Below are 56,110 nucleotides of genomic sequence, written 5' to 3'. Positions count from 1 at the left end.
GATGACGGCCAACGACGAGGGCGGCACGACCTGCCACATCGACGTGCTGATCGACGAGCACGAGGAGCGGACCCGGGCCAGGGCACGGCTGTCCTGGGCGGGCACGAGGCTCGTCGGCATCGGCTTGGCGCGACTCGACCCCCGCGACGAGCCGGTGGCCAAGATCGGCGACGAGCTCGCCATCGCCCGCGCTCTGTCGGACCTGGCGAATCAGCTGTTCGCGTTGACGTCGACCGACATCGCGGCCAGCACCCACCAGCCGGTCACGGGCCTGCATCACTGACCTTTGGCCCTACAGCAACGAATCCGGAAAGCGTAGCAACGAATCATGAGACATCGCCCCGAGTTACCGGCCGCCTTCGAGGTGGAGGTCACGACGCACGGCCAGCTGCCCGGCGCCGACGACTACGCCCGGACCAAGATCGGCGAGCTCGGCCGGCTCACCCACGAGCCGGTGCTGCACGCTCACGTCAGGCTGAGCGAGCACGGCGACCCGGCGGTGGCGCGCCGGGTGGTCGCGCAGGCCAACCTCGACGTCGACGGCCGGCTGGTCCGCGCCCAGGTCGAAGGTGTCACGGCGCGGGAAGCCGTCGACCGCCTCGAGGCGCGGCTCCGCCATCGGCTGGAGCGCACCGCCGAGCACTGGGAATCCCGACGGGGCGCGACGCCCCGCGGCGGGCCGCACGAATGGCGGCACCAGTCCGAGCCCACCCACCGGCCGAACTACTTCCCCCGGCCCGAAAGCGAACGCCGGATCATGCGGCACAAGTCGTACAGCGTGCCCACCTGTACCGTCGACGAGGCCGCGTTCGAGATGGAACTGCTCGACTACGACTTCCACTTGTTCACCGAAAAGGGCACCGGGCAGGACAGCGTGCTCTATCGCGGCGGCCCCGCCGAATACCGCTTGGCGCAGGTCGATCCGCAGTCCGCCGACGACCTGGCACCGTTTCAGCTGCCGCTGACCGTCAGTCCCGCACCGGCGCCGCGGCTGACCGTCGAGCAGGCGATCGAACGGATCGGGCTCCTCGGCCTGCCGTTCCTGTTCTTCGTCGACACCGCACGAGGGCGCGGCTGCGTGCTGTACCACCGCTACGACGGCCATTACGGACTCATCACACCGGCGAACTGAGCGTGCGCCGAGAGCCGCCGATAGCCTGAAATTCCCGCATGCCGCGGCGGTCCCGGAAACCCCCCCTGTCCGGGACCGCCGCTCTCGACAGTCTCAACGGCCTTGCGGCTCCCGAATCCGGCTGCGAAAGCGACTCTCTCCCTGCAAGTTTAGGGTCCCTGCAAGTTTAGGGTCCCTGGAAGTTTGGGGTCCCTCGAAGTTTGGGGTCCCTGGGATGTTGGGCGCTGAGCTCTACGCGCCGCGGCGATCGGCTCTCTCGGCGGCGTAGCGCAGCACCGCGCCCACCCCGTCCACGGGGGCGATCAGGTGATCGGCCCGCACCACCGCGGCGCCCACCGCGATCGCGGCGAACGGCAACGCCTCGTCGGCCCGCGCCACCCGTTGCACCGGCTCGCCGAGTTCGGAGAGCGCGTCGGCATCGGGGGCGATCGTGGTCAGCGCCCGGGCGGTGACCACGGTGGCGTCGCCCAGGTCGCCGACGATCAGGGTTTCGACGTCGCCGTCGCGCAGCGCCGCGCACACGGCGGCCAGCCCTTCGGCCGCCAGCCCCGAGGCGCGCCCGATCTCGGCTTCGAAACGCTCGGCCATGGCGGCCATCTCGGCGCCGCGGCGCCGGGCGAACTCCGCGGCCGTCATCTCGCGGATCTCGTCCCCCCCGATAGCGCTCTTGCGGGTGCCCGCATGCAGCTGTGTCACCCGGTCGGCCACCCGCCCGGGTAACGCGGGGACCAGCCCGGCCAGCGACCGGGCGTCACCGCACAGGAACACCACCTCGGGGCTCGATTCGTCCATCAGCCGCGTCAGATGGTCGGCGACGGCCCGGCAGTTCATGCGCACGGCCTCCTCGGTCGTGTGCTGAAGGTCGCCGTAACCGTTCCAGCCGGCGGTGACCGGCTTGTGCACCGGGTAACCGACACCGTCGATGCTCTTGGAGCTGACCGCGCTGCCCTGATACAGGCTCACGTCCGCGCCGGCGTGGTCGACCGTGGCGAACACGTAGGTCGGGCGCCGCATTTCGAGGTCGATCAACGGCATGACGTAGGGGTAGTCCGACAGGCGCACCACCGTGGCCGGTGGTGGGGCGGCCAGTTGCTCGTTGACCAGCACCTGCTCGGCGGTCGCGATCACCGCGCGGCCGCGCCGCCCGACGGCAGGCCGGTGGTTCAGCACGGCGCCGTCGAGGATGCCGAGGAGCTCCGCTCCCGCACCCATGTCCTCGAGCCGGGCGCGGATGTCGCGCCACTGCGCCTCCTGCGCCTCGACGGCGTCCAGGGTGTTGTGGGAGTCGTCGAAATACAGCGACACGAAGGGGCCTTCGGCCTTCACCAGCCATTTGAGGCGTTCTGATCGCATCGCCTCACGCTAGGAACTCCGGGCGCCCGCGCACGAGGGTCGTTAGCCCCCAGCTTCGGGCCTAAGGTCACCGCGCCTGCCGGACGCGCCGCAGCGCGTCGAGCTCGCGGGTGATGCTCGGGCTGACGTGCACGGGATAGGCCCGGTCGCCGGCGTCCAGGCAGCGCAGCGCGGGCGGCAGCCGGTCGATCTGCCGGCGCGCCCGCTCACGCGACTCCACCAGGCCCGAATCGTGCCGCGGCAGGCGCCGGCCGCTCTTCATGACGGGCACCAGCAGCGGCTCGCCGGCGAAGTCCTCGCCGGGCCTGGCGATGGTGTCGCCGGCGAACGCGCCGTCCTCCATCCGCCGCAGCACCTGTTTGCGGCCCGGGTAGATCACCTTGCCGCTGGAGAGCTTGGTCCGCCCGGTGCCGTCGTACTCCACCAGTTTGTAAGCCATGTCGAGGGCGGGAGCATCCTGGGAGACAACGACTTTGGTCCCGACCGCGAACGCGTCGATCGGGGATCCGTCGGCCACGAGCGCGGCGATGCGGTACTCGTCGAGACCCGACGAGGCGAAGATCTCGATGTGGTTCAGTCCCGCGGCGTCGAGCTTCGCGCGGGCGGCCTTCGCCAGGGCGCCCAGGTCCCCGGAGTCGAGGCGGACCGCCGCCACGTCGACACCCGCGCCACGGCGGGCCAGCTCGATGACGCGATCGACACCGCGCAGCGTGTCCAAGGTGTCGACGAGCAACGTGGTGCCGGGGTAGATCCGGGCGAACGCGTCGAACGCGTCGAGTTCGCTGTCGAAAGCCTGCACGAAGCTGTGCGCCATCGTGCCGAACACCGGAATCCCGTACTCGCGGGCAGCGAGCAGGTTCGAGGTGCCCGCCAGGCCGGCGAGGTAGCCGGCCCGCGCGACTTTGAGCGCCGCGTCGGTGCCGTGTGCGCGCCGCGCCCCGAAGTCCACCACCGTGCGGCCGCGCGCCGCGTCGACCACGCGGGCGGCCTTGCTGGCCAGCACGCTCTGCAGGTGAATCTGGTTCACCACGAACGTCTCGGCGAGCTGGGCCTCCAGGATCGGCGCGATCACCTGCACGATCGGCTCGTGGGGAAAGACCACCGTGCCCTCCGGCACCGCCCACACGTCGCCGGTGAACCGCACGGTGGCGAGCGCCCGCAGGAACTCGTCGGTGAACAAGCCCAGTCCGCGCAGGTAGTCGATGTCGGCCCGGGTGAAGTGCAGCGTCTCCAAATGCTCGAGCACGTCGGCCAATCCGGCGGCCATGACGTAGGACCGGGTCTCGGGAAGCTTGCGGACGATGGTCTCGAACACCGCCGTCCCCGACATGCGCTGGGCCGCATAGGCCTGCGCCATCGTGACCTCGTAGAGGTCGGTGAACAGGGCCCCGGTGCTCATTGCTCGTAGAGCGCCGACAGCCGATCCGCGTACTTCTCGATCACGGCCTTGCGGCGCAGCTTCAGGCTCGGCGTCAGATCACCGGACTCGACCGAGAGCTCGCGGTCGGCGATGGCGAACTTCTTGATCTGCTCCCAACGGTTCAACTCCAGGTTGAGCGCGTCGATGTATCCCGCGATGAGCTCCCGCGTCCTCTCGTCGCGCGCGATCTCGGGAAAGGGCTTGTCCGCCATATTGTTCTTGGCGGCCCAGTCCGCGATCGCTTCACCGTCGAGGCTGACCAGCGCCACGCAGTACGGTTTGCCCTCCCCGTACACGAGCAGCTCGCTGACATACGGGCACATGCCCTTGAACTTCGCGTCGATCGCCGACGGCGCAACGTATTTGCCCTGCGAGGTCTTGAACATGTCCTTCTTGCGGTCGGTGATCCGCAGGAACCCGTCGGTGTCGATCTCCCCGACGTCACCGGTGTGGAACCAGCCGTCGGCGTCGAGCGCTTCGGCGGTGGCGTCCGGCAGGTCGTGGTAAGCGGTCATCAGACCCGGCCCCCTGAGCAGGATCTCGCCGTCGTCGGCGATCCTGACCTCGGTGGCCGGGAATGGCCAGCCGACCGTGCCGAACCGGTAGGCATCGGGACGGTTGATGAACGAGGCGGCCGCGGTCTCGGTCAGGCCGTAGCCCTCGAGGACGACGATGCCGACGGCGTCGAACCAGCGCGCGACGTCGCGGTCCAGGGCGGCGGCCGCCGAGACGAAGAACCGCAACCGGCCGCCGAAGCGCTGCCGGATCGTATTGAGTACCAGGCGGTCGGCGACCTTGTAGGCCAGCGAAGACGCCAGCGACGGTCTCCTGCCGGCCTGCCGGGCCTCGGAGACGCTCGAGCCGACCCGGATCGCCCAGTCGAACATCTTTTTCGTGAGCAGTCCCTGCTCGGCGACCATCCCCTCGACGCGGGCGTGGGCCTTTTCGAAGATGCGCGGCGCGGCACCCATGACGGTCGGCCGCAGGGCCGCGAGGTTGTCGACGATCCTGTCGACTCGGCCATCGATCGCCGTGGGGAAGCCGATCTGCAGTGGCAACGCCAGCATCACCTTGCCGAACGCGTGCGCCAGTGGCAGCCACAGGAAGTTCAGGTCGTCGGGCCCGAGGATGCCCAGCGCGTCGATGGCCGCGGCGGTATAGGTCCACGCCCCGTGGGTCAGCCGCACGCCTTTCGGCCGCCCGGTGGTGCCGGACGTGTAGATCAGGCTGGCGAGTTGGTCCGGACCGATGCCCGCGACCCGTTCGGCGACGGCGTCGGGCGCGTCGGCGAGCAATTGCTTACCCATCTGCTCCAATTCGGGCAGCCCGATCACCCAGTCGCCGTCGCCGTTGCCGTCGATGAGAACCACCTTGTTCACGTCGGGCAGTTCGGCGCGGCGCTCGAGCAGCTTGTCGAGCTGGGCCTGGTCCTCGGCGACGACGACGCGGCTCCCCGAATTGGCGACGATGTACGCGACATCGGCGGCGTTCGTCGTCGGATACACCGTGGTGGTCGCGGCGCCCGCGCACATCACGGCGAAATCGACGAGCACCCACTCGTAGCGCGTCGACGACGCGAGCGCCACCCGGTCCTCCGGCGCGATCCCCAGCGCGATCAGCCCACCGGCGATGTTGGTGACGCGTTCGCCGACCTGCTGCCACGTCACGCTGTCCCAGGCGTGGTCCTGCGGATACCGGAAGGCTTCCGCGTGCGGGGTGACGGCGACGCGGTCGAGGAACATCCGCGCCACCGAGGGCGCGCGATTGTCGAGCTTGGTGAAGTCCGGCCTCTCCAGTGAGGCAAGTGGTGTTTTCATGTCGCTAATCCATTGACGCCGTGCCGAATACCGCGGGGTGGGTTATCCGTAACCCGATCCTGCGGCGACCCGGGCCCCGCGGATAGAGACGAAAGTCACCCGATCTCTCGGCGGCACGAACCGCCGCGCACCCGCGGCGGCGCCGGCCCGGCAGGGTCTTTTGTCACCGCGCCTACCAGCCAATTGCCCCGGCGCCGGGTCCGCCGCTCGCGTAGCGTACTGCGCGTGACGAGGTACCCGAGTCGGTGAAATGACGCGCGGTGAGAGCCGATCACGGCCGGCGGTGGCCACCGAGCGGGCCGCCGCGAGCGCCGTGTGCGCCGAGGAGTTGGCCACGCTGGACGTCTTCGCCGACATTCCGGCGGCAGACCTCGCTGCGCTGGCCGCCGACCTGGTGCCGCTGCGCGCGGGCCCCGGCGAGGTCTTGATGCGGCAGGGCGAGCGGGCGACGTCTTTTGCGATCATCACCTCGGGCCGCGTCGCGATCAGCCACCTCGGCCCGCGAGGCCAGGTCGCCGAGACCGAGCTCGCTCCGGGAACGATCGTCGGCGAAATCGCCCTGCTGCGAAGCCAACCCAGAACGGCGACGGTGACGGCGCTGGACGATGTCTGCGGGTACACCGGCCACGACGGCGCCTTCGACCGCATGCTGGCCATGCCGGTCGTCGCCGAGCGGATGGTCCGCACCGCACGGCAGCGGCTGGCCGTCTACATCGCCCCGATTCCGGTGTCGACCAACGACGGTGCCGCGCTGCTGCTGCGTCCGGTCCTGCCCGGCGACGCCGAGCGGTTCAAGAGCGACGGGTCCTTCTCGCGGCAGACGCTCTACCGCCGCTACCAGGGTGGCGCTCCGACCGACGCCCGGCTGGCCTACCTGTTCGAGGTCGACTACGTCGACCATTTCGTCTGGGTCGTCACCGACAGCGCGCAGGGGCCGGCCATCGCCGACGCGCGCTTCATCCGCGACGCGGACGACCACGGCTCGGCGGAGGTCGCGCTCACCGTGGCCGATGCCTACCAGGGCCGCGGGATCGGGACGCTGCTGCTTGGCGCGCTGGCGCTCGCCGCGCGCATCGACGGTGTCGAGCGGTTTCACGCCCGCGTGTTGTCGGACAACCCGCCCGCCCGCGCGCTGGGCGACAAGGTGAACGCCCGCTGGCGGCACGAGGAACCCGGGGTGGTCACGACGACGGGGGAGATCCCCGCCGATGCCGACGTGCCCCTCGACCCCGAGATGTGTGGGCGGATCCGGCACGTGGCCCGTCAGGTGATCCACGCGGTCGACTGAGTGGCCAGGACTCCGACGCGCCGCCGTGCTGCGGGCATCGGGCGAGCCGGGCGTCGAATGACGTTGCGGGCAGGGAAAACCCGGGCCGTTACATGCCCATCGCCGCGCCGGGGTCCACCATGGAGGCCCGGAGGCCCTGCGTGTGCTTGCTACGGCAGGCTGACGCGCGCAGCGCGATTATCGTCGCGAGCACCTGGCGACCGATCGACTGCTGGTATTCGCGCAGGTACTGCGCACGGAGCGGGTCGTCCTCCGCCAAGTGGTGAGTGAGTTGATGTTGCGTATTCCAAACCGCGTTCTGCGCCGCCTCCCCGACGGCTATCTCGAATTCGCTGAGAGTTGTTTTCAGATTCGGCGAATTGATTCTCGGTGGAGCTGCCAAGAATCCCATCGGCTTGCCCCTTCCCTGCATCGAACAGGATATTCCCCTGAAGAGGTCAAGCACGCCACGTAAAATCTGTTGGGCGTTACCGCACTTGACTCTACCGGTGGATCAAATTATAAGCGTATCCCGTGTGAAACGCCCTACTCTCCGTGTATGAGTCTTGTTTGAGTCCGATTCGTCGCCATACCGCCGGTTCGGTTGATTGGGTCGACTTGGTCCAGAATGGTGCGTAACCCGCGATTGCCGAGGGCCGCTCCGGCGCGTCGCAAGGAAGCGCGGGCCCGCGACCACGGCCCGACGTAGGGCGATGACCACCGGTTGGCTCGGCCCATGCCGTGCGCAAGGGCCGAGCGAGGGCGATGGGCCCCTCGTCGAGGGTTGCGGGCCACAGGGCCCGCCTGCGCCGCCGCGCAGGTCGCACAGCGGCGGACGGCGCCGGAATCGAGCCGGTCGCCGCGCGCGGATGCTGTGAGCGCAACGAGATAATTGCGCAAAGTGAGCCGAGGGAAACTTTGACCATCGCCGGTCCCAGAATTGTGTCGGGGAGCCGCGAAAGCGCCAGCCCGGGACTTTGGCTTTTCGGGCCGCAGGGTTTCTTCTTGTCGTCTCGCAACGGGCTTTGTCGATTTCGTCGTGGACGGCGTTGGTTGGCGCCATTGACATCGCCGTCGGCGGACCGGTAGGCCCCGCGGGGCAAAGTGCCGAGGTAGGCGCGGGAAGGCCGGTGGCCGGGCGATGCGGACGGGCCACCGGCCCGGCGACGCGGAGACCGCTACGTGTTCATCGCCTCGCCGGCGCTGTGCACCACGCTGCGGAAGAACTCGATCCGCGCGGCGCCCAACTCTTCGGCCAGGTTCAGGGCGGCCTCGATCACGGTCTTGCGTCGCGACTGCTCGGGGAGCACCGGGCTGATCTGGTCGACGAACGTGCGGACCGCCTCGATCGCCTGCTTGCGGCTCGATTCGAGCGATTCGAGCACGTCGTCAGAAACCTCGGCCCAGCGGGGCGCGGATTTCTCCGGGGTCTGTGTCATGTCGAACTCCTCAATACCTCAACACTGGTGGCTGCCGGCGGCATTGCCGCAACCGACGTCGGATTTGCTGCCGACGGCTCCGACGGTACGGCTGCGGCGCCGCCTGCGCGAGTGACAAAAGTCATTCCTGCTCGTGAAAGCCAAGGACTTTCGCGGCCGCCGGCGGGACATAAGGCCCTAACCGGCCGTCGGCCCAGGTTGTTAGCTTTGCGGCCATGGTTCTATCCGGCGCCGTCGCACCGCTCACGCACACGGGCATGTACTTCGGGCGGTCGTTGCGTGACTTCTTCGGCCCGGGCTCCGACGAACTGCCGATCGCGCGCCCGACCCTGGCCCTGACCGCGCAGGCTTTGCGCGACGAGATCGTGCTGATGGGCCTGAGGGCCCGCCGCCCGGTCAGCACGCCGCGGGCTTTCGAGCGCATCACCGACGAGGTGGCGGCGGGGCTCGAGTTCTACGGCGCCAAGGGATGGTTGGAGAAGCCGAAGGGATTTTTCGCCAAACCGCCGCCGCTTCCCGACGTCACCGTGCGCAAGGTCAAGGACCGCAGGCGCTCCTTCTACCGCCTCTTCTTCGACAGCGGGTACGCCCCGCGTGCGGGCGAGCCGGGTGCGCAGCGCTGGTCCGGGTACACGGCGAACGGGCGCGAGTACGCGCTGCTGCTGCGTCACCGCGAACCGCGGCCCTGGCTGGTGTGTGTGCACGGCACCGAAATGGGCCGCGCGCCAATTGATCTCGCCCTGTTCCGATCGTGGAAGCTGCATGACGAGCTGGGTCTGAACGTCGTGATGCCCGTCCTGCCGATGCACGGTCCCCGGGCGCGCGGCCTGCCGAAGGGCGCGATCTTCCCGGGGGAGGACGTGCTCGACGACGTGCATGCGACGGCCCAGGCGGTGTGGGACATCCGGCGCTTGTTGTCCTGGATCCGGATGCAGGAGCCCGACTCGTTGATCGGGCTGAACAGCCTGTCGCTCGGCGGCTATATCGCGTCGCTGGTCGCCAGCCTCGAAAAGGGACTGACCTGCGCGATTCTCGGCGTCCCGGTGGCCAACCTGGTCGAGGTGCTGGGGCGCCACTCCGGCTTGAGCAAGGATGACCCGCGCTGCCACACCATGGAGATGGCCGCCCCGATCGGCCGGATGACCTCGCCCCTTTCGCTTACTCCGTTGGTGCCCAAGCCGGGCCGGTTCATCTACGCGGGAATCGCCGACCGGGTCGTGCATCCCCGCGAGCAGGTGGTGCGGCTGTGGGAACACTGGGGCAAGCCCGAAATAGTTTGGTATCCGGGCGGTCACACCGGATTCTTCCGGTCGCGTCCGGTGCAGCGCTTCGTCTGGGACGCGCTGCGTCAGTCCGGGCTGCTCGACGGTCCGTCGGCCCAGCGCCGACGCCCCGCCTGATCGCCGGGTCCGACGATGATGCCGCTGGACCCGCTGGCCGCGGCGATGATGACCGCCGAGGTGGTGTCCAACCCGATGCACGAAGGTGTCGTGCTGATCCTGGCGCCGCCGGCCGAAGCCGGACCGGGCTACGTCGACGGGCTCTATCGCGAGGCGCTCGCCGGCAACGGCTCGCTCGACCCGAGACTGCGCAGGTACCCACACCGCGGCGTGGACACCGGTGGGCTGTGGGTGTGGCGTGCCGACGATGCCGTTGACATCAGCCGGCACATGGTGCGCCGCACGGTTTCCGGCGGTCGCGACGAGTTATGGCGGCTGATCGGCGAACTGGACGGCGAGCGACTCGACCGGTCCGGACCGATGTGGATGTCGTATCTGATCGACGGCCTCCCCGGGGGCCGATTCGCTTTCTACATCAAGGTGCATCACACCGTTGTCGACGGGGTGGCCGGCTTCCAGATGCTTGCCGGTGCGCTGACCGCCGATCCGCACCGCCGGTCGATGCCACACTTCTTCGCGGACCGCCGTCCCGGTTCGCCGCCGCGGCCGGCGCCCGGGTTGCTGCCTCGGGTGACCGCACCGATACGGTCGCTGGCCGGCACGGCGGCGTCGGGAGCCGGGCTGATCGGCGGCGTGGTCGGCGGTGAACTGCGGGCCGTGTTCGACAGCCTGGTCGAGCACACCACCGTGTTGCCCCTCGGGGCGCCCTACACCCGATTCAACGGGCGACTCGGCCCGCAGCGCGCCGTCTCCGCGGCCAACTGGTCCAGGGACCGCGTCCGGGCCGTGCAGCGGGCGGCGGGGGTGAGCGGCAACGACGTGGTGACCGCCATGGTGGCCGGGGCCGTGCGCCTCTGGTTGTGTGACCGCGGCGAACTGCCGGGGCTGTCACTGGTGGCGGCCTGCCCGATCACGGTGCGCGATCACGAGAGTGCTGCCGCGGATGACCCGCACGGCAACAGATTCGGCCTCTGGGCGTGCCCGCTGGGCACCGACGTCGAGGATCCGCTGGCGCGACTGGCGTTGATCAACCGGTCGATGACCGAAGGCAAGCGCTGGGTGGCCAGACGCGGGGCGGCGGCGTCGCTGCTGACGGCGGCGGGCAGCATCGCCGCCACGGTGGTCCTGCCGCTGCTGCCGTTCACCCAGAAACTGCGCACCGGATTCAACCTGCCCATCTCGCACGTCCCCGGCCCGGAGTGCGACATGTATTGGAATGGTGCGCATGTCGAGGAGATGTATCCGGTGTCGACGGTCTTCGACGGGCTGGCGCTCAACGTGACGACGTGCTCGTACGCCGGCCGGATCGGGTTCGGCTACGCGGCGGGCCGCGACGTGGTCCCCGACATCGAGGCGCTGATCCCGATGACCGAACGGTCGCTGAGCGAACTCGAGTCGGCGCTGGGCGTGGGAGCCTGAGCGGGTGCGGGCGGGCGGGTTTTGCCCGGGCGGTCGGGGTTTTCACCGTGAACCCACGGCGGTCGCGCGTGTCGCCGCCCAAGGTTCACACCCCGCGCCCTGGTTGCACACGCGACGGGCAACCGCCCGCGCGGCTAGCAACTCGTGCTGGACAGGGTTTCGGAGGCACCCGCCGCCTCCTGGTGTGCGGGAGCCTCGATGCGGTGGAAGCCTCGGCGGTCGTAGAGCCAGGTGACCAGGACCCCGATCAGCACGCCGATGGCCAGCCCGATCACGCCCACCGTCAGCGAGCGGGACAGCCCGGCACCGGCACGGCCGTCGAAGTACAGCAGGGCTCTGGACCCCACGAACGCCTGGCGCATGGGCTCGAATCCGGCCAGCCATCCGAAGAAGCGCGGCGTTGCCTCCAGCGGGATGGTCGCACCCGTCGATGGCAGGCCGAAGAAGAGGAACACGAACAGGCTGATCAGCGTGCCCAACGAGCCCAGGGCCGCGATGAGCGACGACGAGGTGATGCCCACCGTGGCGACGACGAAGGCGCCGAACAGCCACAGCGACACCGGGTGGGGCACCGGCATGCCCAGCGCGGACGCTACCCACAGATAGACCGCGGACGTCGACAAACCCAGCACGACCACCAGGGCCCACTCGACGAGCAGCGTCTGCAACCGCGAAACCCGGACCTTGCCGGGCAGCCGGTTCGCCGGCCGATAATAGGGCCCGAACTCCGCGGGCACATACCCCAGCAGCGCATCGGTCGTCATGCTCACCACGATCGCGGCGGTGACCCCGCCGATCAGCAGCATCAACGAGAAGTAGAAGGCGGAAAGGCCCGCACCGGTGCCGCCGGGCAGCGGATTGTCGGCCACGGTCCGGACGTCCATCGGGGCGGCCAGCACCAGCGTGGCACCCCCCGGCGGCGCGGCCGCTCCGTTGAGCTGTTGCAGCAGCGGCGTGAGCTTGGCGCCGGCCTCGGCGTTGACGGCCGCCATCGCGTTGCCCATGGCCTTTTCGGCGATGGCGGCTCCCATCGCGCTGGCCCGCGGATTGGTCAGGATCGTCACGACCGGCCTGACCGGTTCCCCGGGCTGCAGCGTTGCCTGCGGCAGGGCGAGCAGTCGCTGGGTCAGGTCCTGCGGCAACGACACCGCCGCGTAGATCCGCGCGGTGTCGAGCTGGTGCCGTGCCGCGCCGGCCGACAGCACCCGCAGGTCGAACCGGTCCTTGTCCACGTTGGCCACCAGGCCGTCGGTGATGGTCTTGCCCGTCGCTCCGGTGTCCTCGTTGACGATCGCGATCGGGAAATGACGCAGGTTGGCCGCCGGGTTGAGGATGCCGCCGAAATAGAGCATGGCGAAGCCGGACAACAAGGCCAGCGCGATGATGACCGGCGCGACCCAGAAGCGCAGCCGGTGCAGGGTGTTGCGGCCACCCCGCTCGGGCGCCTCGTGCTGTGGTTGATGGTCGGACATGGTGACTCCTTGGGGCGCAGACTAATTGGCGACCCGGGCCGGGCGGTGGCCCTGCCTGCTGCCCGCCGGTTTGTGGGAGAGGTCACGGCGTCGTAGTCGGCGGTGATGCCGAACGCCAGTTCGTCGACGTAGCTGAGCATGCCGATGACGGTGCGCAGCTGCATCGCGATCCGCGGAACCGGCAGCAGCTGCTCCACCGGGTGACCCATGACCTGCAGCCGCTGGCGCGGACCCGGCACATTGGTCGCCAGCGTGACGATGCTGCGCTGCGGCAGCCGGGTCAGCAACCGAACCATCCACGCGCTGACGACGAAGGGCACGTAATCGGTCAATGCCACAAAGGTGTTCGCCGCCTGGCGCTCGCCGCCGGCTTTGAGCCGGCCCATCCGGGCGTGCACCAGTTGCAAGCGCCTGAGCGGGTCCGGCTGCTCGACCGGCAGCGAGGCCAGCATCGCGGACACCCGGGTGCCGGCGCGGTTCATCGCATCCGGCGGGCGCACCGAGACCGGGACCAGGGTGCGCAGCGAGTTGCGCCTCGGTGTCTCGCCGCGGCGCAACAGCGTGGCGCGAAAGCTGTCGGTGATCGCCGCGAGCGCCACGTCGTTGAGGGTCACCCCGAACGTGTGGCACACCGTTTCGACGTCCTTGAGTGACACGCGTGCCGCGCTGTACCGGCGCATGCCCGCCAGCGAGCCGTGCAGCCGGGACCCCGCCGCCGGGGTGAGCACGCCGGTGACGAATTGCGCCGCGCCCAGGGCGGTCTGGGTGGCGACGCCGGTCGTGGCCATCGACGCGCGCCACAGGCCGCCGGCCCAGGTCAGCGGATTGCGGCCGAGCCCCGCCGAGAGGGCTGTCGACGGCGGAGGCTCGGTGGCGGCGCGGATGTCGGTGGCGAAGGTCGCACCCGCGCCCGCATCGCAGACACCGGCCAGCATCCGCGTCGCGGCGATCCCGTCGGCGACGCCAGTGATGAATCTTCATCAGGGCGCCCCACCGCCCGTCCGGGAGGCCTTCGATGACCCAGCACTCCCACAACGGGTGATCGCGATCCAGCCTGCGCTCCATCAGATCGGCGATGGTCCGGAACAACACCGCGTCGTCGCCCGGCTGCGGCAGCGCCGCCCAGCGCAGGTGGTGGGTGATGTCGAACGCGGTGTCCTCCACCCATTCCGGTGCCGCAATCTCGAACGGGTGCTTGCGCACGCGCTGCCGGAAGCGGGACACGCCGCGGATCCGTTCGGACAGCGTCGCGGTCAGCGCCGCCTGCTCGGGAAGGGGTCCGTCGATGACGGCCGGTGTGCCGATCACCAGGCTGACGTGCCGGTCGGCGTCCTCTGCCTCCAGGAAGCCGGCCTCCAGCGTCGTCAGCTGCTCCATTGCCGGTCATCTCCGATCCACGATGATCGGCTTCACTATCCGCCGCGCGCGGCGAGGGTCGATAGTGCCGTTAGACCCCAAGCGGCGGGGCCGGTCTCCCCGACGGTTTCACGACGCGGCGGGCGGGGGCCCCGACGCCCACGTGGGTCATGATGTGATCCAGGACGAGGCCGGCGAGATCGCCGTCGTCGGCGACACGGGGGAGGCCGCGCCGCCGCAGGAACGTATCGAGGCGCCGGTCGGGTGACCAGTCGGCGTAGATGGGACCGGCATATCGCGAGTCCAGGAATTCGCAAGCGAGATCGTCTAAGTCGGCATCGGTCAACAAAAGCGGTGGATGGCCACCCATAGTCGCCTGCTCCTTAGTTCAGCCGCGACCGCCCCTGCCCGGTCACGTCAGACGGGGGCAATTGTGCCACCGCGCGGCCGTCGGCGGAAGGGCCCAAGGTCACCTGCGGGGACGCGCCGCCAGGCCGTCCGCGGGGCGAAACGGCCTGGCCGCGAGGACCATCGACCCTGTCGGACCGCGGGGGCCGCCGCGCAGACTCAACCCCATGGCCGACACCACGAAACGGATCGCCCAGGCTGCGGCCCTGGCCGGTTTGCTCTACGCCGCGCGGCGGTACTACCGCAACTGGGGCGCAACCAAGGCGGAGTGTCGGATGTCGCTGCCGGGCGACGCCCTGGTGGGAGATCCGGCCATCCAGACCACCGAGGCGCTGTACATCGACGCGCCCACCGCCGCGGTCTGGCCCTGGCTGTTGCAGATGGGTCAGGACCGGGGCGGCTGGTACGGCTGCGCGGGGCTCAAAGACATGCTGGGCCTTGAGCATCAGGACGCCGACCGCATCCATCCCGAGTGGCAGCAGCGTGCCGTCGGGGACATCGTGCGCCTGGCTCCCGCGGGCTGGATGGGGCTGCCGGACGGGGTGACGCTGACCGTCGCCGAGATCGTGCCCGAGAAATACCTTGTGCTGCATGCCGCCCGGCCGGAGCGGCGGTGGAACGCGGTCTGGTCATTCCACCTGCAGCCGCACTGGCAGGACCGCGTCCGGCTCCTCACCCGCGCCAGGATCTCGCTGCGTCACCCGGGCGAAGTCTTCGCCATGGAGGCCTTCCGGCCGCTGATCGCGCTGACCACGCGCGGCTTGTTGCTGGGCGTCAAGCACCGGGTGGAGCGGGCGCCCGCGCCCGGCCTCGCACTGCCGGCGAAGCCGACTGAGGCTGCCGAAAATGAGGCTGCCGAAAAAAGTTGACGCGCCACGGCTGTGGAGTGACGGGCACGGGCACCGCTGCCCGGGCCGTCCGGACCCGGTTATTTGGTGGCGATCGTGACGTGCTTCTTGGCGGGCGTCGGCTCCCGAACCGCCACCGAGACACTCAGGATGCCCTTGTCGTAGGTGGCCTTGATGTCGTCCTCGTCGGCGCCGGCCGGCAGCGACACGGTGCGGACGAACGAGCCGTAGGAGAACTCCGAACGGCCGTCGAACTCCTTTTTCTCACTGCGCTCGGCCTTGATGGTGAGCTGCCCGTCGCGGACGGTGATGTCGACGTCCTTGGCCGGGTCGACGCCGGGTATCTCGGCGCGCACCTCGTAGCGGCCATCCTTCATCTCGTCTTCCAGCCGCATCAGCCGGGTGTCGAACATCGGGCGGATCCCGGCGAACGACGGGAACCCCGCCAACAGGTCGGCAATCTCCGGGAACAGCGGATGTGGCTTCTGCGCCACCGGCAGGGTGCTGGTCATCGTGTACTCCTCGGGTGTGGTTCGTTGACCCAACGCCTTAGATCCGACCACGATCCCGGGCGGCACGGTAGGGACGGAAGTCCTCATTGGGTGTTGACAGACCGAATTTCGGTCGAACGCGGGGATACTCAGGTGATGACCACGACGTCGCGGCACCGCGGCGGGAAGGCGGAAGGTTTCCCGGCGGCGCCGCGCGGTCTGGAGTTCCTGCCGAACTCGCCCACGCTGGTGAACGCGGACGCCCGAGCTCGGCCCGATCTCGGTGTGTTTCGTTCTGCTCGTGAGTGATTCGTTGCGATCTCTGTCCCAGACGCTCGCGCACAGTGTGGAAATCCACCAGGGCGGGGGGCACCGGCCAGCCCGGCGGGCCGATGCCGTCCCCGTGGCTGTTCGACACCGCGGCCGGTGTCATCCCGATGGGCGGTCACAGGCATCGCCGTGTCCCGCTGCGGCGGCCGGATCGGCCGCACCTGCCAATTCTGAGCGGCGCGGGCCGATTGGCCGCCCCGGCGAGGTCAAACGACCCTAGTCGCGGCCACGGCGCCGGTCTAGCGTCGCTATGGGGCGAATGTGTGCCCAGGCCGAAGGCGTTATCCGACAGGGGTTCTGGAGGTTTCGACATGGGAGATGCGATCCCGCTGGGGCGGATCGGCGGTTTTGCGGTGAAAATCCACTGGAGCGTGCTGGTCATCCTGTGGCTGTTCACCTGGAGCCTGGCCAGCACGTTGCCCGCGGCCGTCAAAGGCTATTCGTCGGCCGGCTACTGGGTGGCCGGCGCGTGCGGCGCCCTGGTGCTGCTCGCGTCGCTGCTGGCCCACGAGCTCGCCCACGCCGTCGTCGCCCGCCGCGCGGGGGTGTCGGTGGGAAGCGTGACGCTGTGGCTGTTCGGCGGGGTGACCACGCTCGGCGGCGAGGCCAAGACCCCCAAGGCGGCCTTCCGGATCGCCATCGCCGGCCCGGCCACCAGCCTGGCGCTGGCGGCGATGTTCGGCGGGCTCGTCGCGGCGCTGCGGGCCGCGCACGCCGCCCCGATCGTGGTGGGCGTTTCGTCCTGGCTGGCGATGATCAACCTGGTGCTGGGCCTGTTCAACCTGTTGCCGGGCGCCCCGCTGGACGGCGGCCGGGTGCTGCGCGCCTACCTGTGGCGCCGCCACGGCGACATCGCGCGCGCCGGCATCGGCGCGGCGCGCGCCGGCCGGGTGCTGGCGTACGTCCTGATCGCGTTGGGGCTGGCCGAGTTCGTCACGGGCAGCCTCGTCGGCGGCGTGTGGCTGGCGTTCATCGGTTGGTTCATCTTCGCCGCCAGCCGCGAGGAGGAGACCCGGATCTCGACCCAGCAGCTCTTCGCCGGGGTGCGCGTTGCCGACGCGATGACGGCCCGCCCGCACAGCGCGCCCGGGTGGATCAGCGTCGACGAATTCATCCAGCGCTACGTGCTGGGCGACCGCCATTCGGCGTACCCGGTCGCGGGCCGGGACGGCTCGATCGTGGGGCTGGTTACCCTGGCTCAGCTGCGCGACGTCGCGCCCGACCGACGCCCCACCACCAGCGTGAGCGACATCGCGCTGCCGCTGCACGCGGTGCCGACCGCGGCACCGCGGGAGCCGCTGAGCGCCCTGCTCGAACGGATGGCGGCGGCCGGTCCGCGCAGCCGGGCCCTGGTCGTCGACGGCGGGCAGGTGGTCGGCATCGTCACCCCCAGCGATGTCACCCGCCTGCTCGACGTCTATCGGCTCGCCCACCCCGGGCCGGTCCCGGCGCTCGAACGCGGTCCCGCCGAAAGGTATTCCGGTGCAGGAAGTTCCGGGCCCTGAAGTTCCGGGCCCTGAAATTCCGGGGCCTGAAGTTCCGGGCCCTGAAGTTCTGGCCAGTGAGGAGTTGACGATGAAACCGATCGTCGTGGGCATCGACGGCTCGCAGGCGGGGATCGTGGCCGCGCTCTGGGGCGTCGACGAAGCCATCGGCCGCGGCTCGCCGCTGCGACTCGTCTCGGTCATCACGTTGACGCACGCTTCCCCGGACGACTACGCCCGCGACCTCGAGCACGCCGAAAAGTCGCTGCGCGAGGCGCGATCCGCGATCGAGGCCACCAAGAAACCCGTCAGCGTCGAAACCGACATCCCGCGCGGCCCGGCCGGACCGATGCTCGTCGAGGCGTCGCGCGACGCCGAGGTGGTGTGCATCGGCTCCGTCGGGATCGGGCGCTACGCCAGCTCGCTCCTGGGATCGACGGCCGCCGAGCTCGCCGAGAAGGCGCACTGCCCGGTCGCGGTGCTGCGCACCGACTCCGAGCAGCCGCCGCCCGACATCGACTGGGTCGTGGTCCGCATGACCGACGCACCCGGCAACGACGTCGTCGTCGAATGGGCCGGGTGGGAGGCCAGGCTGCGGCGGGCGCCCATGCTCGTCCTGGGCGGCCGGCCGGAGGAGCTCGCCGGAAGCGCCGACGGCGCATTCGAGCACCGGGTGCGGGACTGGCGGCAACGCCACCCCGGGGTCCGGGTCTACCCGGTCACCACCAAAGACGCCATCGCCGACTTCCTGAGCGCCAACGACGAGCGGGTGCAGCTCGCGGTCATCAGCGGCCCCGAGGCCGCTCAGCTGGCGCGGCTGATCGGCCCGCACGGACATCCGCTGTTCCGCCATCCCGAGTGCTCGGTGCTCGTCGTCCGCCGATAGCCGCGCCACGTGCGCGGCGCCCAGCGACGGCGATGACCGACGCGGTGGTGCGCCGTGACCCGGCGGTCGCCGACCCGGTGCGGCGATGAAAACCGCTGAGGCCAAGCCTGTTTCGGCTAACGGGCGACGATGACCGGCACCCGTGCCAGCTGGGCGACGGTTTCGCCGACCGAGCCCACCAGCATCCCGGCGAACCCGCCCCGCCCCCGGCTGCCGACCACCACCAGTTGCGCCCGATCGGCTTCCCGGACGAGCCGGAGTGCCGGCTGGTCCTGCACCACGACGCGGCGCACGTGCACGTCCGGATACCGTTCCTGCCACCCCGCCAACCGCTCTGCCAGCACCTCTTCGCCCATGGATTGTGTTGCAGGCCAATCGATTCCGGGCCATTCCGACACGTCGAGGTCGCTCCATGCGTGCAGGGCGGTCAACCCGGCGTGCCGGCGCGAGGCCTCGTCGAACGCGATCGCGGTCGCCGACTCGGAGGCGGGCGAGCCGTCGATGCCGACCAGGACCGGCCCCCGGTCCGGCGGCGGTTGCGACGGGTCCTCCTCGTGGACGATCACCACCGGGCAGTGCGCGTGCCGAAGCAGGGCGGAACTGACCGAACCGAGCAGCCGGCCGGGCCAGCGGCCGCTGCCCTGGGCGCCCGCGACCATCAGCTCCGCGTCCTTGGACAGGTCGATCAACGTGGGAAGCGCCCCCGACGCCAGGATCTCGGTGTGCACGGCGGCGGGACCGCCATGTTCGGTGGCCTCTTCGACCACCCGCAGCGCCCCCTCGACCAGTCGGCGACCGTGATCCTGCTGCCAGCGCATCACCCCGGCGGGCATCGGCGTTCGCAGCCAGGTCGACATCTCCGGCGAAACCGCGTGCACGAGCGTCAGCGGGACCTTTCGCAGCTCGGCGTCGCGCGCCGCCCACCGCACCGCCACTCTGGCGGCGGGCGAGTCGTCGATGCCGACGACAATCCCCATTGCTCTCGGTCCCATCGGTGCGTTCTGGGATGACATGGCCTGTCCTTCGTGCGTCGGTACCCGCGTGGCGATGCGTGTCGGCCGGGCCGGAGTCGGCCCCGCCGCTGATTCACGACGCTATCGAGCCGGCGACGGCTCGGTCAGAGGCGTTTGTCACCAGCCGGACGGCGGCAGCTCCCACGGGTGCGGCCGCGTTCCGGCGCGTTCGCGCCGGTCTTTTCACGAACGGTATTGTTGAAACCCGGCGCCTGAGGAGCGCGGTCGGGACTTCCGAAGGAACATGATGGGTGCATGATGGTCGAGGTCACCCCGGTGCGGGAATCAGTCGGCCGTCGCCGCAGGGTGCTGCAGGTGTTGCGGGCGTCGCCCGATCCGATGAGCATCGCCGCGATCGCCGAGGTGTTGGGCGTGCATCCCAACACCGTCCGGTTCCACCTCGACATACTGCTCGGCGACGGCCAGGTGGAGCGGGTCGAGCCGGGCCGCAAGGGGCCCGGGCGCCCGGCGCTGATGTTCCGGGCGGTCCGGCAGATGGACCGCGGGGGAGCGCGGCACTACCGGATGCTCGCCGAGATCCTGGCGGAGGCGCTTGCCTCCGAACGGGATCCGCGCGCCAAGGCGCTGGGCGCCGGGCGCGCCTGGGCCCGCAGGACCCAGTCCGCCGCGCAGCCGCCCGGCGCGGAGGCCATCGGCGCCGCGGCGGCCGTCGATCGGCTGGTCGGACTGCTCGACGACCTCGGGTTCGCCCCCGAGCGCCGGACCGCCGCGGGGCGGGAGCAGATCGGCCTGCGGCACTGCCCTTTCCTGGAGATCGCAGAGAACGGCACCGGCGTCGTATGCCCCGCCCACCTCGGCGTGATGCAGGGCGCCCTGGCGGCCTGGGGGGCGCCGGTCTCGGTGCGCCGCCTCGACGCGTTCGTCCAACCCGATCTGTGCGTGGCGCACCTGGCGCCGCGGGCGGGTGCCCGATGAGAAGCGGCGCGGCGGCGGTGGCGGTCGCGGTCACCTTCGTCTGGCTGGGCATGGTGCTGGCCATCTCGTTCCTGGAGGCGCCGCTGAAGTTCCGTGCGCCCGGCGTCACGTTGCCGCTCGGCCTGGGCATCGGCCGGCTGGTCTTCCGCGCGCTCAACGCCGTCGAGATCGCCTTCGCCGTCGTGATCGCGGTGGCCGTGGCCGCCGGCCCGGTACCGGTGCGGTCGGCCGTGGCGCTGTGCGCGGCCGTCGCGGCGCTGGTCGTCCAGGTGCTGATGGTGCGTCCCTCGCTGACGCGTCGCTCCGATCAGGTGCTCTCCGGACTGGACGCGCCACGCTCCCGCGCCCACCACTTCTATATCGGTTTGGAGGTGGTCAAGGCGATTGCATTGGTCGTGGCGGGGATATCCCTGTCAGCCGGCTGACCGTTCGACAACCCACCTCAACCCAAGGGGCTCGATTCATGGAATCCATCTCGTTGACCAGCCTGGCCTCCGAAAAGCTGGCCGAGGCCACGAAGTCGCACAGCGGGCGCGCGGCGCACACCGTGCACGGCGGACACACCCACGAACTCCGGCAGACCCTGCTGGCCCTGCTCGCCGACCACGACCTCTCCGAACACGACGGGCCCGCACAGGCGACGCTGCAGGTTCTGCAGGGGCACGTGCGGTTGACGGCCGGCGCGGACGTGTGGGAGGGCGAGATCGGGGACTACGTCGTGATTCCGCAGGAACGGCACGCCCTGCACGCGGTCACGGACTCGGTGGTGCTGCTGACCGTGCTGAAGACCCTCCCGTCGGCGGCGCCCTCCTGAGCCATCCCGCCCGGGCGTCAGACCGCGCGCAGGTAGCGCTTGGCGATGACGCGCTGGGCCACCGACACCACCGGCCCGCCCGCCCTGCTCCACCAGGTCGCGGGCCGGGAGAACGACGACACCTCCGCGAACACGTCGTCGGTGTCCGGGTCGTGGCGCACGACGAAACGCTCCTCGCCGGACTCCGGGTGACCCGGCAGCGTGCCGTAGCCGAAGCCGCGGATGTCGGGTTCGTCGACGACGTACACCACGCGGCACGGTGCGGGCAGGAAAACCATCCGCACCACCACCACCGCGCCCGGGACCACGGTCTCCGAGCTGGCCCGCACCCGCAGGCCCGACCCACGCTGCATCCCCCAGTGCATGACGGCGTCGGCGGCTCGCTCGAAACGCTCTCGGCCCGTGCCGATTTGGGCCGCCACGTGCAGGTGCGCGTATCCCGCCGGCAGCCGGCCGGACGCGGTCGCCCCCACCTCGGGGTACGTCAGCGAAAGCGCCTCGAGCGCTGCCAGGTTCATGTGCCCAGCGTACGGTCAACGATGTGACCACACACACTGTCGCCCACGCGTCCGGAACGTTCACCATCGGCGGCGACCTGACCGTCAACCGGCTCGGCTTCGGCGCCATGCGGCTCACCGGCAAGGGGGTATGGGGCCCGCCCGCCGACCGCACAGAATGCGTCCGGGTGCTGCGGCGCGCCGTCGAGTTGGGCGTCAACTTCATCGACACCGCCGACTCCTATGGCCCCTACGTCTCCGAGGAGATCATCCGCGAGGCCCTGCACCCCTATCAGGGCCTGGTGATCGCGACCAAGGCCGGCCTGCTGCGCACCGGTCCGGACGTCTGGATCCCCCTGGGCAATCCGACGTATCTGCGCCAGGAATGCGAGATGAGCCTGCGCCGCCTCGGCGTCGAGACCATCGACCTCTACCAGCTGCACCGCATCGACCCGGACTTCCCGCTGGCCGACCAGTTGGGCGAGCTGGTGGCCTTGAAGAACGAGGGCAAGATCCGCCACATCGGCCTGTCGGAGGTCAACGTCGACCAGCTCACCGCGGCCCAGCGGGTCACCGAGATCGTGTCGGTGCAGAACATGTACAACCTGTCCGCCCGGGGCGCCGAGCCGTTGCTGGACGCCGCGACGAGCCAGGGCATCGGCTTCATCCCGTGGTTCCCGCTGGCCGCCGGACCGCTGGCGGACCCGGATGGGCCGCTGCGGCACATGGCGGCCGAGCACGACGCGACGCCGTCGCAGCTGGCGCTGGCCTGGCTGCTCAACCGCTCGCCGGTGATGTTGCCGATCCCCGGCACCTCCAAGGTGGCCCACCTTCAGGAGAACGTGGCCGCCGCCGGGATCGAGTTGAGCGAACAGGAGGTCGAGCTGCTCGGGGCCATCGGGGAGCAGAACGCCTGACCGCGGCGCAGCGCAGGCGGATACGGTGTCCCGGTGACCAGCGAACAGGCCCGGCACCCCGGCGGCGGATTCAATCCGCCCGAACCGACGACCAAGGGCGGACCCGACTACGGCCGGTTCGTCGACGCGGTGCGCAGGATGCAGGATCACGCCCGCGCCGTCGACGCCCCGGACGAGGTGATCACCGAGGCGGCCAACCTGCTGGAGAAGGTGTCGGCGCTGTTGAGCCCGTACGACGCCGACGAGTGGCGGTCGCCGTCGGGACGGCGGATGGACCTGCCGATGCGCGGCAACATCCTCGCGATCCCGATGTCGGCACACAAAACCGACGACGGCCGGATCCGCGGCCGGGCCCGGTTCGCCCGGTTCCATCTGGGACGCAACGGCGCCGTGCACGGCGGCTGCCTGGGGATGCTGTTCGACAGCGTGCTGGGGCTGACCTCCTCGGTGCTCACCGGCGGCCCCTTCCAGCGCACGGCCTACCTCAAGATCGACTACCGCCACATCGTGCCGATCGAGAAGGAACTGCAGTTCGACGCCGGCATCGACCGGGTGGACGGGCGCAAGATCTTCGTGTCGGGCCGGCTCAGCGACGGCGCGGAGCTGCTGACCGAGGCCGACGCGCTGTTCGTGCGGCTCAAGCCTGGCCAGCCCTGAGGAGCCCCGGCCCCGATAGCATGGCAGCGATCGTCACCGCACCCGAAAATTGGAGAACCGACCCGATGAGCGCCGCCGCCAATCCCGCCCCCGGAGCTGTCCCGATAAGGGTGCCCGCGGGGACCACCGCGGCCGCCGCCGTGCGGGACGCGGGGTTGCCCGGGCGCGGGGCGCCCGACGCGATCGTGGTGGTGCGCGACGCCGAGGGCAAGCTGCGGGACCTGAGCTGGGTGCCCGACGCCGACGCCGAGGTCATCCCGGTGGCAGCCGACACCGAGGAGGGGCGCAGCGTCCTGCGGCACTCGACCGCCCACGTGTTGGCCCAGGCCGTCCAGGACCTGTTCCCGCAGGCCAAACTGGGCATCGGGCCGCCGATCACCGACGGCTTCTACTATGACTTCGCCGTGCCCGAACCTTTCACCCCCGAGGACCTGGCGGCGCTGGAGAAGCGGATGCGTCAGATCGTCAAGGACGGGCAGCTGTTCGACCGGCGGGTCTACGAGTCCAAGGACGCCGCGCGCGCCGAGCTGGCCGGCGAGCCCTTCAAACTCGAGCTCGTCGACGACAAGTCCGGCGATCCCGAGGTCATGGAGGTCGGGGGCGACGAGCTCACCGCCTACGACAACCTCAATCCCCGTACCCGGGAACGGGTCTGGGGTGACCTGTGCCGCGGGCCGCACATTCCGACCACCAGGCACATCCCGGCGTTCAAGCTGACCCGCAGCTCGGCCGCCTACTGGCGGGGCGACCAGAGAAACGCCAGCCTGCAACGCATCTACGGCACCGCCTGGGAGTCCCGGGAAGCGCTCGACCGCCACCTCGAACTGATCGAGGAGGCCCAGCGCCGCGACCACCGCAAGCTGGGCGCCGAGCTGGACCTGTTCAGCTTCCCCGATGAAATCGGTTCCGGCCTGGCGGTTTTCCACCCCAAGGGCGGCGTCGTGCGCCGCGAGCTCGAGGAGTACTCGCGGCGCAAGCACATCGAGGCCGGCTACGAGTTCGTCAACACCCCGCACATCACCAAGGCGCAGCTCTTCCACACCTCGGGACACCTGGACTGGTACGCCGACGGGATGTATCCGCCGATGCACCTCGACGCCGAGTACGACGACGACGGCACGGTGCGCAAGCCCGGCCAGGACTACTACCTCAAGCCGATGAACTGTCCGATGCACACGCTGATCTTCGCCTCCCGCGGGCGTTCCTATCGTGAACTTCCCTTGCGGCTCTTCGAATTCGGCACCGTCTACCGCTACGAGAAGTCCGGCGTGGTGCACGGGCTGACCCGGGCGCGCGGGTTCACCATGGACGACTCGCACATCTTCTGCACCCGCGAGCAGCTGCACGACGAGCTCGCGTCGCTGCTGCGGTTCGTGCTCGAGCTGCTCGGCGACTACGGGCTGGAGGACTTCTACCTGGAGCTCTCCACCAAGGACCCGGAGAAGTTCGTCGGCTCCGACGAGATGTGGGAGCAGGCCACCGGATCGCTGGCGCAGGTGGCGGCCGAGTCGGGCCTGGAGCTGGTGCCCGATCCCGGCGGTGCGGCGTTCTACGGCCCGAAGATCTCGGTGCAGGCCCGCGACGCGCTGGGCCGCAGCTGGCAGATGTCGACCATCCAGGTGGACTTCAACTTTCCCGAGCGCTTCGAACTCGAGTACACCGCGTCCGACGGGACCCGCCGGCGCCCGGTGATGATCCACCGGGCGCTGTTCGGGTCGATCGAGCGGTTCTTCGGCATCCTGACCGAGCACTACGCGGGGGCTTTCCCGGCGTGGCTCGCGCCCGTTCAGGTGGTCGGCATCCCGGTGGCCGACGAGCACGTCGCCTATCTGGAAGACGTTGCCGCGCAGCTGAAGTCGCGTGGGGTGCGCGTCGAGGTGGACGGCAGCGACGACCGGATGGCCAAGAAGATCGTCCACCACACCGCCCAGCGGGTGCCGTTCCTGCTGTTGGCCGGGGACCGCGACGCGGCGGCCGGGGCGGTGAGCTTCCGCTTCGGCGACCGCAGCCAGATCAACGGCGTGGCGCGCGACAGCGCCGTCGATGCCATCGTCGGCTGGATCGTCAACCGCGAGAATGCCGCTCCCACAGCAGAACTGGTGAAGGTGGCACCTGGTGAGTGACCCGGAAGGCGGCGTGGAACACCCCGACGAGACCATCCTCGACACAGGTGTCGGTGAATGCGACCACCTGCAGCGGTTGTGGACGCCCTACCGGATGACCTACCTGGCCGAGGCGCCGCGCCAGCGCGACAACGCCAAACCCGCGGAGCCGTTCACCGACATTCCCCGTCTCTCCGACGAGCAAGGGCTGGTGGTCGCGCGCGGCGAACTCGTCTACGCCGTGCTCAACCTGTATCCCTACAACCCCGGGCATCTGATGGTGGTGCCCTATCGGCGGGTCTCCGAGCTCGAGGACCTGACCGATCCGGAGAGCGCCGAGCTGATGGCGTTCACGCAGAAGGCGATTCGCGTCATCAAGAGCGTCTCGCAACCACACGGCTTCAACGTCGGCATGAACCTGGGCACGTCGGCGGGCGGGTCGCTGGCCGAACATCTGCACGTGCACGTCGTGCCGCGCTGGGGCGGCGACGCGAACTTCATCACGATCATCGGCGGGTCCAAGGTGATTCCGCAGTTGCTGCGCGACACGCGCGCACTCCTGGCCACCGAGTGGGGCAGACAGCCGTGAACCATGAGTCGCGGCGCGACGATGCAGAGCGGAGCGATGAGGAGGAGCGGCGCACATGAGTAAGGCGCCCTTCCTGTCGCGGGCGGCGTTCGCGCGGATCACGACTCCCGCCGCCCGGGCCATGCTGCGCCTCGGTCTGACGCCGGACGCCGTCACGATCCTGGGCGCCGTCGTGTCGGTGACGGCGGCGCTGACCCTGTTCCCGATGGGCAAGCTGTTCGTCGGCACGCTGGTGATCTGGTTCTTCGTCATGTTCGACATGCTCGACGGGGCGATGGCCCGCGAGCGGGGCGGCGGCACCCGCTTCGGCGCGGTGCTGGACGCCACCTGCGACCGCGTCAGCGACGGCGCGGTGTTCGGCGGGCTGCTGTGGTGGGCGGCATTCGGCCTGCACGACCGGCTCCTGGTGGCGGCAACGTCGATCTGCCTGGTCGGCTCCCAGGTGATCTCCTACATCAAGGCCCGCGCCGAAGCCAGCGGGCTGCGCGGGGACGGCGGCCTGATCGAGCGCCCGGAGCGGCTGATCATCGTGCTGGTCGGCGCCGGCGTGTCGGACTTTCCGTTCGTCGCGTGGCCGCCCGCGCTGCCCGTCGCGATGTGGTTGCTGGCGGTGGCCAGCGTGCTCACCTGCGTCCAGCGGCTGCACACGGTGCGGACCTCTCCGGGCGCGACGGAGCCGATGCCGTGATCCTGAATCCGGACCGTCTGACCGGCGCCGTCAGCGACTGGACATACGCGACCGGCTGGCGGGCGGTGCGGGCGATGCCCGAATTCGCCGCCCGCACCGCGTTCGGCGCGGGGGCGCGTTTCGCGGCCCGGCGCGGCGGCCCGGCGCAGCTGCGCAAGAACCTGGCCCGCGTCATCGGGGTGGAGCCGGCCGCGGTGCCCGACGCGCTGATGCGGGCCTCGCTGGCCTCCTACGCCCGCTACTGGCGGGAGGCGTTCCGGCTGCCGACGATGGACCACCGGGCGCTGGCGCACCGGCTCGACGCCTCGTTCGTCGGGCTCGACAACCTGGACGCCGCCTTTGCCGCGGGCCGCGGCGCGGTGTGCGCACTGCCGCACAGCGGCAACTGGGACATGGCCGGGGTGTGGATGGCGCAGACGCACGGCACGTTCACCACCGTCGCCGAACGCCTCAAACCCGAGTCGCTGTACCGGCGCTTCATCGCCTACCGCGAAGGCCTGGGCTTCGAGGTGCTGCCGCTGTCCGGCGGACGGCGACCGCCCTTCGAGGTGTTGTGCGACCGGCTGCGCGCCAACCGGGCGGTCTGCCTGATGGCCGACCGGGACCTCACCCGCACCGGGGTCCAGGTCGACTTCTTCGGCGCACCCACCCGGATGCCGGCCGGGCCCGCCAAGCTCGCCATCGAGACCGGGGCCGCCCTGGTGCCCGTGCACTGCTGGTTCGAAGAGGACGGCTGGGGCTTTTCGCTGCACCCCGCCCTGGACGCCAGCAGCGGTGACGTCGGCGCGATCACCCAGGCGCTGGCCGACCGGTTCGCCACCAACATCGCCGGCCACCCCGAGGACTGGCACATGCTGCAACCGCAGTGGCTGGCCGATCTTGCGCCCCGCGCCGACGCCGGACGGGCCCGCCCAAAGGAAACCTGATGCGCATCGGGATGGTGTGTCCTTACTCGTTCGACGTGCCGGGCGGGGTGCAGTCGCATGTGCTGCAGCTCGCCGAGGTGATGCGGGCCCGCGGACACGAGGTCAGCGTGCTCGCCCCGGCGTCGCCGGATGTGTCGCTGCCCGAGTACGTCGTGTCGGCCGGCAGGGCGATCCCGATTCCCTACAACGGGTCGGTGGCGCGGCTGCAGTTCAGTCCGGCGGTGCACGGCCGGGTCCGGCGGTGGCTGGCCGACGGCGAGTTCGACGTGCTGCACCTGCACGAACCCAACGCGCCCAGCCTGTCGATGTGGGCGCTTCGGGTGGCCGAGGGCCCCATCGTGGCGACCTTCCACACCTCGACGACCAAGTCGCTGACGCTGACCGTCTTCCAGGGCATCCTGCGGCCGATGCACGAGAAGATCGTCGGTCGGATCGCGGTGTCCGACCTGGCCCGGCGCTGGCAGATGGAGGCGCTGGGGACCGACGCGGTGGAGATCCCCAACGGCGTCGACGTCGCGTCGTTCGCCTCGGCGCCGCGGCTGGACGGATATCCGCGGCCGGGCAAGACGGTGCTGTTCCTGGGGCGCTACGACGAACCCCGCAAGGGCATGGCGGTGCTGCTCGAGGCGTTGCCGCGGGTGGTCGAGCGCTTCGCGGATCTCCAGCTACTTGTCGTCGGCCGCGGCGACGAGGAGGAGTTGCGGGAGCAGGCCGGCGAGCTGGCCGAACATCTGCGCTTCCTCGGCCAGATCGACGACGCTCAGAAGGCGTCGGCCATGCGCAGCGCCGACGTCTACTGCGCGCCCCACGCGGGCGGCGAGAGCTTCGGCATCGTGCTCGTCGAGGCGATGGCCGCCGGCACGGCGGTGGTGGCCAGCGACCTCGACGCCTTCCGCCGCGTGCTGCTCGACGGCAAGGCCGGGCGCCTGGTTCCGGTCGGTGACGCCGAGGCGCTGGCCGGGGCGCTCATCGAGGTGCTGGAGAACGACGCGCTGCGGCGACGGTATGTGGCGGCGGGTTCGCAGGCGGTGCAGCGCTACGACTGGTCGGTGGTGGCCGGCCAGATCATGCGGGTCTACGAGACGGTCGCCGGGTCGGGCGCCAAGGTGCAGGTGGCCAGCTGATGACGTGGCTGATCGTCGCGGTGGCGGTGGCGGTGGCGGTGGTGGTGCTGGCGATGGTGGGCGCCTGGGCGTACCGGACCGCCAACCGGCTGGACCGCCTGCACGTCCGCTACGACCTCTCCTGGCAGGCGCTGGACGGTGTCCTGGCGCGGCGCGCGGTGGTGGCGCGTGCGGTCGCGATCGACGCGTACGGCGGAGGACCCGAGCGCCGCCGGCTGGCCGGGCTGGCCGACGCCGCGGAAAACGCCCCCCGGCACGCGCGGGAGTCGCGTGAAAACGAGCTCTCCGCCGCGCTGGCGATGGTCGACCCGGCGTCGCTGCCGGCGGGCCTGATCGCGGAGTTGGCCGACGCCGAGGCGCGGGTGCTGCTGGCCCGCCGCTTCCACAACGACGCCGTCCGCGACACCCTCGCGCTGCGCGAGCGATTCCTGGTGCGGACGCTTCGTCTCGGCGGAACCGCCGCGCTGCCAAGCTATTTCGAGATCGTCGAGCGGCCGCACGCGCTGGCGCACGGCGATCAGGGGGTGCTCAACCACCGCACGTCGGCGCGGGTGGTGCTGCTCGACGAGACCGGCGCGGTGCTGCTGCTGTGCGGCTCGGATCCGGCCATCGCCGATGCCGACCCGCCGAAGTGGTGGTTCACGGTCGGTGGCGAGGTGCGCGCCGGGGAGCGGTTGGCCGAGGCCGCCGCCCGGGAGGTGACCGAGGAGACGGGCCTACGGGTGACGGCGGCCGACATGGTGGGTCCCGTGTGGCGGCGCGACGAGGTCTTCGAGTTCAACGGCTCGGTGATCGACAGCGAGGAGTTCTACTTCGTGTGCCGGACCCGGCGCTTCGAGCCGGACTGCACCGGTCGGACCGAGCTGGAGCGGCGCTACATCCACGGTCACCGCTGGTGCGATGCCGCCGACATCGCCGAGCTGGTCGCCGCGGGCCAGACCGTCTATCCGCTGCAGCTGGCCGAACTGCTCGGCGAGGCCGCCGCGTTCGCCGGCAGCCGGGCGCCGCGGCAGCTGCCGTCAATCCGCTGAATCCACGACGGCTTTCGCCATCTCGGCGACAGTGCCGGCGCGCGGGAGATCCCGGTCGTCGTGCTCGAGCACGTCCCCGGGCGCTAGGCTAGACAGAGTTGTCTACGCGATGAGGAGTGCGGTGAGGAGTGAGCAAACCGTGCCGGATGTCACAACGGCCGTCGGGGCCGGATCCCGGGGGGCCAGGGCCTCCGTCCGGGACCGGCTGCTCGCGGCGGCCAATGACCTGTTCTACGCCGAGGGCGTCCAGACGGTCGGCATCGATCGCATCATCGAGCACGCCGGGGTCGCCAAGGCGTCGCTCTACAACGTGTTCGGGAGCAAGGAGAACCTGGTCCGGGCCTACCTGGCGGCCCGACACGCGGAGACGCTGGCCGGGTTGCGGCGCGCGATAGACCGCCACACCGACCCGCGTCGGCGGCTGTTGGCGGTCTTCGACGCGCAGGCCGAACTCTTCGCCGACCCGGGTTTTCGGGGCTGCGCGTTCATCACGGCCTGCGCCGAGGCGCCCGAGGGCGGCGTGATCGCACGGGCGGCCGACGACTTTCGCGCCGAAGTCCGCGGGCTGCTGACCGAGCTCGCCCGCCAGGCCGGCGCCCCCGACCCGGCCCTGCTGGGGCGCCAGCTGCAGCTGCTGTACGACGGCGGCGGCGTCGGCGCTCAGATGGACCGCGATCCGCGCGCCGCCGCGGCGGGCAAGGCGGCGGCCGAAGTGCTGCTGGACGCGGCCATCAGCTGATCCCTGCGGCGGCCGTCGGTGGAAAATCGGCTGGTGGCCGACCACTACACTGGAATGGCAGTACGGCAGCGACGAGACATCAAGAAGAGGTAGCAGTGGATACCGCCGCATCGAACGGCCGCGGCCAGACCGGCACGGCCCGGGTCAAACGCGGCATGGCCGAGATGCTCAAGGGCGGCGTCATCATGGACGTCGTCACCCCGGAGCAGGCCCGCATCGCCGAAGGCGCCGGCGCGGTCGCGGTGATGGCGCTGGAGCGGGTGCCCGCCGACATCCGCGCCCAGGGCGGGGTGTCGCGCATGAGCGACCCCGACATGATCGAGGGCATCAAGGACGCGGTCACCATCCCGGTGATGGCCAAGGCGCGCATCGGGCACTTCGTGGAGGCGCAGATCCTGCAGAGCCTCGGCGTGGACTACGTCGACGAGTCCGAGGTGCTGACCCCCGCCGACTACACCCACCACATCGACAAGTGGAAGTTCACCGTGCCGTTCGTGTGCGGGGCGACCAACCTGGGCGAGGCGCTGCGGCGCATCGGCGAGGGCGCGGCGATGATCCGGTCCAAGGGCGAGGCCGGCACCGGGGACGTCTCCAACGCCACCACCCACATGCGGGCCATCAGCGGCGAGATCCGCCGGCTGACGTCGTTGTCCGAGGATGAGTTGTACGTCGCCGCAAAGGAATTGCAGGCGCCCTACGAGCTGGTCGTCGAGGTCGCGCGGGCGGGCAAGCTGCCGGTCACGCTGTTCACCGCGGGCGGTATCGCCACGCCCGCCGACGCGGCGATGATGATGCAGCTCGGCGCCGAGGGCGTGTTCGTCGGCTCGGGCATCTTCAAGTCCGGCGACCCGGCGCAGCGCGCCGCCGCGATCGTCAAGGCCACCGCGTTCCACGACGACCCCGACGTGCTGGCCAGGGTGTCGCGCGGCCTGGGCGAGCCGATGGTCGGCATCAACACCGAGCAACTCGCGGCACCGGAGCGGCTGGCCCGGCGCGGCTGGTAAGAACACTCCGTGTCGATCGAGCAGATCCTCGATCTCGAGCAGCTCGAGGTCAACATCTACCGCGGGCGCGTGTTCAGCCCGGACTCGGGGTATTTCCAGCGCACGTTCGGCGGCCACGTGGCGGGACAGTCGCTGGTGTCGGCGGTGCGCACCGTCGAGCCCGGCCATCTGGTGCACTCGCTGCACGGCTACTTCATCCGGCCCGGCGACGCCACGGCGCCCACGGTGTTCCTCGTCGAGCGGCTGCGCGACGGCGGCTCGTTCTGCACCCGGCGGGTCAACGCCGTCCAGCACGGCGAGACGATCTTCTCCATGTCGGCGTCGTTCCAGTCCGACCAGGAGGGCATCAACCATCAGGACGCCATGCCGTCGGCGCCGCCGCCGGACGGCCTGCCGGGGCTGAGCTCGATGAAGGTCTTCGACGACGCGGGTTTCCGCCAATTCGATGAGTGGGACATCCGCATCGTCCCGCAGGACCGCCTGCAGCGCCGGCCCGGCAAGGCCTCCCAGCAGCAGGTGTGGTTCCGCCACCGCGACCCGCTGCCCGACGACCCGGTGCTGCACATCTGCGCGCTGGCCTACATGAGCGACCTGACGCTGCTGGGGTCGGCCCAGGTCAACCACCTCGACGAGCGCGAACACCTGCAGGTGGCCTCGCTCGATCACGCGATGTGGTTCATGCGGGTTTTCCGGGCCGACGAGTGGCTGCTCTACGACCAGTCCTCCCCGTCGGCGTGCGGCGGGCGCTCGCTGTGCCAGGGCAAGATCTTCAACACCTCGGGCGAGATGGTGGCCGCGGTGATGCAGGAGGGCCTGACCCGCTTCCCCCGCGGATACCAGCCCGCGCGGCGATGACCGCCCCGACGATCGGGGTGCTGGCGCTGCAGGGCGACACCCGCGAGCATCTCGCCGCGCTGCGCGGAGCCGGCGCCGACGCGGTCCCGGTGCGCCGTCGCGGCGAGCTCGAGGCGGTGGACGGGCTCGTCATCCCCGGTGGGGAATCCACCACCATGAGCCATCTGCTGCTCGAGCTGGACCTGCTCGAGCCGCTGCGGGCACGGCTGGCGGGCGGACTGCCGGCCTACGGCGCGTGTGCGGGCATGATCCTGCTGGCCAGCGAGATCCTCGACGCCGGCGCCGGCGGGCGCGCGGCGCTGCCCCTGCGAGGAATCGATATGACGGTGCGGCGCAACGCCTTCGGGCGCCAGGTCGACTCGTTCGAAGGCGATGTCGAGTTCGCGGGCCTCGACACCCCGGTGCGCGCGGTGTTCATCCGCGCGCCCTGGGTGGAACGCACCGGCGACGGCGTGCAGGTGCTGGCGCGGGCGGCCGGGCACCCGGTCGCGGTGCGCCAGGGCCCGGTGCTGGCGACGGCGTTCCACCCGGAGATGACGGGCGACCGCCGCATCCACCAGTTGTTCGTCGACATCGTCAACGGCGTCGGCTGATGCCGTCGAGATCACGTACCCGGGGCCCACATTCGGCTTCCACGTATGCTCGTTGGGCGAACTTCGAAGAAGACAGAAGAGGTAGAGGACACCGATGAGCGGCCATTCCAAGTGGGCCACCACCAAGCACAAGAAGGCGGTCGTCGACGCCCGCCGCGGCAAGATGTTCGCCCGCCTGATCAAAAACATCGAGGTCGCGGCCCGGGTCGGCGGTGGTGACCCGGCGGGCAACCCGACGCTGTACGACGCCATCCAGAAGGCCAAGAAAAGCTCGGTGCCCAACGACAACATCGAGAAGGCGCGCAAGCGCGGCGCCGGCGAGGAGGCCGGCGGCGCCGACTGGCAGAACATCACCTACGAGGGGTACGCCCCCAACGGGGTGGCGGTGCTGATCGAGTGCCTCACCGACAACCGCAACCGTGCCGCCAGCGAGGTGCGGGTGGCGATGACACGTAACGGCGGCACCATGGCCGATCCCGGGTCGGTGGCCTACCTGTTCGCCCGCAAGGGCGTGATCACCCTGGAGAAGAACGGCCTGACCGAGGACGACGTGCTGGCGGCCGTACTCGAGGCGGGCGCCGAGGACGTCACCGATCTCGGCGACAGCTTCGAGATCCTCACCGAGCCGACCGACCTGGTCACCGTGCGGACCGCGCTGCAGGACGCCGGGATCGACTACGACTCCGCCGACGCGGGGTTCCAGCCGTCGGTGACCGTGCCGCTGGACGCCGAGGGCGCCCGCAAGGTGATGAAACTGGTCGACGCGCTCGAGGACAGTGACGACGTGCAGAACGTCTACACCAACGTCGACATCTCCGACGAAGTGCTGGCCGCTCTCGAAGGGGAGTGAGGCCGGTTCGGCCGAATCTGAGGGAGGCGAGTTTTGACCGATCCGCTGAAAACCAATCATCACGCCGACCATGCGGGTTTTTCCGGGGTGTCCGGGCTGCTGGCCATCGTCGGCATGGTCGTCCTGGGCCGCGGTTATGCACGCCTTGTCGTTGAGCTGGCCGCGGTCTCCGATGCCGACCGCGTGGCCGACATCGGCTGCGGCCCGGGCGGCGCGGTGCGGGCCGCGGCCCGGCGGGGTGCCACGGTCACCGGTATCGACCCCGCTCCGGTGATGCTGCGCCTGGCCGCGGCGGTGACGAAGGACCAGCCGAGAATCACCTTGTCGCAGGGCACCGCGGAAGCGCTGCCCCTACCCGACGGCTGGGCGAGCGTGGCGTGGTCGCTGCGGACGGTGCACCACTGGAAGGACGTCACGGCCGGTCTCGCCGAGGTACGCCGTGTGCTGGCGCCGTCGGGGCGGTTTCTGGCGGTCGAGCGCTGTGTGCGCTCCGGGGCCACGGGCTTGGCGAGCCACGGCTGGACTGAACAACAGGCCGAGTCGTTCGCGGCGCAGTGCCAGGAGGCCGGTTTGGACGGGGTGCGCATCGAGCGGCATCCCCAGGGCCGGGGAGCCGTGTGGGTCGTCCACGCGAGCCGGCCGTGAGTGTTCGTGGGTCGGCGGCGCCGGGGCGCGCGCGACCAGCGCGTGGAACTCGGTCGAGTAGAGCCGTCAGGCCACCAACTCGAACGCTGCCCGCAACACGTCACGGGTCAGAACCGTTGCCCCAGCGAGTTTCGCCGTCCATCCGATGAGCGCAGCGTAGGTCGCGCCACCGGTGACACCTCGGGCGGCCAGGTGGTCGATCAAGCCACGACGTGATTCCGAGTCGAGCGTCAGGTAATCGCCGGATGTGATTCCCGCCGGGTAGGCGCTGACGATGACAGCTTCAACCCGATGCGGCGGTGGCAGCCGCGCCAGGACGGAATAGGTCTCCAAGGCCGTATGCGCGATGAGATGAACGCCCCGGTTAAGGGTGCGCACCGCCGATGCGTGTCCCTCGTGCCACGTCGCGAACCCGGCGGCGAGAACACTGGTGTGCGGTGCGATCACCGCCGCAGACGATCGAGGGTTTCCCGAACGATCTCGTCGGTCAAGGGAGGCAGCGGACGTTCGGGACGCGCGACCAGGACGCCTTCCCGAACCAGCTCGACGGTGGTCGGCGCCGGTTCGATGTCGATGCGGCCATCGCGCTCGGTGACCTCCGCTTGGTCGTTGCCGCGCAAGCCCAGGTGGTCGCGAATCCGCTTCGGAATCACCAGCCGACTCGCCGCGTCAATGGTTGTCCGCGTGGCATGAACTCTATTGATGACGGCCCGGGCGTGTCCTGCGCGCCGACGTCGGGCACTCCGGATAGCCTATCGAACAAGCGTTCGGTGAAGGGGCGGTGCTGGTGCTGGTGATGGGAGTCGATCCGGGTCTTACGCGGTGTGGGCTATCGCTTGTCGAGAGCACGGGTGGCAGGCAGGTGACCGCGCGGGACGTGGACGTCGTGCGCACGTCGTCGGATACGCCGGTGGCCAAGCGACTGCTGGCCCTCAGCGACGCCGTCGAGCACTGGCTGGACACCCACCACCCGGACGTGATGGCCATCGAGCGGGTGTTCTCCCAATTGAATGTGACGACGGTCATGGGCACCGCGCAGGCCGGCGGCGTCGTCGCACTGGCGGCCGCCAGACGCGGGGTCGACGTCCACTTCCACACGCCCAGCGAGGTCAAGGCCGCGGTCACCGGCAACGGAGCAGCCAACAAGGCGCAGGTCACCGCGATGGTCACCAGAATCCTCGCGCTGCAGGCCAAACCGACACCCGCGGACGCCGCCGACGCCCTGGCCCTGGCTATCTGCCACTGTTGGAGGGCGCCGATGATCGCCCGGATGGCCGAGGCCGAGAAGAAGGCCGCCGAGCAGCGCAGGAAGTTCGCCGCGAAGATCAAGGCCGCGCGATGATCGCCTCGGTGCGGGGAGAGGTGCTCGAGGTGGCGCTGGACCACGCCGTCATCGAGGCCGCCGGGGTGGGATACACGCTGATGGCCACCCCCGCCACGCTGGCGACGCTGCGCCGCGGCGGCGAGGCCCGGCTGGTCACCGCGATGATCGTGCGCGAGGACTCGATGACGCTGTACGGGTTCGCCGACGCCGACGCCCGCGACCTGTTCCTGACGCTGCTGGGGGTCGCCGGCGTCGGGCCCAAGATCGCGCTGGCCACCCTCGCGGTGTACGACGCGCCCGCGTTGCGCCAGGCGCTGCACGACGGCGACGTCGCCGCGCTGACCCGGGTGCCGGGCATCGGCAAACGCGGGGCCGAACGGATGGTGCTCGAACTGCGCGACAAGGTCGGTCGGGGCGCGGCGGGCACGACGGCCGGCGCCACCCCCACCGGGCACACCGTGCGCGGTCCCGTGGTGGAGGCCCTGGTGGGCCTCGGCTTCGCCGCCAGGCAGGCCGAGGAGGCCACCGACAAGGTGCTGGCCGGCGACGCGGACGCGACGACGTCGGGCGCCCTGCGGGCCGCCCTCTCGCTGCTGGGGAAGTCGCGGTGACCGAACACGACTCCGGCGAGGGGCCCGAGGGCGATACGGACCGCGAGCTGTCGCCGTCGCTGACCGTCGGCGAGGGCGACGTCGACGTCAGCCTGCGGCCCCGCTCGCTGCGGGAGTTCATCGGCCAGTCGCGGGTGCGCGAACAGCTGCAGCTGGTCATCGAGGGCGCCAAGAACCGCGGCGGCACACCCGATCACATCCTGTTGTCCGGCCCACCCGGCCTGGGCAAGACGTCGCTGGCCATGATCATCGCCGCCGAGCTGGGGTCGTCGCTGCGGGTGACGTCCGGGCCTGCGCTCGAGCGCGCGGGTGATCTGGCGGCGATGCTGTCCAACCTGGTCGAGCACGACGTGCTGTTCATCGACGAGATCCACCGCATCGCCCGGCCCGCCGAGGAGATGCTCTACCTGGCGATGGAGGACTTCCGGGTCGACGTCGTCGTCGGCAAAGGCCCGGGTGCGACGTCGATCCCGCTGGACGTGGCGCCGTTCACGCTGGTCGGCGCGACCACCCGGTCCGGCGCGCTGACCGGCCCGCTGCGCGACCGCTTCGGGTTCACCGCGCACATGGATTTCTACGAGCCGGCCGAGCTGGAGCGGGTGCTGACCCGCTCGGCGGGGATCCTGGGCATCGGGTTGGGCGCCGAGGCCGGCGCGGAGATCGCCCGGCGCTCGCGTGGCACGCCGCGGATCGCCAACCGGCTGCTGCGCCGCGTCCGTGACTTCGCCGAGGTGCGCGCCGACGGCGTCATCACCCGCGACGTCGCCAAATCCGCGCTGGCGGTCTACGACGTCGACGAGTTGGGCCTGGACCGGCTGGACCGGGCGGTGCTGTCGGCGCTGACCCGCAACTTCGGCGGGGGCCCGGTCGGGGTGTCGACGCTGGCGGTGGCCGTCGGGGAGGAGGCCGCCACCGTCGAGGAGGTGTGCGAGCCGTTTCTGGTGCGCGCCGGCATGGTCGCGCGCACCCCGCGGGGCCGGGTGGCCACCGCGCTGGCCTGGACCCACCTGGGCATGACGCCGCCGGTGGGGGCCGCCGGGCTCGGCCGGCCGGGCCTGTTCGACTGAGACGCCGGTTACATCCGGACGCGCTTCGGGTACCCGTAGGCACCGGTCCAGCCTTGTCCATCGAGGTGATGTCATGAAGAACGCGGAGTTCGACCACTCCGGCGGGCTGCGCATGCCGCGCTCGCGCGGCGCGGTCAGCGGATTGTTGCTGGTCGTCCTGGGGGCGTGGGGCGCGTTGATCCCGTTCGTCGGTCCCCACTTCGATTTCGCCTACACGCCCGACCAGGTGTGGACGTGGACCTCGGCCCGGGGCTGGCTGGAAGTGCTGCCGGGCGCCACCACCGTGGTGGGCGGCCTGCTGGTGGCCTTCTCCGGCAACCGCCTCAGCGCGATGCTGGGCGGCTGGCTGGCGGTGCTGGCCGGCGCCTGGTTCATCATCGGCGAGGAGGTGGCCCCGATCCTGCGGATCGGCTCCGCCGGGGATCCGGTCGCGGCCACCGACCGCAAGCGGGCCGTGCTCGAGATCTCCTATTTCTCCGGGCTCGGCGCGCTGATCGTCTTCCTGGGTGCGGTGGTCCTGGCGCTCACGACGGTGCGGCCGGCCCGCGACGTGCCGCCCGTGGCGGCCCCGGCCCCGCAACCCGTGCCGGAGGTGTCACCGGGCGCGACGACCAACGCGCGTCCCGAAGGGGACCGCAAACGTGCCCGGGGCTGGCGCCGCCGGCGGGCGGGCGCAGCGTAGCCCGGCGCTGCCGACCAGGAGCCGATCGAAAAAGCGATTGCCCAGCCTCGAGGGGGCTGGGCAATCGCTTTTCGGCGTCCTACAGCAGTCCTGCAGCAGTCCTATAACAGGCCGAGCAACTGCAGGTCGGTGGCGTACTTGACGATGACCGGCGCCGTGACGTGCGGAATGTCCTTGTCCGGCCCGATCTTCGCGTCCTGCACCGCGGCGCGGAAGCGATCGGTCGGCGCCAGCGACCCGCGCAGCGGCTTTTCGGGCTTGCCGTAGTTGTGCAGCAACGGCAGCAGCGAGTACTGGCGCTGCTTCTCCGGCAGGGCCCGCAGCGCGGTCTCGAAGCGCTGCAACCACTCCGCGTAGTCGGCGACGCGGTGGATCCCGTACCCGGCGTCGACCAGCCAGTCGACGTACTCGTCGAGCCCGATCCCGTCGTCGTAGGGGTTCATCACGTGGTACGTCTGGAATGCGTCCCCGTTCTGCAGCGCCTGCGCGCCCAGCGTGGAGATCGCCGCGGCGATGAACTCGACGGGCAGGCCGTCGTAGTGCGCGCGCTGCCGGTTGCCGTCGGCGTCCAGCTCGTAGAACGACCCGGGCGCGATCCCGGTGGCCAACAGGCTCAGCATCAGCCGGGTGAACATGTCCGGCAGGTTGAGCTGCCCGGCATAGGTGGTGTCGGCCAGGATCATGTCGCAGCGGAACACCGCGACCGGCAGGCCGCACAGGTCGTGGGCCTCGCGCAGCAGCACCTCGCCGGCCCACTTGCTGTTGCCGTAGCCGTTGGCGTAGGTGTCGTTGACCTGGCGTGTCGCGCTGACCTGCCGGATGTCGGCGTCCTCGATGAACTTGCCCGGCTCGATCTGGTCGCCCACGCCGATCGTCGACACGTAGGTGTAGGGCTTGAGCTTGCTGGTCAGCGCGAGGCGGATCAGCTCGGCGGTGCCCAGCGCGTTGGGGCCGAACAGCTCGCTGTAGGGCAGCACGTGGTTGACCAGCGCGGCCGGGTCGACGATCAGATCGACCGTGTCGGCCAGCCGCTGCCACGTCTGGGGGTCCAGGCCGAGGTTGGCCTCGCCCTTGTCGCCGGCGATCACCTCGAGATGGTCGGCGGCCAGCTTCTGGTAGTGGGCGAGCAGTTCGGGGTCACCTTCGGGAGAGTCGACGCCGAAGGTCTTGTCGAGGCGGGCCCGCGCGTCGTCGTCGGACTTGGCGCGCACCAGGGCGATCACCGTGCCGTCGACGAGGTCCATCCGTTCCAGCCAGTCCAGCGCCAGGTAGCGGCCCAGGAAGCCGGTGGTGCCGGTCAGCAGCACCGTGCGCACCTCGGCGGCGGGCTTGGGCAGGCTCGGTGCGGCGGCCAGCGTCGCCCCGTCGAGGAACTTGTCCAGCGTGAGGTCGCTCGCCCGCACCGTCGTGGCGCCGCGCCCGTGCACGGTGGCGAACGTGGGCCGCTTGCTGCCCTGCCGCTCGGCCTCGATGTAGTCGGCGATGGCAGCCAGGTCGTTGGCCGGGCTGACGATGACGCCCACCGGCACGTCGATGTCGAAGATCTCGTGCAGCAGGTTGCCGAACGTCAACGCCGACAACGAGTCCCCGCCCAGCTCGGTGAAGTGGATGTCACGGGGCAGCTCGGTTTGCTCAACGGGGAGAGCCACACCCAGCAGGGCGGCGGCGGCCCGGCTCACCGTCTGCAGCACGGGTGCGTCGGCGCCGCTGCGGCGCAGCTCGACGAGCTGGTTGGCCTGCCCCTCGGTCAGCTCGGCGTACAGCCGCTCCAGCCGCTCGCCGTAGTGCGCCTTGAGCTTGGGCCAGGCCAGCTTGCGGATTCCGGTGAGCAGGCCGTTCTCCATGGTGAACGGCGTGGTCTCGATGATGAGGTCGCGCGGCACCTCGTAGGACTGCAGGCCGGTCTCCCTGGCGACCTTCTGCAGCGAGTCGGCGATCCGCGGCTTGAGCGCCGCCGGGTCGTCGACGCCGGCCAGGGCGTCTTCGGTCGGCACCACCACCGCCAGCAGGTAGGGCTGGGCGCTGTTGCCGTAGACGTAGATCTGCCGGATCAGCGGGCTGTTGCCGAAGACGGCCTCCAGCTTGGCCAGGGTGACGAACTCGCCCTGCGCCAGCTTGAGCACGTTGTTGCGGCGGTCGACGTACACCAGATGGTCGGGACCGGTCTCGGCGAAGACGTCTCCGGTCCGGTAGTACCCGTCGTCGCCGAACACACCGGCGGTGATCTCGGGGCGCTTGTAGTAGCCGGGGAACATGTTCAGGGTCTTGAGCAGCAGCTCGCCCCGCGGGTGGGGCCGGTCGGTGGCGAAGTAGCCCAGCTCGGGAACGTCGATCAGCTTGTAGTCGATGACGGGCGGGCGCTGCACCTCGCCGTCGAACAGCACCATCCCGGCCTCGGTGGAGCCGTATCCGTCCATCAGGTGCATCTCGAGCAGCGACTCCACCCAGGTCCGCAGCTCGGGGGAGGTCGGCGCCGAGCCCGTCATCGCGAAGATGAACCGCCCGCCCAGCAGGTACTGGCGCTGTTCGGCCAGGACCTCGGCCTCGATCGCGGCGCGGTCGGCGGATCCGCCCGCCTCGGCGAGCCCCCGCTGGACTCGGCGCTGGAATTCGCCGAACAGCGTTTCCCAGATGCGCGGCACGAAGTTCAACTCGGTGGGCCGCACCAGGGCGAGGTCTTCCAGCAGCGTCGAGAGGTCACTGCGCGCGGCGAAGTAGGCGGTGCCGCCGTTGCCCAGCGTGCCGTAGAGGATGCCGCGGCCCATGACGTGGCTCATCGGCATGAAGTTCAGCGTGATCGACGCGGCGCTCGGGCCGAACCAGTTCCTGCGCGCCCGGCACCACATCTTGGCCACGTTGCTCTGCGGATACATCGCCCCCTTGGGGGCGCCGGTGCTGCCGGAGGTGTAGATCAGCAGGGCCAGCGGGTCTTCTTCGGCCGGCGCGGCGCCGGGGCCGTCGGGCAGCGCGGTGCCGCGTTCGAGGGCCTCGGCCAGCGTCTCAACCTTCACCGCGGTGCCCAGCAGTCGACCGCGGGCGGTCTCCACGGCCTCGCGCTCGTCGTCGACCTGGGGGTGGTAGTCGAACACGACGAGCTTGGCGGGCGCGGCCCCGTTCTCGTGGCGGCTGAGGATCAGCTCGACGGCCACGGGCAGCTGGTTCACGCTGGCCGCGATCGCGGTGGGCGTGGTCTCGGTCGCGATCGGCTGCAGCTGGGTGATCGCCGCGCCGGTCTGCAGCGGCACCGACACCGCGCCGATCAGGCCCAGCGCCACGTCGATGGTGGTGAAGTCGACGCTGTTGAAGCCCAGGACGGCCACCCGGTCGCCGGGATGCACCGAGTCGTCGGCCAGGGCGCGCGCCAGCGCGTCGGCCCGCTCGCCCAGCTCACCGTAGGTGAAGGTCTCGAAGCGGGGGAGCAGCTCGAGCACCGTGCGCCCGGTCCTGGGGTCTGTGACGAACTCCACGGCGCGCTGCCCCAGGGCCGGCCGGTCGGCGTAGCGCTCCAGCACGGTCCGGATCACCTGCGGCAACCGCAGCCCGGGCTGGTCGAGGGCCGCGGCGACGGCCGGGTCCGGTCGCGCGGCGGCGAACTGCGGGTCGGTTGCGGTCAGGTGCTCGACGCGGCGAGCGAGCCATTCTTCGTGAGTCGGGTTCGACATAGACAGTTCCTTTTGCGTTTTATGACCTAAGTGACTAATTTGCGCAACCTCGCGCTGATAGTTAGAACGTTAGCTAAAGTAATGGAATTCCTCCAGGAGCGAATTTCGGGCGTGAGCTTCACGACAGGCCGCCACGACAGCCCTGCCCACGACCACGATGTGCGGCGCCCCCGGGTTTAACGGTCGGCCAGGATTCCGCCGAGGACGTCGAGTCCCTCGTTCAGCAACTCGTCGCTGATGGTCAGCGGGGGCAGCAGCCGGATCACGTTCCCGTACATGCCACAGGTCAACACGATGACCCCGGCCGCGTGGGCCGCGGTCGCCAGCTGGTGGGTCAGCTCGGCGTCGGGGTCCGCCGTCCCCGACTTCACCAGCTCGACGGCGACCATGGCGCCCCGGCCGCGGACGTCGCCGATCCGGTCGTCGTCGGCCTGGAGCCGGGTCAGCCGGTCGATCATCAGGCGTTCCAGCTGCCGGGCCCGCTCGACGAGGTTGTCCTGCTCGATGGTCTCGATGGTGGCCAACGCCGCCGCACACGTCACCGGGTTTCCGCCGAAGGTGCCGCCCAAACCGCTGACGTGCGGTGCGTCCATGATCTCGGCGCGGCCGGTGACGGCCGACAGCGGCAGGCCGTCGGCGATGCCCTTTGCGGTGCAGATCAGGTCGGGCTCGATCCCCTCGTGCTCGCATGCGAACATGGCGCCGGTGCGGGCGAAGCCCGTCTGCACCTCGTCGGCGATGAACACCACGTCGTTGTTGCGGCACCAGTCCAGCAGCGCGGGCAGGAACCCCTGGGCCGGGACGATGAACCCGCCCTCACCCTGGATCGGCTCGATGATCACGGCGGCCAGGTTGCCGGCGCCGACCTGCTTGTCCATCACGCCGATCGCCCGCTCGGCGGCCAGTTCGCCGTTGGTGGCCATCTCCTTGTCCGACAGGCCGTCGCGGTAGGGATAGGACAGCGGTGCGCGGTAGACCTCCGGCGCGAACGGCCCGAAGCCGCTCTTGTAGGGCATGGACTTCGCGGTGAGCGCCATCGCCAGATTGGTGCGGCCGTGGTAGGCGTGGTCGAAGGCCACCACGGCGGGCTTGCGGGTGTAGGACCGCGCGACCTTGACGGCGTTCTCGACCGCCTCGGCGCCGGAGTTGAACAGCACCGAACGCTTCTCGCCGGACCCCGGGGTGATCCGGTTGAGCTCCTCGGCGACGGCGACGTACTGCTCGTACGGCGTCACCATGAAGCAGGTGTGCGTGAACTCGGCCACCTGCGTACGTACCGCCTCCACGACGCGCGGCGAGGAGTTGCCGATCGTGGTGACCGCGATGCCCGAACCCAGGTCGATGAGCCGGTTGCCGTCGACGTCCTCGACGATGCCGCCGCCGGCGCGCGCGGCGAACACCGGCATGGTGACGCCCACAGCCGCCGAGACCGCGGCGGTACGGCGTTTGGTCAGTTCCAGCGAGTTGGGACCGGGGATTTCGGTGACCAGGCGGCGAGTCTGCTCGAGGCTGGCCACAATCTCCTCCTCACCGCGGCGTGCCCGTCACGCCACGAAATCCACCCTATCTGGTCGCGCGGGGCGCGGCGGGGCCGCCGAAACGTGCCTGCGCCGGCGCCGGACGGGGGCCAGGCGAGGCTTGTCACAGGCAGAGGGCAGACTGGACTCCGGGTCGACACACCGAGACGAAAGATGGACGCCGCGATGCAGAGTTTGGTCCTGTTCCTGCCGTTCCTGCTCATCATGGGCGGGTTCATGTACTTTGCGTCGCGTCGGCAGAAGCGGGCGATGCAGTCGACCATCGACCTGCAGGAGTCGCTGCGGCCCGGCGACCGGGTGCACACCACCTCCGGGATGGAGGCCACCATCGTCGCGATCGCCGACGACACCGTCGACCTCGAGATCGCGCCCGGCGTGGTGACCCGATGGATGAAACTGGCGGTCCGCGACCGGATCCTGCCCGACGACGATGTCGACGAGCGCGACCGGCACGAGGCTTCCGGCGGGCCGCAGGCCCCCGGCGAACCCGGGGATGCCGCCGACCCCTCCGGGGAAAGCCGGCTGCGCAGGGATTTCTGACGGTTTGCGGCGACCGGGACCGCTTGCGCGGCGCACGGAAGGGTGACACGTAGTCTTTGTCCTGGGCACGGAAGTCCTGGGCACGGAAGTCCTGGTTAAGAAAGTCCTGGGTAAGAAACCGATTCTCAAGGAGAGATAAGGAACGTGGCATCGTCTTCGGCGCCGGTGCACCCCGCCCGCTACCTGTCGGTTTTCTTGATCCTGCTCGTGGGCCTGTACCTGCTGGTGTTCCTGACCGGCAACAAGCGGACCGCCCCCAAGCTCGGCATCGACCTGCAGGGCGGGACGCGCGTCACCCTGACCGCGCGGACCCCCGACGGCTCCGCCCCCAGCCGGGAGGCGTTGGCACAGGCACAGCAGATCATCAGCGCGCGGGTCAACGGGCTGGGCGTGTCCGGCTCGGAGGTCGTCGTCGACGGCGACAACCTGGTCATCACGGTCCCCGGGAAGGACGGCAACGAGGCCCGCAACCTGGGGCAGACCGCACGGCTCTACATCCGGCCGGTGCTCAATGCGATGCCGGCGCAGAGCGTCGAACCCAAGCCCCCGCAGCAGGGTGAGCCCAAGCCCCCGGGCGACAACGCTCCCGCCGGTACGCCGGGGCAGCCGGCTCCCGCGCCGCCGGGGGCGAACCCGCCGCCGGCCCAGCCCGCGCCGGGCGGTCGTCCGGGCGCCCAGCCCCGGCCCTACCCGCAGGACCCGGCGCCGGCACCGAACCCGGCTCCGCCCGCTCCGGCACCGGCGCCCGGTGGCACCGCGGTGGAGCCCGCGCCCGCGGAGCGGCCCGCGCCGGCCGATCCGCGCAAGGACCTCGCCGAGCGCATCGCCGAGGAGAAGAAGTGGCGGCAGAGCACCCAGCAGGGCATCCAGTTCCTCGCCCTGCAGTTCGAGGCCACCCGCTGCGACAAGGACGACATCCTCGCCGGCAACGACGACCCCAATCTGCCCCTGGTGACCTGCTCCGCCGACCACAAGACGGCGTACCTGCTGGCGCCGTCGATCATCAGCGGCGACCAGATCTCCAACGCCACCTCGGGGATGAACCAGCACGGCATCGGCTACGTCGTCGACCTGCAGTTCAAGCCCGCCGCGGCCAGCGTCTGGGCCGACTTCACCGCATCCCACATCGGCACCCAGACGGCGTTCACGCTGGACTCGCAGGTGGTCAGCGCCCCGATGATCCAGGAGGCGATCCCCGGCGGCCGCACCCAGATCACCGGCGGCGACCCCCCGTTCACCGCCGCGACGGCACGCCAGCTGGCCAACGTGCTCAAGTACGGGTCGCTGCCCCTGTCCTTCGAGTCGTCGGAGGCCCAGACCGTGTCGGCGTCGCTGGGGCTGACCTCCCTGCGGGCGGGCCTGATCGCGGGTGCCATCGGCCTGGTCCTGGTGCTGCTGTATTCGCTGCTCTACTACCGGGTGCTGGGGTTGCTGACGGCGTTGTCGCTGATCGCCTCGGGTGCAATGGTTTTCGCGATCCTGGTGCTGCTCGGCCGATACATCAACTACACGCTGGACCTGGCCGGCATCGCGGGTCTGATCATCGGTATCGGCACCACCGCCGACTCGTTCGTGGTGTTCTTCGAGCGCATCAAGGACGAGATCCGCGAGGGCCGCTCGTTCCGGTCGGCGGTGCCGCGAGGCTGGGTGCGGGCCCGCAAGACCATCGTGTCGGGCAACGCCGTCACGTTCCTGGCCGCCGCGGTGCTCTACTTCCTGGCGATCGGCCAGGTGAAGGGGTTTGCGTTCACGTTGGGGCTGACCACAATCCTCGACCTGGTGGTGGTGTTCCTGGTGACCTGGCCGCTGGTGTACCTGGCCTCCAAGTCCCCGACGCTGGCCAAGCCGGCCTACAACGGCCTGGGCGCGGTGCAACAGGTCGCCCGCGAACGCCGGGCCGCCACGCAGGTGAAGACGGGACGGGCGTAACGCGATGGCTTCCCGGGACAAGACCGAAACGACCGAGGCGTCCACCAGTGCCGCCGCACCGACCGGCGACACCACCGGGCCGGCCCGCCGCAGCTTCGTCACGCGGCTCTACACCGGTACCGGGGCGTTCGAGGTGGTGGGCAGGCGCCGGCTGTGGTTCGGCATCAGCGGCGCGATCGTCGCGGTGGCGATCGTCAGCATCCTGGTGCGCGGGTTCACCTTCGGCATCGACTTCAACGGCGGCACGACCGTGTCGATGCCGCGCGGTGATGCGCAGACCGCCCAGGTCGCCGAGGTCTTCAACAAGACCATCGGCAAGGACCCCGAATCGGTGGTGACCGTCGGCAGCGGCGCCGGCGCGACGGTGCAGATCCGCTCGGAGACGCTGTCCAACGACCAGACCAGCCGGCTGCGCAACGCGCTGTTCGACGCCTTCGGACCGAAGGGCGCCGACGGCAAGCCCAGCAAGCAGGCCATCAGCGACTCCGCGGTGTCGGAGACCTGGGGCGGCCAGATCACCAACAAGGCGCTGATCGCGCTGGTGGTGTTCCTGGCCCTGGTCTCGCTCTACATCACCGTGCGCTACGAGCGCTACATGACGCTGTCGGCGATCGCGGCCATGTTCTTCGACCTGACCGTCACCGCGGGCGTGTACTCCCTGGTCGGCTTCGAGGTCACCCCCGCCACGGTCATCGGCCTGCTGACGATCCTCGGGTTCTCCCTCTACGACACCGTCATCGTGTTCGACAAGGTCGAGGAGAACACCCACGGCTTCCAGCACACCACCCGGCGCACCTTCGCCGAGCAGGCCAACCTGGCGATCAACCAGACCTTCATGCGCTCGATCAACACCAGCCTGATCGGTGTGCTGCCGGTGCTGTCGCTGATGGTGGTCGCCGTGTGGCTGCTGGGTGTCGGCACCCTGAAGGACCTGGCGCTGGTGCAGCTGATCGGCATCGTGATCGGCACCTACTCCTCGATCTTCTTCGCGACGCCGTTGCTGGTCACCCTGCGCGAGCGCACCGAGCTGGTGCGCACCCATACCCGCCGGGTGATGCGTCGCCGCGGGGCGGCCTCCTCCGACGGGGACGAGGCCGAGACGGCGGAGCCGGCGGATTCCGCCGGCGACACCGAACCCGCGCAGGACCGCACGGAAACCGCCACGGGAGCCGGCACCGAAACCGGCACCGACGCCGAAGCGTCCGGCAAGCCGGCCCCGAACAAGCCCGCCCCGGGCGCCCGGCCCGTGCGGCCCGCCGGCACCCGGCGTCCGAGCGGCAAGCGAAACGCCGGCCGGCGGTAGTCAGCATGGCCGGCCGGCGCGGATGGGCGATCGTTGCTCTGACCGCGGTGCTGGCGGGGGCGACGACCCTGACCGGGTGCTCCGGCAGCGCCGCGTCGCAGGTCGACTACGTCGTCGACGGCACGCTGGTCACCTACAACGCCAACACCGTCGTCGGGGCCGCGTCGGCCGGCGCCCAGGCCTTCGCCCGCACCCTCACCGGCTTCGGCTACCACGGGCCGGACGGGCAGGTCGTGGCCGACCACGACTTCGGCACCGTCTCGGTCGTGGACGGCACGCCGCTGGTGCTCGACTACCAGATCGCCGACAAGGCCGTCTACTCCGACGGCATGCCGGTGACCTGCGACGACGTCGTCCTGGCCTGGGCGGCCCAGTCCGGGCGGTTTCCCGGCTTCGACGCGGCCACCCGGGGCGGCTACGTCGACGTCGCCAACGTCGAGTGCAAGCCGGGCCAGAAGAAGGCCCGCGTGTCCTTCGCCCCGGACCGCGCCGTCGTCGACTACACGCAGCTGTTCACCGCCACCTCGCTGATGCCCTCGCACGTCCTCGCCGAACAGCTGCACACCGACGTGACCGCGGCCCTGCTGAACAACGACGAGCCGACGGTGAAACAGATCGCCCGGCTCTGGAACACCACCTGGGACCTCAAGCCCGGGCTCGATCTCCGGCGCTTCCCGTCGTCGGGGCCGTACAAGATCGAATCGGTCCTGGACGGCGGAGCGGTGGTGCTCGTCGCCAACGACCGGTGGTGGGGCCCCCGGGCGATCACCAAACGGGTGATGGTGCGGCCGCAGGGCGCCGACATCCAGGACCGGGTCAACAACCGCAGCGTCGACGTGGTCGATGTGGCGGCCGGTTCGGCCGGGGCGCTGGTCACCCCGGACGACTACCGGCGCGACGACTCGCCGTCGGACGGCATCGAGCAACTGATCTTCGCGCCGCGGGGGCCGCTGGCGCAGCCCGCGAACCGCCGCGCGTTCGCGCTGTGCACGCCACGCGACACGATCGCCCGCGACGCGGGGGTGCCGATCGCCGACTCGCGGCTGGAGCCGGCCACCGACGACGCGGTCGCCGGGGGGGAGGCCGGCGCCGACGCCGAGCGCTTCAGCAGGGCCGATCCCGCCGCTGCCCGCGACGCGCTGGGCGGTGCGCCGCTCACCGTGCGGATCGGCTACCACGGGCCCAACGCGCGGCTGGCGGTCACCGTCGGGACGATCACCAAATCGTGCGCCGCGGCCGGTGTCACCGTCGCCAACGTGACCCTGGACTCCTCGGGTCCGCGGGCGTTGCGGGACGGCAAGATCGACGTGTTGCTGGCCGCCACCGGCGGCGCCAGCGGCAGCGGGTCGACCGGGTCGTCGGCGATGGACGCCTACGACCTGCACAGCGGTAACGGCAACAACCTGTCCGGGTTCGCGAACGCTCAGGTCGACGGCATCATCGGCGGGCTCGCCGTGTCGGCCGACCCCGCCGAGCGGGTCAGGCTGGTCGCGGAGGCGGCGCCGGTACTGTGGGGGGTCATGCCGACGTTGCCCCTCTACCGACAGCAACGCACCCTGCTGATGTCGAAGAAGATGTATGCGGTGACCAAGAATCCGACCCGCTGGGGCGCGGGCTGGAACATGGACCGATGGGCCCTGATGCAATGAGGTTCTTTCCGTGACACGTGCCGGTGCGACCGCGTCCCTGGCTTCCCCGGCCGACCTGGCCGACCTGATCGCGGCGCTGACCCGCAAAGTGGCCGATTTCCCCAAGCCCGGCGTGCAGTTTAAGGACCTCACCCCGCTGTTCGCCGACCGGGACGCGCTGGTGGCGGTGACGAAGGCGCTGGCAGGTACCGCGTCGGGCGCGGACCTGGTGGCCGGCATCGACTCCCGGGGGTTTTTGGTCGGGGCGGCCGTGGCCACCCGGCTGGGGACCGGTGTGCTGGCGATCCGCAAGAGCGGCAAGCTGCCGCCCCCGGTGCTCAGTGAGAGCTACACCAGGGAGTACGGCGATGCCTGCATCGAGATTCCCGCCGATGGTCTCGACCTGCGCGGCCGCAGCGTCTTCCTCATCGACGACGTGCTGGCCACCGGCGGCACGCTCGCCGCGGCGGCCCGGTTGATGGAACGCGCCGGGGCCCGCGCGACCGGGGCCGGGGTGGTGGTGGAACTCCCCGCGCTGGGGGGTCGCGCCGCGGTGGCGCCGCTGCCGGTGCACAGCCTGAGCCAGGCATAGCGGAACCACCTTGGCGATATCCTCGGAATCGGAGGTGACCACCGTGGCGGACGACCACAGCACGGCGCAAGCCGTCGCGCCGCAGGCCGACGACCCGTTGGCCGCGCCGGCCGAGGTCCCGGCCGCGCCGACGCCGGAGGCGCCCGCCGAGGTCCCGAAGACCGGCAGCCGCGCCTCGCGCCGGGTCCGGGCCAGGCTGGCCCGCCGGATGACCGCCCAGCGCAGCACCCTCAATCCCGTGCTGGAGCCGCTGGTGGCGGTGCACCGGGAGGTCTATCCCAAGGCGAACACGCAGCTGCTGCAGCGGGCCTTCGAGGTCGCCGACCAGCGCCACGCCACGCAGTTCCGCCATTCCGGGGACCCCTACATCACCCACCCGCTGGCCGTCGCCAACATCCTGGCCGAGCTGGGCATGGACACCACCACCTTGGTGGCCGCGCTGTTGCACGACACCGTCGAGGACACCGGGTACACCATCGAGGCGCTCTCCGAGGAGTTCGGTGACGAGGTCGGCCATCTCGTCGACGGCGTGACCAAGCTCGACCGCGTGGTGCTGGGCAGCGCCGCCGAGGGCGAGACCATCCGCAAGATGATCACCGCGATGGCCCGCGATCCCCGGGTACTGGTGATCAAGGTCGCCGACCGGCTGCACAACATGCGCACGATGCGTTTCCTGCCGCCGGAAAAGCAGGCGCGCAAGGCCCGCGAGACGCTGGAAGTGATTGCGCCCCTTGCCCATCGGCTCGGTATGGCCAGCGTCAAGTGGGAGCTGGAAGATCTGGCGTTCGCGATCCTGCATCCCAAGAAGTACGACGAGATCGTCCGGCTCGTCGCCGGCCGCGCGCCGTCGCGCGACACCTACCTGGCCAAGGTGCGCGCCGAGATCGCCAACACGCTCAACGCCTCGAAGATCAAGGCGACGGTGGAGGGCCGGCCCAAGCACTACTGGTCGATCTACCAGAAGATGATCGTCAAGGGGCGCGACTTCGACGACATCCATGACCTGGTCGGCATCCGCATCCTGTGCGACGAGGTCCGGGACTGCTATGCCGCCGTCGGCGTGGTCCACTCGCTGTGGCAGCCGATGGCCGGGCGCTTCAAGGACTACATCGCCCAGCCCAGATACGGTGTGTACCAGTCGTTGCACACCACCGTCGTCGGGCCGGAGGGCAAGCCGCTCGAAATCCAGATCCGCACCCGCGACATGCACCGCACCGCCGAATACGGCATCGCCGCGCACTGGCGTTACAAGGAAGCCAAGGGCCGCAACGGCATTCCGCATCCGCATGCCGTCGCCGAGATCGACGACATGGCCTGGATGCGTCAGCTGCTCGACTGGCAGCGCGAGGCCGCGGACCCGGGTGAGTTCCTGGAGTCCCTGCGCTACGACCTCGCGGTGCAGGAGCTCTTCGTCTTCACCCCCAAGGGCGACGTCATCACGCTGCCGACCGGGTCGACGCCGGTGGACTTCGCCTACGCCGTGCACACCGAGGTCGGTCACCGCTGCATCGGCGCCCGGGTCAACGGGCGCTTGGTGGCGCTGGAGCGCAAGCTCGACAACGGCGAAGTCGTCGAGGTTTTCACCTCCAAGGCACCCAATGCCGGGCCATCGCGCGACTGGCAGCAGTTCGTGGTGTCGCCGCGGGCCAAGGCGAAGATCCGGCAGTGGTTCGCCAAGGAGCGCCGCGAGGAAGCTTTGGAGGCCGGCAAGGAGGCCATCGCCCGCGAGGTGCGCCGCGGCGGGCTTCCGTTGCAGCGCCTGGTCAACGGCGGCTCCATGGCGGCGGTCGCCCGCGAGTTGCACTACGCCGACGTGTCCGCGCTCTACACCGCGATCGGCGAGGGACACGTATCGGCCAAGCACGCGATGCAGCGGCTGCTGGCCGAACTCGGCGGCATCGACCAGGCCGAAGAGGACCTCGCCGAACGGTCCACGCCGGCGACCATGCTGCGCCACCCGCGCAGCAACGACGACGTCGGCGTCTCGGTCCCCGGCGCCCCGGGCGTGCTGACCAAGCTGGCCAAGTGCTGCACCCCGGTGCCGGGCGACGCGATCATGGGCTTCGTCACCCGCGGCGGCGGGGTCAGCGTGCACCGCACCGACTGCACCAACGCCGCCTCGCTGCAGCAGCAGTCCGAGCGCATCATCGAGGTGCTGTGGGCGCCGTCGGCGTCGTCGGTGTTCCTGGTGGCCATTCAGGTCGAGGCGCTCGACCGGCACCGGTTGCTCTCGGACATCACCCGCGTGCTGGCCGACGAGAAGGTCAACATCCTGTCGGCGTCGGTCACCACCTCGGGCGATCGGGTGGCGATCAGCCGGTTCACCTTCGAGATGGGCGACCCCAAGCATCTCGGGCACCTGCTCAACGTGGTGCGCAACGTCGAGGGTGTGTACGACGTGTACCGGGTGACGTCCGCGGCCTGAGAGGGCTGGCGGCCCGGTCTAGTCGAGGGTCAGTCGAGCAGCAGCGACGTGATGGTCACTTCGGTGACCGGCGGCCCTTCCTCGCCGCCGCCTTTGACGCCGGCCGCGGCGATCTTGTCCAACGTGGCCAGCCCGTCGGCCTGGATCGTGCCGAACACGGTGAACTGAGGCCGTAGCTGGGAGTCCTTATAGACCAGGAAGAACTGGCTGCCGTTGGTGCCCGGACCGGCGTTGGCCATCGCCAGCGTGCCGCGCGGATATAGCACCGGCTCGTCGAGCTTGGGGTCATTCGGCGGGTACTGGTCGGTCGGGTATTCGTTGGCGAATTGATAGCCCGGACCGCCCGTGCCGTCGCCCTGGGGATCGCCGCACTGCAGGACGCCCAGCGTCGGGGACGTGGTCAGCCGGTGGCACTGGGTTTTGTCGAAGTACTTCTGGCCGGCCAGGCTGGCGAAGCTGTTGACGGTGCAGGGTGATTCGTTGTTGGCCAGCAGCAGGCCGACCGGACCCCGGTTGGTCATCATGCTGGCGCTCACCTGGGCGGTGTCGGTGGGCACCTTGCCGGTGCGCGGCGGCGTGACATCCTTGGCGGGCGCCGCCTTCGTCGCCGGGTACTGGCAGTCGGCGCCCAGGCTGGCCGACGGCTTGAACGGGGGCAGCGGCGGAACCGCCCCGGGCTGCGGGGACGCGGCCGTCGTCGTCTGCGGCGAGCTGCTGGTGGTCGTGGCGGGCGCCGCGGTGGTGCCCGCGTGCTCGTGGCGGTTGTTTATGGCCGCGATCGCGACCACGGCGATCACGGCCACCGCCACGACCGCGCCGGCGGCGATCACGAGGATCCGGCGCATTCGGGCCTGCTTCGCGCGGCGCTCGAGCTGCCGCTCCAATTTGCGTTTGGCTGTGGCACGTCGCTGTTCGTGGGTCGGCACGACCGGTCTGCCTCCGTGGTTGGTGAGGTGCGGCGAGTGGAAAGCTCAGGCTAATGTGGGCGCCGCGACGGGTGTCACGCGGCCCCATGGGAAACTGGGGAACGTGTTGATCACCGGATTTCCCGCCGGGATGTTGCAGTGCAACTGCTACGTCCTGGCCGAGCGGCCCGGAAGCGACGCCGTCATCGTGGATCCGGGGCAGCGTGCGATGGGCCCGCTGCGGCGCATCCTCGACAAGCATCGGCTGACCCCGTCCGCGGTGCTGCTCACCCACGGGCACATCGACCACATGTGGTCGGCGCAGAAGGTCTCCGACACCTTCGGCTGCCCCACCTACATCCATCCCGAGGACCGGTTCATGCTCAAGGACCCGATCTACGGCCTGGGACCGCGGCTGGCCCAGGTGGTCGCGGGGGCGTTCTTCCGCGAGCCCAGGCAGGTGGTCGAACTGGACCGCGACGGCGACAAGCTCGACCTGGGCGGTGTCAGCGTCAACGTCGATCACACCCCCGGGCACACCCGCGGCTCGGTCGTCTTCCGGGTTCTTCGGGCGGGCGCCGCCGATGCCGACGTGGTGTTCACCGGCGACACGCTGTTCGAGCGCTCCGTGGGCCGCACCGACCTGCACGGCGGCAGCGGCCGTGACCTGCTGACCTCCATCGTCGGCAAACTGCTGGTGCTCGACGACAACACCGTGGTGCTGCCCGGGCACGGCAACGCCACCACCATCGGCGCCGAACGCCGGCACAACCCCTTCATCGAGGGCCTGAGCCCGTGACGGAATTCTCGGCGTTTTCGGCCCCCAAGGGGGTGCCGGACTACGTCCCGCCGGACTCGGCGCAGTTCGTGGCGGTGCGCTGCGGGCTGCTCGGCGCCGCCCGGCGGGCCGGTTACGGCGACATCGAGCTGCCCGTCTTCGAGGACACCGCCCTGTTCGCGCGCGGGGTCGGGGAGTCCACGGACGTGGTGTCCAAGGAGATGTACACGTTCGCCGACCGCGGCGACCGCTCGGTGACGCTGCGTCCCGAGGGCACCGCCGGGGTGGTGCGCGCGGTGATCGAACACGGACTGGACCGCGGCGCGCTGCCGGTGAAGCTGTGTTACGCCGGACCGTTCTTCCGCTACGAGCGCCCGCAGGCCGGGCGCTACCGGCAGCTGCAACAGGTCGGGGTGGAGGCGATCGGGGTCGACGACCCGGCGCTGGACGCCGAGGTGATCGCCGTCGCCGACGCCGGGTTCCGCTCCCTGGGCCTGGACGGCTTCCGGCTGGAGATCACCTCCCTGGGTGACGAGACCTGCCGCCCGCAGTACCGGGAACTGTTGCAGGACTTCCTGTTCGGGCTCGACCTCGACGAGGACACCCGCCGGCGCGCCGAGATCAACCCACTGCGGGTGCTCGACGACAAGCGGCCCGACGTGCGGGCGATGACGGCCGGCGCGCCGGTGCTGCTCGACCATCTGTCCGACGTCGCCAAGGCGCACTTCGACACCGTGCTGGCCCACCTGGACGCCCTCGGGGTGCCCTACGTCATCAACCCGCGCATGGTGCGCGGGCTGGACTACTACACCAAGACGACGTTCGAGTTCGTGCACGACGGGCTGGGCGCGCAGTCGGGCATCGGCGGCGGTGGCCGCTACGACGGCCTGATGCACCGGCTCGGCGGACAGGACCTGTCCGGCATCGGGTTCGGGCTGGGTGTCGACCGGACCCTGCTGGCGCTGCGGGCCGAGGGCAAGAGCGCGGGGGAGACGACGCGCTGCGACGTGTTCGGCGTGCCGCTGAGCGAGGCCGCCAAGTTGCGGCTGGCGGTGCTGGCGGCGCGGCTGCGCGCCGCCGGCGTGCGCGTCGACCTGGCCTACGGCGACCGGGGCCTCAAGGGCGCGATGCGCGCCGCCGACCGTTCCGGTGCGCGTTTCGCGCTCGTGGCCGGGGACCGCGACCTCGAGGCGGGCACGATCGGGGTGAAGGACCTCGCGACCGGCGAGCAGGTGCCGGTGGCGGTGGATTCGGTTGTCGACGAGGTGCTTTCCGGGCTGGGGCGCTGACGCCGCGACGGCGAACCCGTCCTGTCAGAGCCTTCCACTACTATCGCACGTATGTTCGATGAGGTTTCGGGGATGCGGCCTTCCGCGGAGTCGATCGCGGAGCTCGAGGAGTGGTTCGAGCGGCGTCATCCCTCCAAGACGGTGGAGTCGGCGGGGTTGGTGGAGCGGATTTGTGCGGCCACCCGGGTGGAGAACCGGGCCGCGGCCGCGCAGTTGGTGGCTATCGGGGAGTTGTTCGCCTATCGGCTCTCGCGCTGTTCGGAGGACGAGGACTGGGCGATCGACACGATGGCGGCGGTGGCCGCCGAGGTGGGGGCGGCGTTGCGGATCAGCCAGGGGCTGGCCGGTAGCCGGGTGCACTACGCGCGGGCGATGCGCGAGCGCCTGCCCAAGGTGGGGGCGGTCTTTGAGGCCGGGGATATGGATTTCCGGTTGTTCGCCACGATCGTGTATCGCACCGATCTGATCACCGATCCCGACGTGCTGGCCGCCGTGGACGCCGAGTTGGCGCTGGCCGTGGCGCGCTGGCCCTCGCTGACCCGGTCCCGGCTGGCCGGGGCCGTCGACAAGATCGTGGCCCGCGTTGACGCCGACGCGGTGCGCCGGCGCCGCGAGCAGCACGCCGAGCGTGGGGTGTGGCTCGATGAGCGCGGCGGTGGGCTGGCCGAGCTGCGCGGCACCGTCTTGACCCCGGATGCGCGCGCCCTGGATTCGCGGCTGGCCGCGCTGGCGGGCACCGTGTGCGGGAAGGATCCGCGCACCAGCGACCAGCGCCGCGCCGATGCCCTGGGGGCGCTGGCCGCCGGTGCCGAGCGGTTGGGGTGTCGCTGCGGGCGCCCGGACTGCCCCGAGGCCGGGCAGCGGCGCACGGCCTCGCCGGTGGTGATCCACGTGATCGCCGAGCAGGCCACCCTGGGTGGCGGGGACAGCCCGGGATCGCTGGTGTGTGCCGACGGGCTGATCGGTCCCGAGCTGGTGGCCGAGCTGGCCGGCACCGCCACGGTGCGACCGCTGATCCATCCCGGCGATGCTCCGCCCGAACCCGGCTACACCCCCTCGGTGGGGCTGGCCGACTTCGTGCGCTGCCGGGATGTGACGTGCCGCTGGCCCGGCTGTGACCGCCCCGCCTTCGACTGCGAACTCGACCACACCATCCCGTATGCCCGCGGCGGACCCACCCACGCGGCAAACCTCAAGTGCTACTGCAAAACTCACCACTTGATCAAAACGTTCCTGGGCTGGACCGAAAAACAACTGCCCGACGGGACGCTGATCCTGACCTCCCCCTCCGGGCACACCTATGTCACCACCCCGGGCAGCGCGCTGCTGTTCCCC

Annotated in this window: 54 protein-coding genes and 2 pseudogenes; 39 read left to right on the top strand and 17 right to left on the bottom strand. The window is 70.4% G+C overall.

Annotation, left to right across the window (positions count from 1 at the left end; translation table 11 throughout):
• The first annotated feature begins 1 nt into the window (after nucleotide 1).
• Nucleotides 2-283, top strand: coding sequence for a DUF1876 domain-containing protein (locus tag FPZ47_RS03785; RefSeq protein ID WP_144946212.1), 282 nt, complete (start codon nucleotides 2-4; stop codon nucleotides 281-283).
• Between the two features lie 45 nt (nucleotides 284-328).
• On the top strand, nucleotides 329-1,132 hold the full coding sequence (locus tag FPZ47_RS03780) for a ribosome hibernation promotion factor (RefSeq protein WP_144946209.1): 804 nt from the start codon (nucleotides 329-331) through the stop codon (nucleotides 1,130-1,132).
• A gap of 231 nt (nucleotides 1,133-1,363) precedes the next feature.
• Here the strand turns inward: FPZ47_RS03780 and FPZ47_RS03775 are convergent, their stop codons facing one another.
• The 3 genes from FPZ47_RS03775 to FPZ47_RS03765 all read right to left on the bottom strand — a co-directional run bounded on the left by FPZ47_RS03775 (nucleotide 1,364) and on the right by FPZ47_RS03765 (nucleotide 5,722).
• Nucleotides 1,364-2,485, bottom strand: coding sequence for an Rv2629 family ribosome hibernation factor (locus FPZ47_RS03775; RefSeq protein ID WP_144946206.1), 1,122 nt, complete (start codon nucleotides 2,483-2,485; stop codon nucleotides 1,364-1,366).
• Nucleotides 2,486-2,552: 67 nt separating this feature from the next.
• Nucleotides 2,553-3,884: a nicotinate phosphoribosyltransferase gene (locus tag FPZ47_RS03770; protein WP_144946203.1), complete on the bottom strand. Its 1,332-nt coding sequence runs from the start codon at nucleotides 3,882-3,884 to the stop codon at nucleotides 2,553-2,555.
• Nucleotides 3,881-5,722, bottom strand: a complete 1,842-nt coding sequence (locus FPZ47_RS03765; RefSeq protein ID WP_144946200.1) for an AMP-dependent synthetase/ligase — start codon at nucleotides 5,720-5,722, stop codon at nucleotides 3,881-3,883. The genes FPZ47_RS03770 and FPZ47_RS03765 overlap by 4 nt, the downstream gene beginning before the upstream one ends.
• Nucleotides 5,723-5,972: 250 nt before the next feature.
• Here FPZ47_RS03765 and FPZ47_RS03760 point away from each other — a divergent pair, with 250 nt between their 5' ends.
• Complete coding sequence (locus FPZ47_RS03760) at nucleotides 5,973-7,010, top strand: GNAT family N-acetyltransferase (protein ID WP_144946197.1); 1,038 nt, start codon at nucleotides 5,973-5,975, stop codon at nucleotides 7,008-7,010.
• Nucleotides 7,011-7,098: 88 nt separating this feature from the next.
• Here the strand turns inward: FPZ47_RS03760 and FPZ47_RS03755 are convergent, their stop codons facing one another.
• Nucleotides 7,099-7,401 carry a hypothetical protein gene (locus FPZ47_RS03755; protein ID WP_144946194.1) on the bottom strand — a complete coding sequence of 101 codons (303 nt, stop codon included), beginning with the start codon at nucleotides 7,399-7,401 and terminating at the stop codon, nucleotides 7,099-7,101.
• Nucleotides 7,402-8,167: 766 nt separating this feature from the next.
• Nucleotides 8,168-8,428 (bottom strand): hypothetical protein, encoded by a 261-nt coding sequence (locus FPZ47_RS03750; protein WP_144946191.1) that lies wholly within the window; start codon nucleotides 8,426-8,428, stop codon nucleotides 8,168-8,170.
• A 215-nt stretch (nucleotides 8,429-8,643) separates the two neighbouring features.
• On the opposite strand from FPZ47_RS03750, the gene FPZ47_RS03745 reads away from it, so the two are divergent.
• Entirely contained in the window at nucleotides 8,644-9,828 is a 1,185-nt protein-coding gene (locus tag FPZ47_RS03745) for an alpha/beta hydrolase family protein (RefSeq protein WP_144946188.1), read from the top strand.
• A 15-nt stretch (nucleotides 9,829-9,843) separates the two neighbouring features.
• Complete coding sequence (locus FPZ47_RS03740) at nucleotides 9,844-11,247, top strand: wax ester/triacylglycerol synthase family O-acyltransferase (protein ID WP_144946185.1); 1,404 nt, start codon at nucleotides 9,844-9,846, stop codon at nucleotides 11,245-11,247.
• 134 nt (nucleotides 11,248-11,381) lie between these two features.
• On the opposite strand, the gene FPZ47_RS03735 is transcribed toward FPZ47_RS03740, so the two are convergent.
• The 4 genes and pseudogenes from FPZ47_RS03735 to FPZ47_RS29225 form a co-directional block, all read right to left on the bottom strand.
• A complete protein-coding gene (locus FPZ47_RS03735; protein ID WP_144946182.1) occupies nucleotides 11,382-12,719 on the bottom strand; it encodes a YhgE/Pip domain-containing protein in 1,338 nt (445 codons plus the stop codon).
• 134 nt (nucleotides 12,720-12,853) lie between these two features.
• Nucleotides 12,854-13,654: pseudogene (locus FPZ47_RS30570) on the bottom strand (WS/DGAT domain-containing protein); the annotation flags it as partial.
• A gap of 91 nt (nucleotides 13,655-13,745) precedes the next feature.
• Nucleotides 13,746-14,096: pseudogene (locus tag FPZ47_RS30565) on the bottom strand (wax ester/triacylglycerol synthase domain-containing protein); the annotation flags it as partial.
• Nucleotides 14,097-14,166: 70 nt separating this feature from the next.
• A complete protein-coding gene (locus tag FPZ47_RS29225; protein WP_246133208.1) occupies nucleotides 14,167-14,421 on the bottom strand; it encodes a hypothetical protein in 255 nt (84 codons plus the stop codon).
• A gap of 229 nt (nucleotides 14,422-14,650) precedes the next feature.
• Here FPZ47_RS29225 and FPZ47_RS03720 point away from each other — a divergent pair, with 229 nt between their 5' ends.
• Nucleotides 14,651-15,352, top strand: a complete 702-nt coding sequence (locus tag FPZ47_RS03720) for an SRPBCC family protein (protein ID WP_246133207.1) — start codon at nucleotides 14,651-14,653, stop codon at nucleotides 15,350-15,352.
• Between the two features lie 59 nt (nucleotides 15,353-15,411).
• On the opposite strand, the gene FPZ47_RS03715 is transcribed toward FPZ47_RS03720, so the two are convergent.
• A complete protein-coding gene (locus FPZ47_RS03715) occupies nucleotides 15,412-15,843 on the bottom strand; it encodes an Hsp20/alpha crystallin family protein (protein ID WP_144946173.1) in 432 nt (143 codons plus the stop codon).
• Between the two features lie 135 nt (nucleotides 15,844-15,978).
• On the opposite strand from FPZ47_RS03715, the gene FPZ47_RS28245 reads away from it, so the two are divergent.
• From FPZ47_RS28245 to FPZ47_RS03705, 3 genes are all read left to right on the top strand, one after another.
• On the top strand, nucleotides 15,979-16,131 hold the full coding sequence (locus FPZ47_RS28245; RefSeq protein WP_168209354.1) for a hypothetical protein: 153 nt from the start codon (nucleotides 15,979-15,981) through the stop codon (nucleotides 16,129-16,131).
• A gap of 332 nt (nucleotides 16,132-16,463) precedes the next feature.
• Nucleotides 16,464-17,657 carry a site-2 protease family protein gene (locus FPZ47_RS03710; protein WP_144946170.1) on the top strand — a complete coding sequence of 398 codons (1,194 nt, stop codon included), beginning with the start codon at nucleotides 16,464-16,466 and terminating at the stop codon, nucleotides 17,655-17,657.
• 70 nt (nucleotides 17,658-17,727) lie between these two features.
• Nucleotides 17,728-18,522, top strand: coding sequence for a universal stress protein (locus FPZ47_RS03705; protein WP_144946167.1), 795 nt, complete (start codon nucleotides 17,728-17,730; stop codon nucleotides 18,520-18,522).
• 116 nt (nucleotides 18,523-18,638) lie between these two features.
• On the opposite strand, the gene FPZ47_RS03700 is transcribed toward FPZ47_RS03705, so the two are convergent.
• Entirely contained in the window at nucleotides 18,639-19,514 is an 876-nt protein-coding gene (locus FPZ47_RS03700; RefSeq protein WP_425461727.1) for a universal stress protein, read from the bottom strand.
• Nucleotides 19,515-19,790: 276 nt separating this feature from the next.
• Between FPZ47_RS03700 and FPZ47_RS03695 the strand changes: the two genes are divergently transcribed.
• Genes FPZ47_RS03695 through FPZ47_RS03685 form a run of 3 tightly spaced genes read left to right on the top strand, consistent with a single transcriptional unit; the run spans nucleotide 19,791 to nucleotide 21,285 of the window.
• Complete coding sequence (locus tag FPZ47_RS03695; RefSeq protein WP_144946161.1) at nucleotides 19,791-20,471, top strand: helix-turn-helix transcriptional regulator; 681 nt, start codon at nucleotides 19,791-19,793, stop codon at nucleotides 20,469-20,471.
• Nucleotides 20,468-20,896: a hypothetical protein gene (locus FPZ47_RS03690; RefSeq protein ID WP_144946158.1), complete on the top strand. Its 429-nt coding sequence runs from the start codon at nucleotides 20,468-20,470 to the stop codon at nucleotides 20,894-20,896. The genes FPZ47_RS03695 and FPZ47_RS03690 overlap by 4 nt, the downstream gene beginning before the upstream one ends.
• A 38-nt stretch (nucleotides 20,897-20,934) precedes the next feature.
• Nucleotides 20,935-21,285: a cupin domain-containing protein gene (locus FPZ47_RS03685; protein WP_144946155.1), complete on the top strand. Its 351-nt coding sequence runs from the start codon at nucleotides 20,935-20,937 to the stop codon at nucleotides 21,283-21,285.
• A gap of 17 nt (nucleotides 21,286-21,302) precedes the next feature.
• On the opposite strand, the gene FPZ47_RS03680 is transcribed toward FPZ47_RS03685, so the two are convergent.
• Complete coding sequence (locus FPZ47_RS03680; protein WP_144946153.1) at nucleotides 21,303-21,803, bottom strand: DUF1990 domain-containing protein; 501 nt, start codon at nucleotides 21,801-21,803, stop codon at nucleotides 21,303-21,305.
• A gap of 23 nt (nucleotides 21,804-21,826) precedes the next feature.
• On the opposite strand from FPZ47_RS03680, the gene FPZ47_RS03675 reads away from it, so the two are divergent.
• The 14 genes from FPZ47_RS03675 to FPZ47_RS03610 all read left to right on the top strand — a co-directional run bounded on the left by FPZ47_RS03675 (nucleotide 21,827) and on the right by FPZ47_RS03610 (nucleotide 34,502).
• Nucleotides 21,827-22,699 (top strand): aldo/keto reductase, encoded by an 873-nt coding sequence (locus FPZ47_RS03675; RefSeq protein ID WP_168209353.1) that lies wholly within the window; start codon nucleotides 21,827-21,829, stop codon nucleotides 22,697-22,699.
• A 33-nt stretch (nucleotides 22,700-22,732) separates the two neighbouring features.
• Nucleotides 22,733-23,356: a PaaI family thioesterase gene (locus tag FPZ47_RS03670; RefSeq protein ID WP_144946147.1), complete on the top strand. Its 624-nt coding sequence runs from the start codon at nucleotides 22,733-22,735 to the stop codon at nucleotides 23,354-23,356.
• Between the two features lie 65 nt (nucleotides 23,357-23,421).
• On the top strand, nucleotides 23,422-25,479 hold the full coding sequence (gene thrS, locus FPZ47_RS03665; RefSeq protein ID WP_168209352.1) for a threonine--tRNA ligase: 2,058 nt from the start codon (nucleotides 23,422-23,424) through the stop codon (nucleotides 25,477-25,479).
• Nucleotides 25,472-26,047: an ATP adenylyltransferase gene (locus FPZ47_RS03660; protein WP_144946140.1), complete on the top strand. Its 576-nt coding sequence runs from the start codon at nucleotides 25,472-25,474 to the stop codon at nucleotides 26,045-26,047. Before thrS ends, FPZ47_RS03660 begins: the two co-directional genes overlap by 8 nt.
• 55 nt (nucleotides 26,048-26,102) lie before the next feature.
• Entirely contained in the window at nucleotides 26,103-26,735 is a 633-nt protein-coding gene (gene pgsA, locus FPZ47_RS03655) for a phosphatidylinositol phosphate synthase (protein WP_144946136.1), read from the top strand.
• The gene (locus FPZ47_RS03650) at nucleotides 26,732-27,661 is read left to right on the top strand and encodes a phosphatidylinositol mannoside acyltransferase (protein WP_144946133.1); all 930 of its coding nucleotides are present in this window, start codon (nucleotides 26,732-26,734) and stop codon (nucleotides 27,659-27,661) included. The genes pgsA and FPZ47_RS03650 overlap by 4 nt, the downstream gene beginning before the upstream one ends.
• Nucleotides 27,661-28,785 carry a glycosyltransferase family 4 protein gene (locus tag FPZ47_RS03645; RefSeq protein ID WP_144946130.1) on the top strand — a complete coding sequence of 375 codons (1,125 nt, stop codon included), beginning with the start codon at nucleotides 27,661-27,663 and terminating at the stop codon, nucleotides 28,783-28,785. The genes FPZ47_RS03650 and FPZ47_RS03645 overlap by 1 nt, the downstream gene beginning before the upstream one ends.
• On the top strand, nucleotides 28,785-29,816 hold the full coding sequence (locus tag FPZ47_RS03640; RefSeq protein WP_144946127.1) for an NUDIX hydrolase: 1,032 nt from the start codon (nucleotides 28,785-28,787) through the stop codon (nucleotides 29,814-29,816). The genes FPZ47_RS03645 and FPZ47_RS03640 overlap by 1 nt, the downstream gene beginning before the upstream one ends.
• Nucleotides 29,817-29,937: 121 nt before the next feature.
• Nucleotides 29,938-30,555: a TetR/AcrR family transcriptional regulator gene (locus FPZ47_RS03635; RefSeq protein WP_210419826.1), complete on the top strand. Its 618-nt coding sequence runs from the start codon at nucleotides 29,938-29,940 to the stop codon at nucleotides 30,553-30,555.
• A 155-nt stretch (nucleotides 30,556-30,710) separates the two neighbouring features.
• Nucleotides 30,711-31,559, top strand: coding sequence for a pyridoxal 5'-phosphate synthase lyase subunit PdxS (gene pdxS, locus FPZ47_RS03630; protein ID WP_246133216.1), 849 nt, complete (start codon nucleotides 30,711-30,713; stop codon nucleotides 31,557-31,559).
• Nucleotides 31,560-31,568: 9 nt separating this feature from the next.
• A complete protein-coding gene (gene tesB, locus FPZ47_RS03625) occupies nucleotides 31,569-32,414 on the top strand; it encodes an acyl-CoA thioesterase II (RefSeq protein ID WP_144946118.1) in 846 nt (281 codons plus the stop codon).
• Nucleotides 32,411-33,007 carry a pyridoxal 5'-phosphate synthase glutaminase subunit PdxT gene (gene pdxT, locus FPZ47_RS03620; RefSeq protein ID WP_144946115.1) on the top strand — a complete coding sequence of 199 codons (597 nt, stop codon included), beginning with the start codon at nucleotides 32,411-32,413 and terminating at the stop codon, nucleotides 33,005-33,007. The genes tesB and pdxT overlap by 4 nt, the downstream gene beginning before the upstream one ends.
• A 94-nt stretch (nucleotides 33,008-33,101) precedes the next feature.
• Nucleotides 33,102-33,857 carry a YebC/PmpR family DNA-binding transcriptional regulator gene (locus tag FPZ47_RS03615; RefSeq protein ID WP_144946112.1) on the top strand — a complete coding sequence of 252 codons (756 nt, stop codon included), beginning with the start codon at nucleotides 33,102-33,104 and terminating at the stop codon, nucleotides 33,855-33,857.
• A 33-nt stretch (nucleotides 33,858-33,890) separates the two neighbouring features.
• A complete protein-coding gene (locus FPZ47_RS03610; protein WP_246133206.1) occupies nucleotides 33,891-34,502 on the top strand; it encodes a class I SAM-dependent methyltransferase in 612 nt (203 codons plus the stop codon).
• 66 nt (nucleotides 34,503-34,568) lie between these two features.
• Here the strand turns inward: FPZ47_RS03610 and FPZ47_RS03605 are convergent, their stop codons facing one another.
• Together FPZ47_RS03605 and FPZ47_RS03600 are read right to left on the bottom strand one after the other, a co-directional pair.
• Entirely contained in the window at nucleotides 34,569-34,949 is a 381-nt protein-coding gene (locus FPZ47_RS03605; protein WP_144946109.1) for a type II toxin-antitoxin system VapC family toxin, read from the bottom strand.
• A complete protein-coding gene (locus FPZ47_RS03600; RefSeq protein ID WP_144946106.1) occupies nucleotides 34,946-35,206 on the bottom strand; it encodes an AbrB/MazE/SpoVT family DNA-binding domain-containing protein in 261 nt (86 codons plus the stop codon). Before FPZ47_RS03600 ends, FPZ47_RS03605 begins: the two co-directional genes overlap by 4 nt.
• 83 nt (nucleotides 35,207-35,289) lie before the next feature.
• On the opposite strand from FPZ47_RS03600, the gene ruvC reads away from it, so the two are divergent.
• The 4 genes from ruvC to FPZ47_RS03580 all read left to right on the top strand — a co-directional run bounded on the left by ruvC (nucleotide 35,290) and on the right by FPZ47_RS03580 (nucleotide 38,186).
• Nucleotides 35,290-35,844, top strand: coding sequence for a crossover junction endodeoxyribonuclease RuvC (gene ruvC / locus FPZ47_RS03595; protein WP_144946394.1), 555 nt, complete (start codon nucleotides 35,290-35,292; stop codon nucleotides 35,842-35,844).
• A complete protein-coding gene (gene ruvA, locus FPZ47_RS03590; protein WP_144946103.1) occupies nucleotides 35,841-36,437 on the top strand; it encodes a Holliday junction branch migration protein RuvA in 597 nt (198 codons plus the stop codon). The genes ruvC and ruvA overlap by 4 nt, the downstream gene beginning before the upstream one ends.
• A 47-nt stretch (nucleotides 36,438-36,484) precedes the next feature.
• Nucleotides 36,485-37,504 carry a Holliday junction branch migration DNA helicase RuvB gene (gene ruvB / locus FPZ47_RS03585; RefSeq protein WP_425461726.1) on the top strand — a complete coding sequence of 340 codons (1,020 nt, stop codon included), beginning with the start codon at nucleotides 36,485-36,487 and terminating at the stop codon, nucleotides 37,502-37,504.
• 73 nt (nucleotides 37,505-37,577) lie between these two features.
• Nucleotides 37,578-38,186 (top strand): hypothetical protein, encoded by a 609-nt coding sequence (locus tag FPZ47_RS03580; RefSeq protein ID WP_144946098.1) that lies wholly within the window; start codon nucleotides 37,578-37,580, stop codon nucleotides 38,184-38,186.
• A 101-nt stretch (nucleotides 38,187-38,287) separates the two neighbouring features.
• Here the strand turns inward: FPZ47_RS03580 and car are convergent, their stop codons facing one another.
• Both car and gabT read right to left on the bottom strand, forming a co-directional pair.
• Nucleotides 38,288-41,848 carry a carboxylic acid reductase gene (car, locus tag FPZ47_RS03575; RefSeq protein WP_144946095.1) on the bottom strand — a complete coding sequence of 1,187 codons (3,561 nt, stop codon included), beginning with the start codon at nucleotides 41,846-41,848 and terminating at the stop codon, nucleotides 38,288-38,290.
• A gap of 176 nt (nucleotides 41,849-42,024) precedes the next feature.
• The gene (gene gabT, locus FPZ47_RS03570; protein WP_144946092.1) at nucleotides 42,025-43,365 is read right to left on the bottom strand and encodes a 4-aminobutyrate--2-oxoglutarate transaminase; all 1,341 of its coding nucleotides are present in this window, start codon (nucleotides 43,363-43,365) and stop codon (nucleotides 42,025-42,027) included.
• 186 nt (nucleotides 43,366-43,551) lie between these two features.
• Between gabT and yajC the strand changes: the two genes are divergently transcribed.
• From yajC to FPZ47_RS03540, 6 genes are all read left to right on the top strand, one after another.
• Nucleotides 43,552-43,926 (top strand): preprotein translocase subunit YajC, encoded by a 375-nt coding sequence (yajC, locus tag FPZ47_RS03565; RefSeq protein ID WP_144946090.1) that lies wholly within the window; start codon nucleotides 43,552-43,554, stop codon nucleotides 43,924-43,926.
• 144 nt (nucleotides 43,927-44,070) lie between these two features.
• Nucleotides 44,071-45,855: a protein translocase subunit SecD gene (gene secD / locus FPZ47_RS03560; protein ID WP_144946087.1), complete on the top strand. Its 1,785-nt coding sequence runs from the start codon at nucleotides 44,071-44,073 to the stop codon at nucleotides 45,853-45,855.
• 4 nt (nucleotides 45,856-45,859) lie between these two features.
• Nucleotides 45,860-47,158 (top strand): protein translocase subunit SecF, encoded by a 1,299-nt coding sequence (secF, locus tag FPZ47_RS03555; protein ID WP_144946084.1) that lies wholly within the window; start codon nucleotides 45,860-45,862, stop codon nucleotides 47,156-47,158.
• A 5-nt stretch (nucleotides 47,159-47,163) separates the two neighbouring features.
• On the top strand, nucleotides 47,164-48,807 hold the full coding sequence (locus tag FPZ47_RS03550; protein WP_144946081.1) for an ABC transporter substrate-binding protein: 1,644 nt from the start codon (nucleotides 47,164-47,166) through the stop codon (nucleotides 48,805-48,807).
• Between the two features lie 37 nt (nucleotides 48,808-48,844).
• Complete coding sequence (locus tag FPZ47_RS03545) at nucleotides 48,845-49,378, top strand: adenine phosphoribosyltransferase (RefSeq protein ID WP_425461725.1); 534 nt, start codon at nucleotides 48,845-48,847, stop codon at nucleotides 49,376-49,378.
• A 43-nt stretch (nucleotides 49,379-49,421) separates the two neighbouring features.
• Nucleotides 49,422-51,803, top strand: a complete 2,382-nt coding sequence (locus tag FPZ47_RS03540) for a RelA/SpoT family protein (RefSeq protein WP_144946388.1) — start codon at nucleotides 49,422-49,424, stop codon at nucleotides 51,801-51,803.
• Nucleotides 51,804-51,832: 29 nt separating this feature from the next.
• Here FPZ47_RS03540 and FPZ47_RS03535 read toward each other — a convergent pair whose 3' ends face one another.
• Nucleotides 51,833-52,729, bottom strand: a complete 897-nt coding sequence (locus tag FPZ47_RS03535) for a peptidylprolyl isomerase (RefSeq protein WP_144946078.1) — start codon at nucleotides 52,727-52,729, stop codon at nucleotides 51,833-51,835.
• A 103-nt stretch (nucleotides 52,730-52,832) separates the two neighbouring features.
• On the opposite strand from FPZ47_RS03535, the gene FPZ47_RS03530 reads away from it, so the two are divergent.
• The 3 genes from FPZ47_RS03530 to FPZ47_RS03520 form a co-directional block, all read left to right on the top strand.
• Entirely contained in the window at nucleotides 52,833-53,507 is a 675-nt protein-coding gene (locus FPZ47_RS03530) for an MBL fold metallo-hydrolase (protein ID WP_144946075.1), read from the top strand.
• Entirely contained in the window at nucleotides 53,504-54,775 is a 1,272-nt protein-coding gene (hisS, locus tag FPZ47_RS03525) for a histidine--tRNA ligase (protein ID WP_144946072.1), read from the top strand. The genes FPZ47_RS03530 and hisS overlap by 4 nt, the downstream gene beginning before the upstream one ends.
• 51 nt (nucleotides 54,776-54,826) lie before the next feature.
• On the top strand, nucleotides 54,827-56,110 hold a 1,284-nt coding region (locus tag FPZ47_RS03520), incomplete at its 3' end, for an HNH endonuclease signature motif containing protein (protein WP_145039330.1).

The sequence above is a fragment of the Mycobacterium helveticum genome, from assembly GCF_007714205.1.
GTDB classification, from domain to species: Bacteria; Actinomycetota; Actinomycetes; order Mycobacteriales; family Mycobacteriaceae; genus Mycobacterium; species Mycobacterium helveticum.
This window is presented reverse-complemented; position numbering and strand designations above follow the sequence as displayed.

Bases quoted from the DNA above. Each gene is read 5' to 3' on its own strand.
- FPZ47_RS03680 (WP_144946153.1), bottom strand. From the start codon at position 21,803: ATGAACCTGGCAGCGCTCGAGGCGCTTTCGCTGACGTACCCCGAGGTG.
- FPZ47_RS03645 (WP_144946130.1), top strand. From the start codon at position 27,661: ATGCGCATCGGGATGGTGTGTCCTTACTCGTTCGACGTGCCGGGCGGG.
- FPZ47_RS03615 (WP_144946112.1), top strand. From the start codon at position 33,102: ATGAGCGGCCATTCCAAGTGGGCCACCACCAAGCACAAGAAGGCGGTC.
- FPZ47_RS03550 (WP_144946081.1), top strand. From the start codon at position 47,164: ATGGCCGGCCGGCGCGGATGGGCGATCGTTGCTCTGACCGCGGTGCTG.
- FPZ47_RS28245 (WP_168209354.1), top strand. From the start codon at position 15,979: ATGACCACGACGTCGCGGCACCGCGGCGGGAAGGCGGAAGGTTTCCCG.
- FPZ47_RS03580 (WP_144946098.1), top strand. From the start codon at position 37,578: ATGAAGAACGCGGAGTTCGACCACTCCGGCGGGCTGCGCATGCCGCGC.
- FPZ47_RS03710 (WP_144946170.1), top strand. From the start codon at position 16,464: ATGGGAGATGCGATCCCGCTGGGGCGGATCGGCGGTTTTGCGGTGAAA.
- FPZ47_RS03695 (WP_144946161.1), top strand. From the start codon at position 19,791: ATGATGGTCGAGGTCACCCCGGTGCGGGAATCAGTCGGCCGTCGCCGC.
- FPZ47_RS03715 (WP_144946173.1), bottom strand. From the start codon at position 15,843: ATGACCAGCACCCTGCCGGTGGCGCAGAAGCCACATCCGCTGTTCCCG.
- FPZ47_RS03775 (WP_144946206.1), bottom strand. From the start codon at position 2,485: ATGCGATCAGAACGCCTCAAATGGCTGGTGAAGGCCGAAGGCCCCTTC.
- pgsA (WP_144946136.1), top strand. From the start codon at position 26,103: ATGAGTAAGGCGCCCTTCCTGTCGCGGGCGGCGTTCGCGCGGATCACG.
- FPZ47_RS03760 (WP_144946197.1), top strand. From the start codon at position 5,973: ATGACGCGCGGTGAGAGCCGATCACGGCCGGCGGTGGCCACCGAGCGG.
- FPZ47_RS03770 (WP_144946203.1), bottom strand. From the start codon at position 3,884: ATGAGCACCGGGGCCCTGTTCACCGACCTCTACGAGGTCACGATGGCG.
- FPZ47_RS03755 (WP_144946194.1), bottom strand. From the start codon at position 7,401: ATGGGATTCTTGGCAGCTCCACCGAGAATCAATTCGCCGAATCTGAAA.
- pdxS (WP_246133216.1), top strand. From the start codon at position 30,711: ATGGCCGAGATGCTCAAGGGCGGCGTCATCATGGACGTCGTCACCCCG.
- secF (WP_144946084.1), top strand. From the start codon at position 45,860: ATGGCTTCCCGGGACAAGACCGAAACGACCGAGGCGTCCACCAGTGCC.
- pdxT (WP_144946115.1), top strand. From the start codon at position 32,411: ATGACCGCCCCGACGATCGGGGTGCTGGCGCTGCAGGGCGACACCCGC.
- FPZ47_RS03750 (WP_144946191.1), bottom strand. From the start codon at position 8,428: ATGACACAGACCCCGGAGAAATCCGCGCCCCGCTGGGCCGAGGTTTCT.
- FPZ47_RS03740 (WP_144946185.1), top strand. From the start codon at position 9,844: ATGATGCCGCTGGACCCGCTGGCCGCGGCGATGATGACCGCCGAGGTG.
- thrS (WP_168209352.1), top strand. From the start codon at position 23,422: ATGAGCGCCGCCGCCAATCCCGCCCCCGGAGCTGTCCCGATAAGGGTG.
- FPZ47_RS03780 (WP_144946209.1), top strand. From the start codon at position 329: ATGAGACATCGCCCCGAGTTACCGGCCGCCTTCGAGGTGGAGGTCACG.
- FPZ47_RS03765 (WP_144946200.1), bottom strand. From the start codon at position 5,722: ATGAAAACACCACTTGCCTCACTGGAGAGGCCGGACTTCACCAAGCTC.
- FPZ47_RS03785 (WP_144946212.1), top strand. From the start codon at position 2: ATGACGGCCAACGACGAGGGCGGCACGACCTGCCACATCGACGTGCTG.
- FPZ47_RS03685 (WP_144946155.1), top strand. From the start codon at position 20,935: ATGGAATCCATCTCGTTGACCAGCCTGGCCTCCGAAAAGCTGGCCGAG.
- ruvA (WP_144946103.1), top strand. From the start codon at position 35,841: ATGATCGCCTCGGTGCGGGGAGAGGTGCTCGAGGTGGCGCTGGACCAC.
- FPZ47_RS03720 (WP_246133207.1), top strand. From the start codon at position 14,651: ATGGCCGACACCACGAAACGGATCGCCCAGGCTGCGGCCCTGGCCGGT.
- FPZ47_RS03705 (WP_144946167.1), top strand. From the start codon at position 17,728: ATGAAACCGATCGTCGTGGGCATCGACGGCTCGCAGGCGGGGATCGTG.
- FPZ47_RS03745 (WP_144946188.1), top strand. From the start codon at position 8,644: ATGGTTCTATCCGGCGCCGTCGCACCGCTCACGCACACGGGCATGTAC.
- car (WP_144946095.1), bottom strand. From the start codon at position 41,848: ATGTCGAACCCGACTCACGAAGAATGGCTCGCTCGCCGCGTCGAGCAC.
- FPZ47_RS03640 (WP_144946127.1), top strand. From the start codon at position 28,785: ATGACGTGGCTGATCGTCGCGGTGGCGGTGGCGGTGGCGGTGGTGGTG.
- FPZ47_RS03690 (WP_144946158.1), top strand. From the start codon at position 20,468: ATGAGAAGCGGCGCGGCGGCGGTGGCGGTCGCGGTCACCTTCGTCTGG.
- FPZ47_RS03700 (WP_425461727.1), bottom strand. From the start codon at position 19,514: ATGGGACCGAGAGCAATGGGGATTGTCGTCGGCATCGACGACTCGCCC.
- FPZ47_RS03735 (WP_144946182.1), bottom strand. From the start codon at position 12,719: ATGTCCGACCATCAACCACAGCACGAGGCGCCCGAGCGGGGTGGCCGC.
- yajC (WP_144946090.1), top strand. From the start codon at position 43,552: ATGCAGAGTTTGGTCCTGTTCCTGCCGTTCCTGCTCATCATGGGCGGG.